Origin of the sequence: Oceanisphaera sediminis (assembly GCF_039539745.1) — a bacterium.
Taxonomy (GTDB): domain Bacteria; phylum Pseudomonadota; class Gammaproteobacteria; order Enterobacterales; family Aeromonadaceae; genus Oceanimonas; species Oceanimonas sediminis.
In genome coordinates, this window is sequence record NZ_BAABDS010000028.1 from 1 (window position 1) to 42367 (window position 42367).

At 57.6% G+C, this 42367-nt stretch carries 33 protein-coding genes; 8 read left to right on the forward strand and 25 right to left on the reverse strand.

Features of this window, described 5'->3' with window-relative positions; genetic code table 11:
• Positions 1-30 precede the first annotated feature (30 nt).
• From repC to guaB, 7 genes are all read right to left on the reverse strand, one after another.
• Positions 31-366, reverse strand: coding sequence for a replication protein C, IncQ-type (gene repC, locus ABD827_RS09725; RefSeq protein ID WP_425567984.1), 336 nt, complete (start codon positions 364-366; stop codon positions 31-33).
• Positions 356-1210, reverse strand: a complete 855-nt coding sequence (locus ABD827_RS09730; RefSeq protein WP_344964513.1) for a helicase RepA family protein — start codon at positions 1208-1210, stop codon at positions 356-358. The genes repC and ABD827_RS09730 overlap by 11 nt, the downstream gene beginning before the upstream one ends.
• Entirely contained in the window at positions 1200-1445 is a 246-nt protein-coding gene (locus ABD827_RS09735; protein WP_344964514.1) for a helix-turn-helix transcriptional regulator, read from the reverse strand. Before ABD827_RS09735 ends, ABD827_RS09730 begins: the two co-directional genes overlap by 11 nt.
• Positions 1446-1917: 472 nt before the next feature.
• Complete coding sequence (locus tag ABD827_RS09740; RefSeq protein ID WP_344964515.1) at positions 1918-4107, reverse strand: KAP family P-loop NTPase fold protein; 2190 nt, start codon at positions 4105-4107, stop codon at positions 1918-1920.
• 98 nt (positions 4108-4205) lie between these two features.
• Positions 4206-5393: a tyrosine-type recombinase/integrase gene (locus ABD827_RS09745; RefSeq protein WP_344964518.1), complete on the reverse strand. Its 1188-nt coding sequence runs from the start codon at positions 5391-5393 to the stop codon at positions 4206-4208.
• Between the two features lie 307 nt (positions 5394-5700).
• Complete coding sequence (gene guaA / locus ABD827_RS09750) at positions 5701-7278, reverse strand: glutamine-hydrolyzing GMP synthase (RefSeq protein WP_344964520.1); 1578 nt, start codon at positions 7276-7278, stop codon at positions 5701-5703.
• A gap of 92 nt (positions 7279-7370) precedes the next feature.
• Entirely contained in the window at positions 7371-8834 is a 1464-nt protein-coding gene (gene guaB / locus ABD827_RS09755; RefSeq protein WP_344964522.1) for an IMP dehydrogenase, read from the reverse strand.
• A gap of 168 nt (positions 8835-9002) precedes the next feature.
• Here guaB and xseA point away from each other — a divergent pair, with 168 nt between their 5' ends.
• Positions 9003-10346, forward strand: coding sequence for an exodeoxyribonuclease VII large subunit (xseA, locus tag ABD827_RS09760; protein ID WP_344964524.1), 1344 nt, complete (start codon positions 9003-9005; stop codon positions 10344-10346).
• 62 nt (positions 10347-10408) lie between these two features.
• Here the strand turns inward: xseA and ABD827_RS09765 are convergent, their stop codons facing one another.
• The gene (locus ABD827_RS09765; RefSeq protein ID WP_344964526.1) at positions 10409-12073 is read right to left on the reverse strand and encodes a methyl-accepting chemotaxis protein; all 1665 of its coding nucleotides are present in this window, start codon (positions 12071-12073) and stop codon (positions 10409-10411) included.
• Between the two features lie 203 nt (positions 12074-12276).
• Between ABD827_RS09765 and ABD827_RS09770 the strand changes: the two genes are divergently transcribed.
• On the forward strand, positions 12277-12771 hold the full coding sequence (locus tag ABD827_RS09770; RefSeq protein ID WP_344964528.1) for an aminoacyl-tRNA deacylase: 495 nt from the start codon (positions 12277-12279) through the stop codon (positions 12769-12771).
• Between the two features lie 97 nt (positions 12772-12868).
• Here ABD827_RS09770 and sucD read toward each other — a convergent pair whose 3' ends face one another.
• From sucD to sdhC, 8 genes are all read right to left on the reverse strand, one after another.
• Positions 12869-13741 (reverse strand): succinate--CoA ligase subunit alpha, encoded by an 873-nt coding sequence (sucD, locus tag ABD827_RS09775; protein ID WP_298720527.1) that lies wholly within the window; start codon positions 13739-13741, stop codon positions 12869-12871.
• Between the two features lie 4 nt (positions 13742-13745).
• A complete protein-coding gene (gene sucC / locus ABD827_RS09780) occupies positions 13746-14912 on the reverse strand; it encodes an ADP-forming succinate--CoA ligase subunit beta (protein ID WP_298720525.1) in 1167 nt (388 codons plus the stop codon).
• Between the two features lie 111 nt (positions 14913-15023).
• Positions 15024-16253, reverse strand: coding sequence for a 2-oxoglutarate dehydrogenase complex dihydrolipoyllysine-residue succinyltransferase (odhB, locus tag ABD827_RS09785; RefSeq protein ID WP_298720522.1), 1230 nt, complete (start codon positions 16251-16253; stop codon positions 15024-15026).
• 18 nt (positions 16254-16271) lie between these two features.
• A complete protein-coding gene (gene sucA, locus ABD827_RS09790; protein WP_344964532.1) occupies positions 16272-19085 on the reverse strand; it encodes a 2-oxoglutarate dehydrogenase E1 component in 2814 nt (937 codons plus the stop codon).
• Between the two features lie 95 nt (positions 19086-19180).
• Positions 19181-19897 (reverse strand): succinate dehydrogenase iron-sulfur subunit, encoded by a 717-nt coding sequence (locus ABD827_RS09795; protein ID WP_344964534.1) that lies wholly within the window; start codon positions 19895-19897, stop codon positions 19181-19183.
• A 15-nt stretch (positions 19898-19912) separates the two neighbouring features.
• Positions 19913-21679: a succinate dehydrogenase flavoprotein subunit gene (gene sdhA / locus ABD827_RS09800; RefSeq protein ID WP_298720511.1), complete on the reverse strand. Its 1767-nt coding sequence runs from the start codon at positions 21677-21679 to the stop codon at positions 19913-19915.
• 1 nt (position 21680) lies between these two features.
• A complete protein-coding gene (sdhD, locus tag ABD827_RS09805; protein WP_298720508.1) occupies positions 21681-22025 on the reverse strand; it encodes a succinate dehydrogenase, hydrophobic membrane anchor protein in 345 nt (114 codons plus the stop codon).
• A complete protein-coding gene (sdhC, locus tag ABD827_RS09810; protein WP_344964536.1) occupies positions 22019-22408 on the reverse strand; it encodes a succinate dehydrogenase cytochrome b556 subunit in 390 nt (129 codons plus the stop codon). The genes sdhD and sdhC overlap by 7 nt, the downstream gene beginning before the upstream one ends.
• 406 nt (positions 22409-22814) lie before the next feature.
• Here sdhC and ABD827_RS09815 point away from each other — a divergent pair, with 406 nt between their 5' ends.
• Positions 22815-24101 carry a citrate synthase gene (locus ABD827_RS09815; protein ID WP_344964538.1) on the forward strand — a complete coding sequence of 429 codons (1287 nt, stop codon included), beginning with the start codon at positions 22815-22817 and terminating at the stop codon, positions 24099-24101.
• A gap of 213 nt (positions 24102-24314) precedes the next feature.
• Here ABD827_RS09815 and fbp read toward each other — a convergent pair whose 3' ends face one another.
• From fbp to ABD827_RS09845, 6 genes are all read right to left on the reverse strand, one after another.
• The gene (gene fbp / locus ABD827_RS09820; RefSeq protein ID WP_344964540.1) at positions 24315-25334 is read right to left on the reverse strand and encodes a class 1 fructose-bisphosphatase; all 1020 of its coding nucleotides are present in this window, start codon (positions 25332-25334) and stop codon (positions 24315-24317) included.
• A gap of 110 nt (positions 25335-25444) precedes the next feature.
• The gene (gene kdsB / locus ABD827_RS09825) at positions 25445-26194 is read right to left on the reverse strand and encodes a 3-deoxy-manno-octulosonate cytidylyltransferase (protein ID WP_344964542.1); all 750 of its coding nucleotides are present in this window, start codon (positions 26192-26194) and stop codon (positions 25445-25447) included.
• Entirely contained in the window at positions 26191-26379 is a 189-nt protein-coding gene (locus ABD827_RS09830; RefSeq protein WP_298720494.1) for a Trm112 family protein, read from the reverse strand. Before ABD827_RS09830 ends, kdsB begins: the two co-directional genes overlap by 4 nt.
• The gene (gene lpxK, locus ABD827_RS09835) at positions 26369-27334 is read right to left on the reverse strand and encodes a tetraacyldisaccharide 4'-kinase (protein WP_344964545.1); all 966 of its coding nucleotides are present in this window, start codon (positions 27332-27334) and stop codon (positions 26369-26371) included. Before lpxK ends, ABD827_RS09830 begins: the two co-directional genes overlap by 11 nt.
• Positions 27334-29085, reverse strand: a complete 1752-nt coding sequence (msbA, locus tag ABD827_RS09840) for a lipid A ABC transporter ATP-binding protein/permease MsbA (RefSeq protein WP_344964547.1) — start codon at positions 29083-29085, stop codon at positions 27334-27336. Before msbA ends, lpxK begins: the two co-directional genes overlap by 1 nt.
• Positions 29086-29112: 27 nt before the next feature.
• Entirely contained in the window at positions 29113-31332 is a 2220-nt protein-coding gene (locus tag ABD827_RS09845; protein ID WP_344964549.1) for a DNA internalization-related competence protein ComEC/Rec2, read from the reverse strand.
• Between the two features lie 27 nt (positions 31333-31359).
• Between ABD827_RS09845 and ABD827_RS09850 the strand changes: the two genes are divergently transcribed.
• Together ABD827_RS09850 and ABD827_RS09855 are read left to right on the forward strand one after the other, a co-directional pair.
• Positions 31360-31872, forward strand: a complete 513-nt coding sequence (locus ABD827_RS09850) for a DUF2062 domain-containing protein (RefSeq protein ID WP_298720483.1) — start codon at positions 31360-31362, stop codon at positions 31870-31872.
• The gene (locus ABD827_RS09855) at positions 31872-32393 is read left to right on the forward strand and encodes a DUF2062 domain-containing protein (RefSeq protein WP_344964552.1); all 522 of its coding nucleotides are present in this window, start codon (positions 31872-31874) and stop codon (positions 32391-32393) included. The genes ABD827_RS09850 and ABD827_RS09855 overlap by 1 nt, the downstream gene beginning before the upstream one ends.
• Positions 32394-32954: 561 nt before the next feature.
• Here the strand turns inward: ABD827_RS09855 and lolE are convergent.
• From lolE to ABD827_RS09870, 3 genes are read right to left on the reverse strand one after another with little or no spacing between them, the layout of a single operon-like run.
• Entirely contained in the window at positions 32955-34196 is a 1242-nt protein-coding gene (lolE, locus tag ABD827_RS09860; protein WP_344964554.1) for a lipoprotein-releasing ABC transporter permease subunit LolE, read from the reverse strand.
• Entirely contained in the window at positions 34196-34879 is a 684-nt protein-coding gene (gene lolD, locus ABD827_RS09865; RefSeq protein ID WP_298720474.1) for a lipoprotein-releasing ABC transporter ATP-binding protein LolD, read from the reverse strand. Before lolD ends, lolE begins: the two co-directional genes overlap by 1 nt.
• Positions 34872-36083, reverse strand: coding sequence for a lipoprotein-releasing ABC transporter permease subunit (locus ABD827_RS09870; protein ID WP_298720471.1), 1212 nt, complete (start codon positions 36081-36083; stop codon positions 34872-34874). Before ABD827_RS09870 ends, lolD begins: the two co-directional genes overlap by 8 nt.
• A gap of 68 nt (positions 36084-36151) precedes the next feature.
• Here ABD827_RS09870 and ABD827_RS09875 point away from each other — a divergent pair, with 68 nt between their 5' ends.
• The 3 genes from ABD827_RS09875 to ABD827_RS09885 all read left to right on the forward strand — a co-directional run bounded on the left by ABD827_RS09875 (position 36152) and on the right by ABD827_RS09885 (position 41758).
• Positions 36152-36742, forward strand: a complete 591-nt coding sequence (locus ABD827_RS09875) for a PilZ domain-containing protein (protein WP_344964557.1) — start codon at positions 36152-36154, stop codon at positions 36740-36742.
• Positions 36739-40206, forward strand: coding sequence for a transcription-repair coupling factor (mfd, locus tag ABD827_RS09880; protein ID WP_344964559.1), 3468 nt, complete (start codon positions 36739-36741; stop codon positions 40204-40206). The genes ABD827_RS09875 and mfd overlap by 4 nt, the downstream gene beginning before the upstream one ends.
• A 100-nt stretch (positions 40207-40306) precedes the next feature.
• Positions 40307-41758 (forward strand): FAD-dependent oxidoreductase, encoded by a 1452-nt coding sequence (locus tag ABD827_RS09885; RefSeq protein ID WP_344964561.1) that lies wholly within the window; start codon positions 40307-40309, stop codon positions 41756-41758.
• Positions 41759-42367: the final 609 nt, after the last annotated feature.

Here is a 42367-nt window from a genome sequence, read left to right on the forward strand (position 1 = left end):
GTCACCTGTATATCTGATGAGGTGATGATATCACCTCTGAACAGGTGGCCACTTTAAGTGTGCCACTACATTCAGGTCTAGCAAGAGGCGCAATTGCTGCCCAATTTCTGACTCGGTTTCGTTTCCCAGCACAATTCCACGTCCTCCATCACCAGAAATTGCGGCCATAGCTACAAGACCCTGCAGAACCCGAAGATCGTCAACACCCAGAGGCTCCGGCCCCCAGAACCGAATTGAATCGAAACCATGGGTATAGGTAACATCAAGTTTGAGTCGTTTACGCTCCCCACGTTGTAGACTTCGGAACAACCCTGGTGCTAAGCAATGCGCAGGATCATGCCGAACATGAGTAAGTTCAAAGCTCATTGCGAATCTCGTTCTTCAACCTTTTAAGTCTGCTCTTACCACTAGTGGTACATCGCGACTTCAATTCGACATGTTTCAGCACACCACCCTCATGCCGTTGCAGCCAGCGGTCTGTTATAGGTGGACCATAATTCTCTTTACTCATGCCAAACCGTACAAAATAAGAACCTTGGTTTTTATCTATGCCGCATCCCTTTATCTCATCCTGTGTCATACAAGATAGAAATGATTGCCAACGAATATTGTCAACAAGGACTGAAGAGCCGCGGCTCGCGTACTGTAGATCGACATCGCCATTCGTCAGAGCATTTTTATTGGTATGGTGCAAGAACAAAATGGAGCAGCCAGTTTCGACCGCAATGGCCTCCATACGACCAATTACTTGCGTCATAGGTCCACTGGCATTTTCATCTTCAACATGAAATCGGCGTAACGTGTCCAGAATCATCAGGCGACGTCCTTCTGCCGCTTTTTTCAGCCCGTCAAACCAATCATTTTCCATAATGTTAGGATAGCGACCGATTAGAGGTTCAATTAACAAGTTTGCTGAAATAACTTGCATCTGCCTTAGAGATAAACTTTTACCGAGCGCATGTAGCCGATGAGTGAGTATAATTTTTGGATCTTCTGCAGGAAGGTAGATAACTGGCCCAGTAGTAAATCCTCCTAACCCCAGTAAATCAGGGCCTCCCGCAATCTGTGTTGCAAGCTGTAGAGCCAGTATCGACTTTCCTGCTCCGCCTGGTGCAATCAGAGCACCCACAGTACCGGCAATCATGTTAGGCAAGACATAATCAATAGGCGGCGGAGTTTCAGTAAAGGCGGACATGAGATCAATAGCCATAGCGTCGGCCTCCCATAAAATAACCGGGCCGCATAGCCTGAATGCCAGATGACTTCCGTTCTTCAATCCACTTCTCAACCTCTTCCAGGTCCCAGGCAACATTCCTGCTGGTTAGCGCAATACGGCGTGGAAATTCACCGCGCTGCTCCATGTTGTAAATTGTCCGAGCTGAAAGCGGAATCATTTCCAGGAGTACTTTCCTGTTTATAAGTGTTTTATGTGCCATTGTTTGCATGTAATTGCCTCCCAAGACCAGAAGAGACTTTAATACTAACAACAAAAATAATTTTTTAAATAAAAAACTAAATTAATTTTTCACCTTTAAAATTAATTTCGATATATCGAAAACAAAAAAGAAAAAGGCATGAAAAGTTAAGCTAAACATTCCCAACAAAAAAACAAAACCGAGCATTTAAAAATAAAACACTACATTATTTTTAGCCGCTAAAATTTCTCAAAAAAAATAAAAATTAACATAGTAAAAATAAGCAGAAATCTTACTACCTGGCACAACAAAGCAAGGTTCGGCACGCCAAGCTACATGCTTTACCGGCAGTAGCTTACTCAAAAAATGCTGACATAATTTTAGCGGCTAAAATGAAGCCGCTCTTCTATACTACGCGGACACCGTAGTGTTCGATATAATAGCCACATATTCTAAGTCTGCTGCCAATCCCTGTAATAGGCGTATCAGCTTGCCACTCTTCCTAGTGTCGTGATTGCTCAATTGCCAATTGAAGCTCCGCTACTTGATTAGAGAACTCGCCATTTTGCATGCTTACCAAGCGTGCAGTTACTTTGTCCCAATCAAGAAATTTAGAAACAACATCTTTAGAAAGAGGGTAATATACCTTGTCACTCACCAACCATCCTCTGAGATGATTCAGGATGTTAAGGAATCCTTCATCGGATTTGCAGTATTCTCGAACCCAAACTATAGCTTGTTCGTCTTCCGTTATGTTTAACCAACCATACAGGTAGGCTGAAATTTCGGGCAAAGATGGTATCAAATCTTTTGTATATTGCTGCCCGATGCGCTCTTTAAGAATATCAATAGCAGCATCCAGAACTTCATCAGAAATTTCCCACTGCTCTGGCTTATCGGCTTTATCTCCAACTCTTCCATGGCGAAAAAGTTGACTTCTGAAGAACTTTCCAACCAACCAATTGATGGCCTTTCCCTCGCTTGCCATGCGTCTGACAGTTATCGCTTGACACTCGGGATTCAATTCGCGCAGTCGCTTAAGACAGCTTTTCGCAACGGCGTTAGCAGTTCTGTCAATCGGGAAAGAGAATGCGCGGCACTCACCATCTTCTTTCATTGCAACATCCATCATATCCGATAGCGATTTGAGTATGCCAGTAAGCTGATTTTCATCCAGACTTGATATGCACTCATCATCTAACCTGTCTAACACATGCTCAAAAAATGTTCTACCGGAATGACGGCGCTGTACAACCTTTTCAGAAAGAAGAGACGTTAACTTATCGATATTACAGCGAGCCAACTCCAATAAATTATAAAAATCTTCGTCAGGTATAACTGTCTTCGGACCTGTCAACGCAAAGTAATATCGATAGTGCAATGGACTTCCAAGCCGTTTCAGGCTAACTTCCTCCGATACCTTCCTGGAATTAACCTCATTAAAAACACGCTCATTTGCTTTTTCATTATCAAGCAAACCAGGAATAAAACGACTCAAACTCCAAATTGATCGGACAGAACCTGAATCTTCAGAAGGTAAAAGGCTTTTTAGTTCCTTACCCATTTCAGTCATTTCATCTATTGAAACAGTAGCATCTCCTGTCACTAACACAGAGCGAACGGAAAGATAAACCTCAAGCCACTTATATAATTTATAATTTGTAGTCTTAATAAGATGCAAGCGACAAAGGTCTGGGAAGTACACATCATTTTTAACCTGTGGAAACACAAAACGAATACTATTAAGAGCCAGTTTAACTTCACGGGGTGTAGATAAATCTACTCCTTCCCGATCGACAGCTGATTTTAAATCTCCGAGTAGTGTGCTATCTGGCTCCTTACCTATCACATCTGTATAGAGAGATTTAGCTTCTTCTAAGAAGTGAGCGCGAAGATCAAATGGCTCTGGAAGAGGAATATTAAAAGTGAGCTGCACAATTTTCTGAAGAAACAAGTCACCATCTTTGACTTTAAGACCTGCCTGTAGTGCCTGAGCCAAAACGTCACGATCATAGCACATAAGGTAAACCACTCTTGGAAAATCGGCGACTGAGCGAACCAGACGAATAACCTCTACGGCTTGCTCTGGCTCAAGGCGATCAAGATCATCAAGAATGACAACAAATCCAACATCCAACTCTTGGAGCTTGCTCACTAATTTTTGTTTTATCTCAGATGGGGTTCGACCGCAAGCCAACACTCCATCAGTTGCCTCTGCACTTGCTTTCAGCACATCACTGGCAAGCTGAGCTCCTGGAATAAAGTACCCAGCAATATTTGCAACGGAAGCAATGCTACGTGCTGTCTTTGGTCCATAATCACGAAACAGTTTGCCGACTTCTACTATCTTATCTCTCATTGCAGTTTCTTGTACGCTACCTGTTACTGCTTTCAATATTTCTGTCATAGGTTCAAACAAGGAGGAGACTAATGGTGAAGCGTCCCCATTGAGCCATGGTGCAATTGTAATTGTATGTATTCCTTGTTTCTCTGCGAATTTAAGCTCTGCACGGAGAAAATTTAAGAGTGAAGTTTTACCTGAGCCCCAGCGTCCCTCGAGCCCAATCACCATGCCATCGCCCTTCGATGCATCAACGATTGATGGTGCAAGACGTTTGGCCATACCAACAAAGCCGAATTGATCTTTTCCTATATCTTCAAGTGCGCGGTCTGAATCCAGTGTTGTAGTCATTAAACTTCCCCATCCAAAATTTGTTCAACTCAGAAAAATTGTTGATAACACTTAGCGATAGTGTGTCATGATGTGCTGCCCATCAAAGTTTTCTATTCTTATTTAGTCCACTCATCAATCATATCCGCCCAGTCCTGCAGCATGGCCGTCCGCTGCTCGCGGTACTCAGCTTTGTTATACACGGCTCTCACCCCCTTCTGCTCGTGGGCCAGGCATTTCTCGATCCAATCGGTGTTGTAGCCGGCTTCGTGCAGCAGGGTGCTGGCAGTGCGGCGTAGATCATGGGGGCCGAATTTGGCCAGGGGCTGTCCTTCTTTTTGGGCCAGCTTATAGGTCAGGTCCATCACCCGGTTCAGGGTGGCGCTGCTCATGGGCAAGTCGGAGTCGTAGCGGGATGGCAATATGTAGTCTGAGCCACCGGAGAAGGTCTTTAAGGCAATAAATATGTCCAGGGCCTGGCGAGATAAAAACACCAAATGAGGGTTCCGCCGTTTCATCCGCTCTTTGGGTATGGTCCACAGCGCTTCACTGAAGTTAATTTCACTCCAGGTGGCGTTGGTCAGCTCGCTTTTACGAACCATGGTCAGCAGCAGCAGTTTTACCGCCGCTCGAATGGATGGCGATGTGCCAATACGGCCCATGTATTGATACATGAGTTTGATTTCTTCCGGTGACAGGGTGCGATCTCTAGGTTCAAACCTGGCGATGCTTGATGGCCTTACTGAATCAGCCGGATTCTCGACCTTCTGCCCTCTCTCAATGGCCCAGCGGTATACCTGGAGCACAATGTCACGGGTATGAACGGCGGTGGCAGGAGCACCCCGCTCTACTATGACGTCGGTCAGCGCTCGCAGATCTTCGTGGGTGATTTCGGTAAGCTTCTGATTGCCGAATTTCTTTTCCAGCTCCCGGGCATAGACCGAACGGCGCATGTCCCGAGTAGAGTCCGCCATCTGGTAGCCTCGTAGCCATTTATCCGCCCAGGCACCGAAGGTTTCAGCGTCTTTCACCCGAGCCTTGTTCCGCGCTTTCTCTTTGGCCGGTGATTTACCATCGGCCACCATTTTCTTGGCTTCGTGTAATTGTTCACGAGCTTCCGCCAGGGTGATACCACCGATACCATAACGGCCAAAGGTGATGGTCTCCTGGCGGCCATGAATGGAGTAGTTATAGCGAAACGAGACGGTGCCAGCCGCAGTAACAGCCACATAAAGCCCATCCCGGTCATTCACCTTGTAAAGCTTCTCTCTGGGCTTGAGATTGCGCAGCTTGGTATCGGTCAGCATGAGTCTGGTCCTTAGTCGATTTTGATACCATGCTGAAAAAGCCTTATAAATTGGCTTTTTATTTCTTTAAAAACAGTGCTTTATGAAAAAATGATACCATGTAGTCATAAGGTAAGGCAGCATGGTATTGGCTCTCACTTATGGCATCACCTGCCGATAATACCAAGTTAAATACCACACTCAAGCCGTGCTTCCCGCTGCCAAATGTTGCCAGACAGTGCAGGGACCAAAAACAAAAAAGCCCATGTAAACATGGGCTTAAGTGTCATTTCATGCCGGTTAGTGCCAGCTGTTACCTAACGAGTGATTATTCCCACTCGATGGTCGCCGGCGGCTTGCCGGAGATATCGTAAACCACGCGGGAAATGCCGTCGATTTCGTTGATGATACGGTTGGACACATGACCCAGGAAGTCATAAGGCAGGTGTGCCCAATGAGCGGTCATGAAGTCGATGGTTTCTACCGCACGCAGCGAGACAACCCAGTCGTACTTGCGGGCATCGCCCATGACACCGACCGAACGTACCGGCAGGAACACGGTAAATGCCTGGCTGACCTTGTTGTACAGGTCGTGATTGTGCAGTTCTTCGATGAAGATGGCATCGGCCCGGCGCAGCAGGTCGCAATATTCCTTCTTCACTTCGCCCAGCACCCGTACGCCCAGGCCCGGCCCCGGGAACGGATGACGATAAAGCATGTCGTAAGGCAGACCCAGTTCCAGGCCAACCCGACGCACTTCATCCTTGAACAGCTCTTTCAGCGGTTCAACCAGCTTCATTTCCATGTCGTCCGGCAGGCCGCCCACGTTGTGGTGCGACTTGATCACATGGGCCTTGCCGGTAGCGGAGCCGGCAGACTCAATCACGTCCGGATAGATGGTGCCCTGAGCCAGCCATTTCACGTCCTTGATCTTGCTCGCTTCTTCATCGAACACTTCGATGAACACGCGACCGATGATCTTGCGCTTGGCTTCCGGATCGTTTTCGCCGGCCATCGCTTCCAGGAAGCGGTGCTCGGCATTCACATGAACAATGTTCAGCCCGAAGTGATCGCCAAACATCTCCATGACCTGCTCGGCTTCGTTCAAACGCAGCAGGCCGTTATCCACAAATACGCAGGTCAGTTGTGAACCAATGGCCTGGTGCAGCAGCATGGCGGTCACGGAAGAATCAACACCGCCAGACAGGCCCAGCAGTACCTTGTCGGTGCCTACCTGCTCGCGGATACGGGCAACCGCATCGTCGATGATGGTCGCCGGGGTCCACAGTGCATCACAGCCGCAGATGGTGCGTATGAAGTGCTCCAGCATGCGCGCGCCCTGACGGGTATGGGTTACTTCCGGGTGGAACTGCACGCCGTAGAAATGACGGGTTTCGTCGGCCATGGCGGCAAAGGGGCAACTGCCGGTCTGGGCCACCTTGTGGAAGCCTTCGGGCAATGCCACGACCTTGTCGCCGTGACTCATCCACACGTCCAGCAAGGAGTGGCCATCGGTGTCGATAGCGTCTTCGATGTTGGCGAACAGGGCACAGTCGGCAACCCGCTGAACCTGAGCGTAACCGAATTCGCGCTCGGTAGAGCCAGCAACGGAGCCACCCAGCTGCTGAGCCATGGTCTGCATGCCGTAGCAAATGCCGAACACCGGTACGCCGGCGTTAAACACGTATTCCGGTGCCCGTGGGCTACCGGCTTCGGTGACCGACTCGGGTCCCCCAGACAAGATAATGCCATTCGGATTGAACTCGCGGATCTGGGCTTCGGTCACATCCCAGGCCCACAGCTCGCAATATACGCCCAGCTCCCGAACCCGGCGGGCAATCAGCTGAGTGTACTGAGAGCCGAAATCCAGGATCAGGATCCGGTTATCATGAATATTTTTGGTCATCGTCTTCCTACTCGTTACAAAGACCGCCTGTGGGGGGCCAGACGGCAATAGAAAAACGGGGGAACCAGCCCCCCGTTTACTGCGTGTCGGGATCAACCCAACCGGTAGTTGGGCGCTTCCTTGGTAATGGTCACATCGTGTACGTGTGATTCCTGGATGCCCGCGCCGGATATCTTAACAAATTCTGCCTTGGTGCGCAGGTCATCAATGGTAGCACTGCCGGTCAGACCCATGGCACTGCGCAGGCCGCCCATCTGCTGATGGATAATCGCCTTGAGCATGCCCTTGTAGGGCACCCGACCTTCGATGCCTTCCGGCACCATCTTGTCGGCGGCGTTGTCACTCTGGAAGTAACGGTCGCTTGAGCCCTTGCTCATGGCGCCCAGGGAACCCATGCCGCGATAAGACTTGAACGAGCGGCCCTGGAACAGTTCGATTTCGCCTGGCGACTCTTCGGTACCGGCAAACATGGAGCCCATCATCACGCAGTTGGCACCGGCGGCCAGTGCCTTGGCGATGTCGCCCGAGAAACGAATGCCCCCATCGGCAATAACCGGAATATCCAACGCCTTCAATGCTTCAACCGCATTGGCCACGGCGCTGATTTGCGGTACACCGCAACCGGTCACGATGCGAGTAGTACAGATGGAGCCGGGACCGATGCCCACCTTGACCGCGCTCACGCCGGCTTCGGCCAGAGCCAGGGCGCCGGCGGCAGTAGCCACGTTGCCGCCGATGATCGGCAGTTCCGGGAAAGCAGCACGGGTTTCGCGAATACGCTGTAGTACGCCTTCGGAATGACCGTGAGATGAGTCAATCAGCAGTACGTCGAGACCCGCATCAACCAGCGCCTGAATACGCTCTTCGTTGCCCGGAGCGGCTCCTACGGCGGCACCCACGCGCAGGCGGCCACGTTCGTCTTTACAGGCGTTGGGCTTGCTTTCGGCTTTCTGGAAGTCTTTGGCGCTGATCATGCCGGTCAGCTGGCCTTTGGCACCGACCACCAGCACTTTTTCGATGCGGTGCTGCTGCATCAGGGCTTCAACCTGGTCGCGGGACGCGCCGGCATTGACGGTCACCAGGCGCGACTTATCGGTCATCACCTCGTTAACCAGCTTGCTCATGTCCTGCACAAAGCGCACATCGCGGCCGGTGATAATGCCGACCAGCTCACCTTCGGCAGTCACTACCGGGTAACCGGCAAACCCATTCAGCAGGGTCTGTTCACGTACCTCGGCAATGGTCATGTCGGGACGAACGGTGACCGGGTCGGACACCACGCCGCTTTCGAATTTCTTGACCTTGCGTACCTGAGCAGCCTGGGCTTCAATCGACATGTTTTTGTGAATAAAGCCAATTCCCCCTTCCTGAGCGAGCGCAATAGCGAGGTCGGCTTCGGTCACGGTATCCATGGCGGCAGAAACAATGGGAATGTTGAGGTGAATGTCTTTTGTCAGGCGGGTACGAAGATCCGCGGTGTTGGGCAATACGGTGGAGTGAGCTGGGACCAGCAGTACATCATCAAAGGTCAGGGCGTCTTGGGCAATCCTAAGCATCGCAATATTCACCATCAGTTGGGGGGTTAAATCGGTAAAAATATTGCCGATGAATTTTAGGCATGTGTCTCCCTTGGGTAAAGCGATTTTTGTGATTTTGGCAAATTAAGCGCAAAATAGCCGTTAAAGCCGCTTACTTTAATATAAAGACACTTATCAGGGGCCATTTTGCATCAGGATAAATCATCAGAAATTTACACAGTCACCCGCCTGAATCGCCATGCACGCCTGCTGCTGGAAGGCGAAATGGGCGCGGTGGCCCTGAGCGGCGAAATATCCAACCTCGCCACTCCGGGTTCGGGTCACTGGTATTTTTCGCTAAAAGACAATCAGTCCCAGCTGCGCTGCGCCATGTTTCGCGGCAACAATCGCAGCGTCGGATTCAAGCCCAAAAACGGCGATCAGGTACTTATCTTCGGCAAAGTCACGCTTTATGAGCCGCGAGGCGATTACCAGCTGGTGGCGCAAACCATGGCCCCCGCCGGTGAAGGTTTGCTCAAACAGCAATTCGAGGCACTCAAACGCAGCCTGGGCGATGAAGGGCTGTTCGACAGTGCACGCAAGCGCCCGCTGCCCGAGCATCCGACCCGCATCGGTATTATCAGTTCGCCTACCGGGGCGGCATTACACGATATTCTGACCGTACTGGCCCGCCGGGCCCCCCATTTGCAGGTGGTTCTTTACCCCAGTCAGGTACAGGGCGAGCCCGCCGCCATGCAACTGGTCTCGGCTTTGGCCACCGCCAACCGCCGTGCCGAAACCGAGCTGTTGATTCTGGCCCGGGGGGGCGGCTCGCTGGAAGACTTGTGGTGTTTTAACGACGAGCGGCTGATTCGCGCCATCGCCGCATCTGCCTTGCCGGTGGTCAGCGCCGTGGGTCACGAGGTGGATATCACCCTGAGCGATCTGGTGGCCGATCTGCGTGCCCCTACCCCGTCCGCTGCCGCCGAGCTGATCAGCCGGGACGCCGGCGCCCAGCTGCAACAGTACCAGCAGTGGCAGCAACAGCTGCAGCAGGCCCAACAGCGCTACCTGCTGCAGGGCAAGCGCCAGCTGGAACGACTGGAGGCACGCCTGGGTCGCCAGCATCCTCATCAACGGCTGCAACAACAGGCTCAGCGGCTGGATCAGTTGCAACTGCGCCTGCAACGGGCCATGAGCCGGCGGCTGGAACAAACACAACAGCGCCTGAGCAATGTACTGCTGCGTTGGCAACACCAGCATCCGGCCCAACGGCTACAGAGCCGTCAGGCACTGCTCAGCGGCCTGCAGCTGCGCCTGCACAGCCTGATGAAAACCCGCCTCGAGCATAGCAGCCACCGGCTGGCTCTGGCAGGCTCACGACTCAACGCCATCAGCCCGCTGGCCACGCTCGCTCGCGGTTACAGCATCACCCAGCAAGACGCGCGGGTGATCACCGATGCCGGCCAACTTCAGCCAGGAGACACCATTCGCACTCGACTGGCCAACGGTGAGGTAGTGAGTCAGGTGGTGGAAAGCCGCGAAGCTTGAAGCAAAGTAACGCCTACGATACGTACTCCACGAAAAAGGGCGCCTGAGCGCCCTTTTTTTGTTTATTTGCTCGGTAGCAGCGCCCCGTCCGGCAGTGCCTCATCCGCTATCGCCTCCTCCTGCAAGCGATAGTGGGCAATCATCTGCTCCAGTACCTTGCACTCGGCCACCAGCTGCAAACTGGCGGTGGCGGCGAAATGAGACTGCTGCAGTGTCTCGCCCGACGAGTCCCTTACCCGGGTAATGTTATAACTCACCTCGGCACAGACCGCACTCTGCTCGTCGGCCGAGGTCGAGACCAGTGAATTCAGCTCGTTGATACGGGCGACCTGCTCGATAATGGCCTGCAACGAGTCCATGGCCGCCTGGGTGCTGGCGACACTGCTCACCGCTTGCCCTTCGGCCTTTTCGATGGCCTGCACCGCGTCTTTCGCCTCACTTTGCAGCAACCGAATCATGCCGGTGATTTCTTCTGCCGAATGTTGCGTACGCAACGACAGGGTCCGTACCTCGTCCGCTACCACCGCAAAGCCGCGCCCGGCCTCACCGGCCCGTGCCGCCTCAATGGCCGCATTCAATGCCAGCAAGTTGGTCTGCTCGGCAATGCCCTTGATCATGTCCAGCACCTTGCCAACCTGATCACAACGGCCGTCCAGGGTACGAATGACCTGATCGATGCGTTCAATCTCGCCGCTCAAGTCCTGAATACCGGCCACCGCCACCTGGGCCTGATCGCTGGCACTCAGTGCAAAGACATGACTCTGCTCCGAGGTTTCGGCGGTAAGACGGGCATTTTCCCGCACTTCCCGGGCCGAGGCCTCCATTTCATTCACGGCGGTGGCAATCAGCGCGGTTTCACCATCCTGCGCCTTCACCGAGGCATCGGTCTGCTGCGCCCCCAGCTGGATCTGATCCGCCTCCCGGTAAATCCGCCCGGTGACCTGCTGCACTTCCTTCAGGCTGCCCTGAAAGCTGGCCAGCAGCCCGTTGATGGCACCGACCAGCCCACCCAGTTCGTCTTTGCCCAGCGGCACCAGGCGCGTGGTCAAATCGCGATCTTTCGCCAGCTGTTGCAGGCGGCTGCTGATATTGAGGATGGGACGCTTCAGATAATGATTCTGGATCAGCCACAACAACAGGCAGGCCAGCGCGAATACCAGCAGCAAGGCGCCGCCCAGCCGCAGGTTGTTGTCGTGGATTTGGGCGAAGGTATCGCTCAGATCGTAACTGATGCGCACCGCGCCCATCACGGTGCCTTCGTCTACCTGATGACACTGCAGACAGGAAGTGCCGCGATACTCCTGGTAGGCCTTGTAAGGCTTGACCAGCGTCAGGCTTGGAATTTCATCGTCCAGATGCAAATCGAGCACCGTCTCGCCCTGCTCGATGGCCCGACGATCCAGCTCGTCCTCGATGCCCTGATCCGGCGCGCCGGGGCCAAACAGCCTGGTCACCGCCGGCGCACGAATCACCCTGGCCTGCTCGATGCCCACCTCTTCCAGCACCTTGGTCTGTACCAGCTGGCGCTGATGAATCACGCCGTTCACCATCAACACATTAAGCTGATCCATATACAGGTTGGCGGTGGTTTCTATTTTTTCTTCAGCCAGATGCAGAGCCAGCGTTCGCTGCAGCTTGGTGGACACGGTAAAACACAAGGCAAATACCAGGGCGAATATCACCAGCAGCGGCAGAAATATCTTCCAGTTTAAAGAAAGGTTACGCATTCCGTTAGCATCTCATTTGACTCTATAGAAAATCATTCTACGAGAATTGGATGCTTAAAAAATATCTATCATCGCGATACTTGATCTGAATCAAGGCTTCATATGAGGTATTTCAGAATCAGGTTTTAACGGGCGAACTATACTGAAGAGGCAGCTAGAGAAGGCGGCCGACATGGCCTTGCCTTCGGGAGGTAGCTATGGGTATGTCAACAAGACTGAAACAGTATCTGGATCAACACCATATTCCCTATGAAAAGGTGCGCCACGTCTATGCCGAAGGTGCGACTCAAAGCGCCATCGCCAGCCATGTTCCGCTGGCCCAGATGGCCAAGGCGGTGATTCTGGAGCAGGATGACGGTAAGTCGATCATGGCGGTACTGCCTGCCGCCGACAAGGTCGACCTGCAGCGCCTGAATTACCTGATTCACCATGAAGTACAGCTGACACCGGAGCACACCCTCGGGAAGTGGTTCGATGACTGCGATCCGGGCGCCATTCCTGCGCTGGGTGAAGCCTATTCGCTGGACACGCTGGTGGATGATGAAGTGCTCCATATGGCCGATGTCTATATGGAAAGCGGCGATCACCGGGATCTGATCCACATGAAAGGCGACGACTTCCGCCGCCTGGCCAGCCATTGGCAACACGGCCAGTTCAGCATCAAACCCGATCCCTGGAGCCGGGTTGAACGGATGTGACTCGAAACGTGAGGGCTGAGGGGTAACAAAAAATAAAAAAAGGAGCCTTTCGGCTCCTTTTCTCTTTCTTCCAGCTTAAAGCTTATCGCTTACGGCTTTACCAGCCGGTCACTTCACGCAGTGCCTTGCCGATGTCGGCCAGTGAACGCACGGTTTTGACACCGGCGTCCTGCAGGGCGGCAAACTTCTCGTCTGCGGTGCCCTTGCCACCGGAGATGATGGCGCCCGCATGGCCCATGCGCTTGCCCGGAGGGGCGGTCACGCCGGCGATGTAAGAGACCACCGGCTTGGTGACGTGCTCCTTGATATAGGCAGCCGCTTCTTCTTCGGCGGTGCCGCCGATTTCACCGATCATCACGATGGCCTCGGTTTCCGGATCCTTCTCGAACAACGCCAGAATATCGATGAAGTTGGAGCCCGGGATCGGGTCGCCACCAATACCGATACAGCTGGACTGGCCAAAGCCTTCGTCGGTGGTTTGCTTGACCGCTTCGTAGGTCAGGGTACCGGAGCGGGACACGATGCCCACCTTGCCTTTCTTGTGGATATGGCCGGGCATGATGCCGATTTTGCACTCGTCCGGGGTGATCACGCCGGGGCAGTTGGGGCCTATCATGCGCACGCCGGTTTGTTCCAGCTTCACTTTCACGTCCAGCATGTCCAGGGTCGGAATGCCTTCGGTGATGGTCACGATAAGCTCGATGCCCGCGTCAATCGCTTCCAGAATCGCGTCTTTACAGAACGCGGCCGGCACATAAATCACGGTGGCGGTGGCACCGGTCACTTCAACCGCTTCACGCACCGTATTGAACACCGGCAGGCCCAGATGGGTAGTGCCCCCCTTGCCGGGAGATACGCCACCCACCATTTGAGTGCCGTATTCGATGGCCTGTTCGGAATGAAAGGTACCCTGGCCACCGGTGAAACCCTGACAAATGACCTTGGTGTCTTTGTTGATCAGAATGCTCATGCTGTTATTTCCCCTGTGCGGCGTTAACGACCTGAACGGCTGCGTCGGTCAGGCTGGTGGCGGCGATGATGTTGAGACCGGACTCGGCCAGTTTCGCGGTACCGGCTTCGGCATTGTTGCCTTCCAGACGCACCACCACCGGGACTTTAACGCCCACTTCCTTCACCGCACCGATAATGCCTTCGGCAATCATGTCACAACGAACGATGCCACCGAAGATATTGACCAGCACCGCTTTCACATTGCTGTCGGAGAGAATAATCTTGAATGCTTCGGTTACCCGCTCCTTGGTGGCGCCACCGCCTACGTCCAGGAAGTTGGCGGGTGAACCGCCGTGCAGGTTAACGATGTCCATGGTACCCATGGCCAGACCGGCACCATTGACCATGCAGCCGATGTTACCGTCGAGTGCCACGTAGTTCAGCTCCCACTTGGCCGCATAGGCTTCGCGGGCATCGTCCTGTGAGGGATCGTGCATATCGCGCAGCTTGGGCTGACGGTACATGGCGTTGGAGTCGATGTTGATCTTGCCGTCCAGGCAATGCAGGTTACCCTCGGTGGTGATCACCAGCGGGTTGATTTCCAGCAGGGCAAAATCGTAGTCCAGGAACATTTGTCCCAGACCAAGGAAAATTTTGGTGAACTGTTTGATCTGGTCGCCTTTCAGCCCCAGTTTGAATGCCAGTTCACGGCCTTGATAAGCCTGCGGGCCCACCAGGGGATCGATGGCGGCTTTGTGGATCAGTTCGGGGGTCTCTTCGGCCACCTTCTCGATTTCCACACCACCTTCGGTAGATGCCATAAAGACAACACGGCGGGTACCCCGGTCGACAACCGCACCCAGATACAACTCTTTGTCGATGTCGGTGCAGGACTCAACCAGAATCTTGGCAACCGGCTGACCATTGGCATCGGTCTGATAGGTTACCAGGTTCTTGCCCAGCCAGTGTTCGGCGAATTCTCTTATCTCGTCTTTGGTTTTAGCCAGCTTGACGCCACCGGCCTTACCGCGGCCTCCGGCGTGAACCTGACATTTAACCACCCACATACTACCGCCGATCTTGCTGGCAGCTTCCACTGCTTCCTGTGGATTGTCACATGCATAGCCTTCCGACACGGGCAAACCGTATTCAGCAAACAATTTTTTTGCCTGATATTCATGCAAATTCATGTTGTGTTTCCGTTGTTGTGTAGGGATTCAGAGTATTTTTTAATTTCCGTTTTTATGTTGTCGCAGGGTATAAAAAAAGGCCGGGCCGCAGCCCAACCTCTTGTTATTGGTTTATACGTCCAGCAGCAGGCGGGTCGGATCTTCCAGCAGTTCCTTGATGGAAACCAGGAAGCTGACCGACTCGCGACCGTCGATGAGACGGTGATCGTAAGACAGCGCCAGGTACATCATCGGCTGTATTTCTACCTTGCCGTTCACGGCCATGGGGCGATCCTGGATTTTGTGCATACCCAGAATGGCGCTCTGCGGCGGGTTGATGATCGGCGTAGACATCAAGGATCCGAACACACCACCGTTGGTAATGGTGAAGTTACCGCCGGTCATGTCGTCCACGGTCAGCTTGCCGTCACGACCCTTGATGGCCAGTTCCTTGATGCTCTTTTCGATATCGGCCAGGCTCAGACGATCACAGTCGCGCAGTACCGGCGTGACCAGGCCACGCGGGGTAGAAACGGCGATGCTGACGTCGAAGTAGTTGTGATAGACGATATCATCACCGTCGATGGAGGCGTTCACTTCCGGGAAGCGCTTGAGCGACTCGACCACGGCTTTCACATAGAAGGACATGAAGCCCAGACGAATGCCATGACGTTTCTCGAACACTTCCTGATACTGCTTGCGCAGGCTCATGATCGGACCCATGTTGACTTCGTTGAAGGTGGTCAGCATGGCGGTGGTGTTCTTGGCTTCGAGCAGACGCTCGGCAACGCGCTTGCGCAGACGGGTCATCGGCACCCGCTTTTCGGTACGCTCGCCCAGCGGCACGACCGGGGTCTCTGCCTTGGCTGCAGCAGGTGCGGCCGCCGGCTTGTTGCCGCCCTTGATGAAGGCTTCCACATCTTCCTTGGTGATGCGACCACCCTTGCCGGAGCCGGACAGCTTGGCCACGTCGATGCCGTGTTCGGCCACCAGGCGGCGAACCGCCGGGCTCAGGCTGTCATCGTCGGACTTGGCGTCGGCTTTGCTGTCGGTCTTGGCGTCTTCTTTGGCTTCACCATTGGCAGAAGAAGCGGCCTTTTCCTTGGTCGCTTCGCCGGCCACGGCGCCCTGCTTGAGCTGGCCAATCAACTGCTGGCCCAGCACGGTGGCACCGGCGTCTTCGATAATGGCTTCCAGAATACCGGCTTCGGGCGCCGGTACTTCCAGTACCACCTTGTCGGTTTCGATGTCGACGATTACTTCGTCGCGTTCAACCCGGTCACCCGGCTGTTTGTGCCAGGTGGCGATAGTGGCATCGGCGACGGACTCGGGTAAGTCGGGAACCTTGATTTCGATGGTCATCAATATGTCCTTTGTGCGTTATGCTTCGGTCTGCGTCAGTGCGTCTTCGACCAGCGCTTTTTGTTGTTGTAAGTGAACAGAGGTGTAGCCCACTGCCGGCGATGCCGAGGCTTCGCGACCTGCATATCGCAGATTCGCGCCCGCCGGAATCGCGGCCCGGAAGTGATGCTGGCTGCAATACCAGGCGCCCTGGTTTTGCGGCTCTTCCTGACACCAGACGAAATCGGTTACGTGCTGGTAGTCGGCAAAAATCGCGGCAACCTCTTCCTGAGGGAACGGATACAATTGCTCGATCCGAATAATGGCCACATCCGTTTGTTCATGCTTGCGCCGTGTTTCAAGCAAATCGTAATACACCTTGCCCGAACAAAGAACAACACGCTTGACGCCTTTGGGATCCAGATCATCAATTTCGCCGATAGCGTTCTGGAAAGAGCCGGTGGCGAGGGTTTCCAGCTCGGAAACCGCCAGCGGATGACGCAACAACGACTTGGGTGTCATCACCACCAGCGGACGACGCATGGGGCGCAATACCTGACGACGCAGCATGTGGAACACCTGCGCCGGCGTGGTCGGTACACAGACCTGCATGTTGTGCTCGGCGCACAGTTGCAGATAACGCTCCAAACGCGCACTGGAGTGCTCCGGACCCTGCCCTTCGTAGCCATGGGGCAACAACAGGGTAAGACCGCACATCCGGCCCCACTTCTGCTCACCGGAACTCAGGAACTGATCGATCACCACCTGGGCGCCGTTGGCGAAGTCACCAAACTGGGCTTCCCATACGTTCAGCCCCTCGGGCTCGGCGGTGGCATAACCGTATTCAAACGCCATCACCGCTTCTTCACTCAGCACCGAATCGTACACCTGAAACTGGCCCTGACTGTCGGACAGATGGCACAGCGGGGTATAGGTGCTGGCATCGTTCTGGTTGTGCAACACGGCATGACGGTGAAAGAAGGTACCGCGGCCGGAATCCTGACCGGTCAGACGCACTTCATAACCGTTGTCACACAGGGTGGCGTAGGCCAGTACTTCGGCAAAGCCCCAATCGGCCAGCTTTTCGCCCTTGGCCATCAACTTGCGATCGGCATAGATTTTGCCAACCTGACGCTGCAGCGTATGGCTCTCGGGGTAGTCGGTAACCCGATCGGCCAGCTCTTTCAGCGCATCGAGCGGGTAATTGGAGTCGTACTCCATATCCCACTCGTGACCCAGGTAGGGAGACCAGTCGACGGAGTGTTTTTCCATCGGTCGCCATTCCTTGACCACACACTCGCCGCTGTCCAATGCATCACGATATTCGTTGATCATCACGGTGGTGTCTTCCGCCGAGATGGTGCCCTTGGCAATCAATTGATCGGCATAAATCTTGCGCGGCGTCGGGTGTTTCTTGATCTTCTGGTACATCAGCGGCTGGGTCGCACTCGGCTCGTCGGCCTCGTTGTGACCGTGACGGCGGTAGCACACCAGATCGATCACCACATCGCGACCAAACTCGTTACGATAATCCAATGCCAGCTGAGTCACCTGCACCACGGCTTCCGGATCATCCGCATTGACGTGGAAAATCGGCGCCTGCACCATCTTGGCGATGTCGGTACAGTATTCGGTAGAGCGGGTATCGCGCGGGTTGGAGGTGGTAAAACCAACCTGGTTGTTGATGACGATACGCACGGTGCCGCCCACGCCGTAGCCCCGGGTCAGCGACATGTTGAAGGTTTCCGCTACCACACCCTGACCGGCAAAGGCCGAATCGCCGTGAATGGTAATCGGCAGTACCTTGCGGCCATCCGGGTTGGACAGGCGGTCCATGCGCGCGCGCACCGAACCGATAACCACCGGGTTGACGATTTCCAGATGCGAGGGGTTGAACGCCAGCGCCAGGTGTACGTTACCGCCCGGGGTCTCGAAGTCGGAGCTGAAGCCCATGTGGTACTTCACGTCACCCGAGCTTTGTACTTCGTACTTGCCGGCAAAGGCATCAAACAGGTCTTGTGGGCGCTTGCCCAGCACGTTGACCAGCATGTTCAGACGGCCACGGTGGGCCATGCCGATCACCACTTCCCGACCACCTTTCTCACCGAAGCGACGGATCAGCTCCTTGGTCATCGGAACCATGGCATCACCCCCTTCGAGGGAGAAACGCTTGGCGCCGGGGAACTTGGCACCCAGATATTTTTCCAGGCCTTCGGCGGCGTTCAGGCTGTCCAGAAAGCGCAGCTTGTCGTCCTGACTGAATCCGGGATCACCTACCATCGGTTCTAAACGGCTCTGGATCCAGCGCTTCTCTCTGGTACTGGTGATGTGCATATACTCGGCACCGACCGGGCCGCAGTAGGTTTTTTTCAATGCGGAAACCAGATCCTTCAGCTTCATGGTTTCCTGGCCGATGGCGTAGGAACCCACGTTGAAGGTGGCGTCCAGATCGGCGCCGGTCAGGTTGTGAAAGGCCGGGTCCAGCTCGGCCACCACCTTGCGATCCCAAAGCCCGAGCGGATCCAGGTTGGCATTCTGATGGCCACGAAAACGATAGGCGTTAATCAGCTGCAGCACCTTGACCTGCTTGGCGTCAGTGTGGGGATCACTGACCGGTGTGGCATAGCGGGAGGTGTCTTTGGCAAGGCGGCGGAAGTAATCTCTTACTTGAGAATGAGGTTGATCCTGTACGTTTTCTTCAGGCACCGGCAGGCCGTTGAATACGGTCTGCCACTGCTCGGGAACGGACTCAGGATCGGCAAGATAAGCCTCATAAAGGTCTTCTACATAGGTCGCATTGGCACCGGCCAGGTAAGAAGAATCCAGCCAGGCTTGCATTACGCCATTGTGCATCTTTATCCCTTTGTAATGTCTCGACAGGGCTACTGTCGTTCTGATCGTCGAGTCAAAGCCGCCCTTGCGGGCGGCGGATTATCTAGCGGGGACGATTAAACTGCCCGATTCAACAGCATGGATTTGATGTGACCAATGGCCTTGGTGGGGTTCAGGCCCTTGGGACATACATTCACGCAGTTCATGATGCCATGACAGCGGAATACGCTGAAGGCGTCTTCCATGCTGGCCAGGCGTTCGTCGGCGGCGGTATCGCGGCTGTCCGACAACCAGCGGTAGGCGGCCAGCAAACCGGCCGGACCGATAAACTTGTCCGGGTTCCACCAGAAGGACGGACAGGCGGTAGAACAACAGGCGCACAGAATGCACTCGTACAGTCCGTCCAGCTTGGCCCGCTCTTCCGGTGATTGCATGTGCTCACGCGCCGGTGGCAGTTTTTCATCGGCAATCAGGAACGGTTTGACCTTTTCCCACTGGGTGTAGAACTGGCTCATGTCGATCACCAGGTCACGCACCACCGGCAAGCCGGGCAGAGGTCGGATCACCACCTTGTTGTCCTTGCCCAGCAAGTCGGACAGCGGCGTAATACAGGCCAGGCCGTTCTTGCCGTTCATGTTCATGCCATCGGAGCCACAGACCCCTTCACGGCAGGAGCGACGGAAGGATAAACTCGGATCCTGCTCTTTCAGTGCCAGCAGCGCATCCAGCACCATCATGTCGGAGCCTTCGGCCACGTCCAGCCGATAGTCTTTCATGAACGGCTTGGCATCGGTTTCCGGGTTATAACGATAAACTGAAATAGTAACTTGCATCTTTATCCCCTCCCCTTAGTAGGTCCGCGCTTTCGGCGGGAATGCATCACGATGATTCGGTGACATATTCACGGACCGTCTGCTCATGGACTCGGTTTCAGGGCTGTACAGGGAATGGCACAACCAGTTTTCGTCATCACGCTCCGGATAATCGAAACGAGAGTGAGCACCACGGCTTTCGGTGCGGAAGTTCGCGGCCACCGCGGTGGCATAAGCGGTTTCCATCAGGTTGTCCAGCTCCAGACATTCGATACGCTGGGTATTGAAGTCGCTGCTGGTGTCATCCAGACGGGCGTTCTTCAGTCGCTCACGAATCTTTTTCAGCTCGGCCAGGCCGGACGCCATGGCGTCACCTTCGCGGAATACCGAGAAGTTGTGCTGCATGCACTGTTGCAGATCTTTCTTGATCTGTACCGGGTCTTCACCGTCGCGATTGTTTTCCCAACGGTTGTAACGGGCCATTGCCGCGTCGATGTCGGCCTCGGTCGCGTCTTTGATGTCGGTCAGCTCGTTCAGGGCTTCGGTCAGGTGACGTCCCACGGCACGACCGAATACCACCAGATCCAGCAACGAGTTGCCGCCCAGACGATTGGCGCCGTGTACCGATACGCAGGCAATTTCGCCGACCGCAAACAGGCCTTTCACCGGCACGTCCTTGCCATCGGCATCGAGGGTCATCGCCTGGCCATTCACATTGGTCGGAACACCACCCATCATGTAGTGACAGGTCGGAATAACCGGAATCGGCTCTTTGACCGGATCCACGTGGGCGAAGGTACGAGACAGCTCGCAGATGCCGGGCAGACGGGATTCGAGTACGTCCTTGCCCAGGTGATCCAGCTTCAGCTTCAGGTGCGGACCCCAGGGACCATCGCAACCGCGGCCTTCACGGATCTCGATCATCATGGAGCGGGCAACCACGTCACGACCGGCCAGATCCTTGGCGTTGGGCGCATAACGCTCCATGAAACGTTCGCCGTCCTTGTTCAGCAGGTAACCGCCTTCACCACGGCAACCTTCGGTCACCAGGGTGCCCGCGCCGGCGATGCCGGTGGGGTGGAACTGCCACATTTCCATGTCCTGCACCGGCACACCGGCACGCAGGGCCATGCCCACGCCGTCACCGGTGTTGATATGGGCATTGGTGGTGGACTGGAAGATACGACCGGCGCCGCCGGTGGCCAGAATGGTGGCCTTGGCCTTGAAGTACACCAGCTCACCGCTTTCGATATCGATAGCGGTACAGCCGACCACGTCGCCGTCCTGGTTTTTCACCAGATCCAGCGCATACCATTCGGAAAAGACGGTCGTCTTGTGCTTGACGTTTTGCTGATAGAGGGTATGCAGCAGGGCATGACCGGTACGGTCGGACGCCGCGGCGGTACGCGCCGCCTGCTCGCCACCGAAGGCCTTGGACTGGCCACCGAAGGGGCGCTGATACACCTTGCCGTTGTCGAAACGAGAAAAGGGCAGACCCATTTTTTCCAGTTCGAGGATGGCCTCGGGACCGGTCTGACACATAAACTCGATCGCATCCTGGTCACCGATATAATCGGAGCCCTTGACGGTATCGTACATGTGCCATTCCCAGTTGTCGTCGTGGGCATTGCCCAGCGCTACCGTGATGCCACCCTGAGCGGATACGGTATGAGAACGGGTCGGAAATACCTTGGACAACAGCGCACAGCTCTTGCCGGATTCGGCTATTTGTAGTGCGGCACGCATGCCTGCACCGCCGGCGCCGATTACCACGGCGTCGAATTCGCGAATTGTAATAGTCACCTTATACACCCCACAGTACGACGATACCGGTCAATACATAAACCAGCAGTAACACCACTACTCCAAACTGGGCCACACCGCGCCACAAGGCCGGTTTGACATAGTCGGACAGCACCTGCCAGGCACCGATCCAGCCATGTATCAACATGCTGAACAGCGCCAGTAGCGTAAACACCTTGGTAAAGGTCTTGTCGAAGAAGCCCGCCCAGACATCAAAGCTGATGTCGTTGAAGGCGATAAAACCCACCAGGTAAAGGGTGTATAAGGTCAGAACAACGGCCGAGGCGCGCATCAACATGAAATCATGTACGCCGCTGCGACCAAAGGTTGCAGAATTGGTTACCATACCATTACCCCCGCCAGCAATGACAACACGATAGTCACACCGAACGCCACCTTGGCACTCAGCGCACCCGACTCCAGCTCTTCACAGTAGCCCAGGTCCATAATGAGGTGGCGAATGCCGCCCACTATGTGGTAGGCCAGCGCAGTCAGAACACCCCAGAGGATAAAGCCGACGAAGAAACCGTCGAGAATATCCACAACTGCCTGGAACCCGGCTTCGGAAGAAAGCGAGTAACTCAGCAGCCACAGCAGGATGGCGAGTGCGAACAGCGTGATGACACCGGAAACCCGGTGCAGGATTGATGCGATTGCAGCGACAGGTTGGCGAATAGTCCGTAGGTCGAGGTTTACAGGTCTCTGTTTTTTAGTCACGGTCTTGCCCACTAGCTCCATTGAGCACGTTAGTTATTGTTTTAACAGATAAAGCCCGGATATATGAAATGGAAACTTGAGAGAAAGTGCATACTGAAATCCGGATGCCCGAAGGCGTTCAGAACACCAGCGATTGCACTTGCAAAATATCCAAAACTGCACCATATACCCTCGCAATCCAGTATATGGAGGAGAAAAATAATTACAACGAAGGGTCTGAGCCAATGATCAAATATGTAAAGTTGATCCCACAACGACGTCAACCCGTGGTCAGCCACACGAGTAAAATTGACATTGCCCCCCGGTTCTGTTTTCAATATGCCCGCACCATGGAAGGCAATAGTAGTTAGATATTTTTTTGATCTATGTAAAAATGCCTATCCGTGGACCTATTATAAGAACGCGAAGGAGACGTGCTATGGCTGACCAAAAGGCCACTCTACACTTGCCAGGCAAGGAACCCATTGAGCTTCCAATCGCCTCGGGCACAGCCGGTTACGATGTGATCGATATCAGCTCGCTGGGCTCACATGGATACTTTACCTACGATCCCGGTTTTATGGCGACGGCATCCTGCCAGTCCGAAATCACCTATATCGACGGTGACAAGGGCATACTGCTGCACCGCGGTTACCCCATCGATCAGTTGGCACAAAACGCCAGCTACCTCGAAGTCTGCTACCTGCTGCTGTACGGGGAAGCCCCGACCGCCAAGCAGTTTGACCAGTTTCAGCACCTGATCATGCGTCACACCATGGTACACGAGCAGTTGTCGTCCTTCTTCAAGGGCTACCGCCGCGATGCGCACCCCATGGCCATTGTCTGTGGTGTTATCGCCGGTCTGTCGGCGTTCTACCACGACCCGATGGACATCAACAACCAGGAACACCGGGAAATTGCCGCCCACCGCCTGATTGCCAAGATGCCGACCATCTCTGCCATGGCGTACAAGTACTCCATCGGTCAGCCGTTTGTGTATCCGCGCAACAACCTGAGTTATTCGGCCAACTTCCTGCAGATGATGTTTGCGGTGCCCTGTGAAGATTACAAGGTCAACCCCATCGTCGAGCGCGCCATGGACCGTATCTTTACCCTGCATGCGGATCACGAGCAGAATGCCTCTACCTCGACCGTGCGTCTGTCCGGCTCCAGTGGTGCCAACCCCTTCGCCTGTATTGCGGCCGGCATTGCCTCGCTGTGGGGACCGGCTCACGGCGGTGCCAACGAAGCCTGTCTGATGATGCTGGAAGAAATCGGCTCCGTGGATCGCATTCCCGAGTTTATCGAACGCGCCAAAGACAAGGATGACCCCTTCCGTCTGATGGGCTTCGGCCACCGGGTGTACAAGAACTTCGATCCGCGCGCCAAGGTCATGCGCGAAACCTGCCACGAAGTACTGGACGATCTCAAAATCGAAGATCCGCTGCTGGACGTGGCCATGGAGCTGGAACGTATCGCGCTGTCCGACCCCTACTTCGTCGAACGCAAGCTGTACCCGAACGTCGATTTCTACTCCGGTATCATTCTGAAGGCCATCGGTATTCCGACCTCCATGTTCACCGTGATCTTCGCCCTGGCACGTACCGTGGGCTGGATGTCGCACTGGAACGAGATGATGTCTGACAGCAAGCAGAAAATCGGCCGTCCGCGTCAGCTGTACACCGGCGCAGCCGAGCGTGAGTTCAAGACTCAGGTCGAGAAATAACCGTCGTTAAGCGTTACCGCTAATCGAGCAAAAGGCCGGCATCACATGCCGGCCTTTTTTGTTTATGTGAAGAATCGTGAGGAGTGAAGCGTGAAGAGAAAATACAGCGCCTGCGCTGTATACCGCACAAAAAAAACACCGAGCCTATTTAAAGCTCGGTGTTTGCTATTTTACTGACAGCTTATCGCTGACGGCCTGGTGCTTTGTGTTCGCTTATTCCGCTTCGGGGCTGGAATATTGCGCCATCAGTTCACCGGCCTTGTCGACCATCTTGCTCGAGCCCACAAAATAGGGGGTACGCTGATGCAGCTCGGTCGGCTTGATTTCCATGATGCGACGGAAACCATCGGTGGCCTTGCCACCGGCCTGCTCGGCCATGAATGCCAGCGGGTTACACTCATACAGCAACCGCAGCTTGCCGTTGGGGTTGCTGGTGCCGGACGGATAGATATAGATGCCGCCCTTGAGCATATTCCGATGGAAATCCGATACCAGGGAGCCGATATAGCGCGAGCTATAGGGGCGTTTGGTGTCTGCGTCCTTTTCCTGACAGAACTTCAGGTACTTCTTCACCCCTTCCGGAAACTTGATGTAGTTGCCTTCGTTGATGGAATAGATGGTGCCCTGCTCGGGAATGCGAATATTTTCGTGCGACAGGCAGAAGGAGCCCAGGGTCGGGTCGTAGGTAAAGCCGTGCACGCCATTACCGGTGGTGTAGACCAGCATGGTGGAAGAGCCGTACACCACGTAGCCGGCGGCGACCTGATTCACGCCCGGCTGCAGAAAGTCTTCCATGTTTACCGGCTCACCGGATGCGCTGACGCGACGGTAAATGGAGAAAATGGTGCCGATGGACACATTGACATCGATGTTGGAAGAGCCGTCCAGCGGATCCATCAACACCACGTATTTGGCATTGCTCTGGCGCTTGTCATCGAAGGCCACATAATGGTCTTCTTCTTCGGACGCGATGCCGCACACTTCGCCACGCGCCTCTAATGCCGCTTTAAATATATCATTGGCGAACACATCCAGTTTCTGCTGTGTTTCACCCTGCACGTTTTCACTGCCGTTGCTGCCACCGATGATGTCGGTGACCAGGCCGGCCCGGTTGATCTCCCGGTTCACCACCTTGGCGGCGCGACGGATAGACGACAACAGCGACGACAGCTCGCCGCTGGCGCTGGGGTATTCAGCTTGATTCTTAATGATGTATTCACCCAGGGTAATCATATAGTTCCTCGAACGTTTTCTTGAGACGCTTAGCCGCCATAACTGCGGGGCAATGTACCCCGTTAACGCTTTTATTGCATAATTTTTTGCTGATCTAACCGAATCCGGCGTCAGCGAACCGCCAGTTGCCGACGTACTTCCTCCAGATCCTCCGGGGTATCCACCCCCGAGGGCGGTATTTCACAGGCGTCACTCAACGCTATCGACTCGCCGTGCCAGAGCACCCGCAACTGCTCCAGCTTTTCCAGCTGCTCCAGCGGGCTGACCGGCAAGGCCAGATAACGGCGAATAAAACCGGCTCTGTAGGCATAAATACCGATATGCCGGCGGCAGTGGCCCACATCCGGCGTGCCGTCGGCCATGCCGTCCCGGTCGAAGGGAATGGCAGAACGGCTGAAATACAGCGCCCGTCCGGCTTCACTCTGTACCACCTTGACCACATTGGGATCGGTGAGCTGAGCCGCATGCTCAAGCGGAGTGGCCAGGGTCGCCATGGGTGCATCGCTGCCGGCCAGCAGGCCGGCGACCTGATCCACCAGCGCCGGCGGCAGCAACGGCTCGTCGCCCTGCACATTCACCACGATATCATCCGCTGCCAGCCCCAGCAGCTCAACCACCTCGGCCAGGCGCTCGGTGCCGGACTCGTGATGGGCGCCGGTCATGCAGACCTCGACGCCGCTGGCTGCCAGCGCGTCGCGAATGCGAACATCGTCGGTGGCCACCACCACCCGGTCGGCGCCACTGCGTTGTGCCTGCTCGGCTACCCGTAAAATCATCGGCTTGCCGTGAATATCGGCCAGCGGCTTGCCCGGCAGACGGGTCGAACTGAAACGGGCGGGGATCACCACGACGAAGCTCATGCGGGCAACTCGTCCAGGCTCAGTTTACGGGCGCGGCTTTCCAGCAGTACCGGAATGTTCTCGGTAATGGGATAAGCCAGCCGGTCGAAACGGCACACCAGTTCGTTATGCTGACGATCCAGCTGTAACTTGCCCTTGCATACCGGGCAGGCAATGATTTCCACCAGTTTGGCATCAATCGCCATGAGCTAGCTCCTTGAGTCGAATTAAAAGCAATTGTTCGAAATCGGCGGGTAATCGGGCATCCACCGGTACAAACCAGGTATTATCATGCCCCCCCGGCCATTTGACCGCATCTTTTTCGGTGATCAGCAAGGGTGCCGACTGCAGGCCGACAAGTTGCTCGGGGGCCACCGCCTGGTGATCGGCCAGTGCCAACCGCCGCTCCAGTATAAAGCCCAACTGCTCCAGGGTCGCAAAAAAACGTGGCGGATGACCGATGCCCGCCAGGGCATGCACATTCGATCCCGGCTCGGGGGCGGCCGCTGTGCCGCTAACCGGTTGCAGGGCGCCGGGTTCGAGCGTCATCAGATACTCTCCGGCACCGACCGGGCCACCATTATTGATAATCGCATCTACCCGGTCCAGCCGCCATACCCTCTCACGCAGCGGGCCCATCGGCAACAGATGGCCGTTACCGAAGCGCCGCTTGCCGTCCACCACCACCAGTTCGATATCCCGGGCCAGAGCGTAATGCTGCAGGCCGTCATCGCTGATGATGATATTCACTCCTTGTGCGGCCAGCAGCGCCGCAGCCTGTCCCCGCTTGGGACCAACCACCACCGGGCAACCGGTGCGCCGATGAATCAATACCGGCTCGTCGCCGGCCTGCTCGGGCCGGGTGTTTTCGTCCAGCAACAAGGGATAGTGCTCGGCTTTGCCGCCGTAGCCGCGGCTAATCACCCCGGGGGTATAGCCCTGCCGGCGCAGCCATTCCACCAGCCACACCACCAAGGGGGTCTTGCCGTTGCCGCCCACGGTCAGGTTGCCGACCACGATTACCGGTACCGGTGCCCGATACGCCGCCTTGAGCCCGCGCCGAAACAACCCGCGGCGCAGGCCGCTTATCAGCGCAAACAGGACGCTCAGGGGGGCAAGCAGCCACAGCCAGCCGGTGCGGGGCCGGTACCAGGCCTGCATCAACCCTCGCCGTACTGAATGCTTCTGAGCTGGGCATACACGCCCTGACGCTCGAGCAGCTCCAGGTGAGAGCCCCGCTCCACCACCCGGCCTTCGTCAATCACCAGGATCTCGTCGGCGTTTTCGATGGTGGACAGACGGTGGGCAATCACCAGCGCGGTTCTGTCTTTGCGCAGCGCATCCAGCGCCGCCTGAATATGGCGTTCCGACTCGGTATCCAGCGCCGAGGTCGCCTCGTCCAGGATCAACAGCGGCGCATTGCGCAGCAGAGCCCGGGCGATGGCGATACGCTGGCGCTGACCACCGGACAGGCTGGCACCGTTTTCACCGATGATGGTGTCATAACCCTGATCCAGCTTGTCGATGAATTCATCCGCATAGGCCACCTTCGCCGCCGCGATAATCTGTTCCCGGCTGTATTCGCCCTTGGCCGCATAGGCGATGTTGTTGGCGATGGTGTCGTTGAACAGATGCACCTGCTGGGACACCAGTGCAAACTGGCGACGCAGGTCGCTCAAGCGGTATTCGCGCAGATCCACGCCGTCGAGGCGGATTTCACCGGCATCGATATCGTAAAAGCGGGTCAACAGGCCGGCGATGGTGCTCTTGCCGGAGCCGGAACGCCCCACCAGGGCGATGGTCTTGCCCGGTTCAAGCGTGAAGCTCACGTCCTTCAGCGCCGGGTTTTCCTTGGTCGGATAGGTAAAGCCGACCCGATCGAATTCGATAAGACCCTTGGCCCGTTTCAGTGACCGGGTACCGGTATCATTCTCACCGTCGCTGTCGATCAGGCCGAACAGGCTCTGACAGGCGGCGATGCCGCGCTGATACGCGGCGTTGACCTGGGTCAGGCTCTTGAGCGGGCGCATCAGCATCATCATGGAGGTGACGATGACGGTAAAGGTACCCGGCGTCAGTTGATCCTGAATGTTATCGAAGGTGGACACATACAAAAGAATGGCCAGGGCGCTGGAGGCAATCACCTGTACCAGCGGCGTGCCGATGGAATCTGCCGCCACCATCTTCATGTTCTGCTGGCGTACCGCATTGCTGACCCGCTGAAAACGACCCGACTCCACCTGCTGACCGTTGAACATCAGCACTTCTTTATGGCCTTTCAGCATCTGCTCGGTGCTGCTGGTAATGTTGCCCATGGCATCCTGCATGCCGCGACTGAGGCGACGGAAGCGACGACTGATCACCGCTATCATGACCCCGACCACGGGGCCGACCACGAAGAAGATCAGCGACAATTGCCAGGAGTGATAGAACATCAGCCCCAGCAGGCCGATGACGGTGGCACCTTCACGCACTAGGGTTACCAGGGTCGAGCTGGCCGCCGACGACACCTGAGAGGCATCGTAGGTCACCTTGGACAGCAGGTTGCCGCTGTTATTACGATCGAAAAAGGCCACCGGCATCGTCATCAGCTTGCTGAATACCTGCTGCTGCAGCGACATCACCACATGGTTGCCGACCCAGGCCATGCAATAGCCGGACAAAAAGGTACAGACGCCGCGCAGAAACACGATGCCGATAACAAACAACGGCATCCATTTCAGTACGTCGGGATCCTGACCGGTGAGTCCCTCATCGATCAGCGGTTTGATGGAATAGACAAAGGTGGTATCAACGGCCGCATAGCCCGCCATGCCGATAATGGCGGCCACCAGACCGAGCTTGCGCTCCTTCACATAGCCCAGCAACCGTTTGAGCACGGGCCAGGAAGAGGAGTGGTCATCTTGGGACATAAAGTCTCTGCCTTGAAAAACGAGGCGCTATTCTAACGACTTAGCGGAGCTCCCGCCAGTCGTCAACCAGCCATTGAGCCGTTGATACCAGGGGCCGGGGCGACGGGACAGGGTCAGGCGCCAATGTTGGCCGTCCGCCACCAGGTGCACCATGCCATGCTCGCCGGTAATCAACTGAGGCACGCCTTGCTGTTCGAAGCGGGCCACCACCTCGGCAGACGGAAAGCCCCAACGGTTGGCAAAACCGGCCGTATGCACCACCCAATCCGGTGCCACCGCCCGATTGAATGCCGCGGATGACGAGCTGCGACTGCCGTGATGGGGGCTCAGCAGCAGCTGCGCCGCCACCGACTGCCCCGTCGCCAGCAAGCCCCGCTCCGCCTGGGCCTCTATGTCTCCGGTCAGCAGCAACGACAGGGTGCCATCCCCGATATGCAACACGCAGGAGTCGTTGTTGAGATGGCCGCTCGGAGTAAGCGGCCACTGCATTCGCAGTGTCAATACTCCCCACGGCTCCACCTGCCCGGCGCGACAATGCTGCCCGTCCGGCCAGGCTCCCCGCCGATGTTTTACCGGCAGACTGGCGGCCAGATAGTCACGGTTGCCGCTGTGATCCCGGTCGTCGTGGCTGATCACCAGATAATCGAGCTCGTCGATGCCCAGTCGGGTCAGCAGTGGCAGTATCACCCCATCGGCCATGTTGAAACCCGAGTCAAAACGGTTGCCGGTGTCATACAGCAGCGCCCGCTCCCCCTGGGTCACCAGTACCGAGAGTCCCTGGCCCACATCCAGTATCCGCACCTCCCAGCGAGGCTGCTTTTTTTGTTCAATGACGTCGGGTTGCAGCAAGATGAGATAAATGGCCAACGCCGGCAGCCAGCGCGCCCTGGGCAGCAACAGGCCGAACGACAACAACAACAGCAACAGCCAGCCCCCCTGGGCACGGGCCGACAGGGTCTGCCAGGGCGACAGGCTGTCATTCAGCCAGTGCAGTCCGCTCATCAGCGGCTCGAACAGGCCGTTCAGCAACATCAGCACCACCATGGCCAATGTCGGCACCGGCAACACCAGCACACAGGCCAGCAACAACAAGGGGATCAGCAGCAGCGAAAACAGCGGGATCAACAGCATATTGATCGGTAACGACAGCCAGCTGATGCCGCCGAAAAACAGCATAATCAACGGCAGCAACAGCAGACTCAACCCCAGTTGCAAGCGCCACAGGCTCTGCCCTCCCAGCCAGCCGGCACTCACCATCAGGGCGGCCACCGCCAGCACCGACAGCCAAAAGCCCATATCCAGCGCCAGCCAGGGCATGACCGCCAGCAGCAACGTCATGGTCAGCAACAACAGGCGACGGCCGCTCCAGAAACGCCCCCAGCAAAACAGGCCCAGCCACAACAGCAACATCAGCAAGGCCCGCTGGGTGGGCACCGAAAACCCCGCCAGCCAGGCATAGCCCAGCGCCAGCGCTCCCGCCACTGTCGCCGCCGGCAGCCGATGGCCACTCAGGCGGCCGACCAGCAGCCCCAGCCCGGCCACCAGGCCGATATGCAGGCCGGAGATGGCAAACAGATGACTTACCCCCAGACCACGCAGCATATCCCAGTCTGCATCGGTCAGCCCGCTGCGATCCCCTACACTCAGGGCCAGCAGCCAGCGTCGGGCGGGCAAGTCGGTGGTCATGGCCGCGATATGCTGCACCAGCCGGGCACGACTTGAGGCGTCGGCGGCCTGATGCGCCAGGGTACCGGTCAGGTAACCACGCGCCGTTATCCCCTGCCCCAGCAGCCAGCGCGCACTGTTGAAGCTACCCGGATTAAGCAGACCATGAGGAGGTTGTAACCGACTGACAGACTGTATTTTATCGCCGACGGCCGGAGGTCCGCTCTGTCCATACCAGGACAGCAACACCCTTGGCCGGGGGGAAAGTACTTGACCATTCAGGCTTTTCAGACTGACAATCAGCCTGCTTGCACCAGACTCCCGGTGCTGAACACGCTCTACCGTGCCGGCGATCAACTGGCTACGCTGAAACAAGTCCGGTGAGTGCAGCCAGGTCAATTGCCAATGGCTGTAACACAACGCCCAGACCAAACCGAACAACAGACAGGCCACGGCCGGCCTTGGCCGCCAACACAGGCAGCCCAGACAAGCCAGTGGCAACCACCAGTCCCAGGCGGGGAGCCAGGGCCAGACCATGATGGTTGAGATGCCGAAGCAGAAAAAGAACAGCCGCTTATCCATCCGATAAGTATTGCGGACTTGGAACAGATGCCAAAAAAGACGTTAAAACGCCTGATGCCCGACCCGGGCACCATTAAAAATAACAAGTACCTGAGTCTGCTGGGCAGCAGGCTGCACGACAACAACCTGTGGCATCTCAACCGGCATTCGGCCGCGGGCGCCTTTGCCGTTGGTCTGTGCTGTGCCTGGCTGCCCATCCCCTTTCAGATGATGCTGGCCGCCGTGCTGGCCATGACCTTTCGCGTCAACCTGCCCTTATCCGCGGTGCTGGTCTGGATAACCAATCCGCTGACCATGCCACCGATGTTCTATTTTGCCTACCGACTGGGCTCTTTTCTGCTCGACACGCCGCCCCATTACCAGCATTTCGAGCTGAGCCTGAGCTGGCTCGGCAACGCCATGACCACCGCCGGCCCCCCCTTTCTGGTGGGCTGTGGCGTCATGGCCCTGGTCAGTGCGGCCACCGGTTTCATGGTGATTCACGGCCTCTGGCGCTGGACGGTATCGCGCCGCTGGAAACTGCGCAGACGAGACCGCTGATGCTGCGCCAATGGTTGCGTCACCGGATGCCCAGCCAGGAAACCCTGCGCCAGCATCGTATATTGGCGCTGTTCGGCGAACGCCTGCTCGACCCCGACTACTGGTGCTGCAACCGTCATTCTGCCGCCGTGGCGGTGGCCGCCGGCCTGTTTGCCGCCTGGATGCCGCTGCCCATGCATACCCTGGTGGCCATCGGTCTAGCGGTCATGTTCCGCGGTTATCTGCCGCTGGCCATCGCCATGGTGTGGGTCAACAACCCGCTGACCCTGGCGCCGATGTTTTACTTCGCCTACCGACTCGGCGCCCGGCTGCTGGATACCCCCGAACTGGCATTTAACGGCTCGCTAAGTTCGCTGGAACACGAAGCCCTGGCCATGGCGGTGCCCCTGCTGACCGGCGCCCTGCTGATGGGGCTGAGTTGCGCCCTGCTGGGCTGGATAGTGACCCGCCTGGGCTGGCGCTGGAAAGTACAACTGGCCTGGAAGCTGCGGCGGGAAAAACGGCGGGAAAACAAGCTGTAAGCCATCAGCCAGGTGTGTCGTAGGGTCCAATTTATTGGACCGACTCAGCCTGAGTACTACACCTGTGGTCGATTAATACCAATTTGAATAAAGATCTGATCATTTTTAAACCCGGGCTCAGAGGCAACACAGCCGCCTCCCTCGACACGCCATAAACCCATCCATGGGGGCTCGGAAATGCCATCCCTGGCATTTCACGGTCGTGGGAGGCGATCTCTGCTGCCTCTTCTCGAGCATCGAGTTGCCTGTAGACGGCGCTAACAGGCAACGCCGGTGCATCAAGGAGGACAAAGGGATCTGTTCAGCCGACCATCCGCGCCACGGATGGCGCGGCTGAGCCTCCAGGGAGGGATTCACTGCGAGTCGGAGGAACGAGCCCTTTGTTCGACTTTTATACAAAAAATGAAATAGATCATTTGTTTAGTGGGATTGGTATAAGAGCGATTGAAATCGACCCTACGAAAAACACCTGTCCAGATGCCAATGAAGATAAAAAACGGCGCCGTACCAAACAGCGCCGTGTTTTTCTTACCGCTTACCGCTTAACGCTTGAAGCTGTTTTCAAGCTTCCCCCAGCAACTGCCTGGGCAACAACTTGCCCGCACGCCAGGCCGGGTAAAGGGTGGCGATGAAGATAAGCAACAGTGCCGAGCCGGTCACCAGCCACAAATCGGCCCAGTGAAACTCGGTGGGGATAAAGTCGATGAAATACACCTCCGGGTTCAAAAACTGATGCCCGGTCAAGCGTTCCAGTCCCGCCACCAGTTCAGACAGCCGGGTCGCCAGCAACAACCCCAGGGCACCGCCAATCAGCACGCCGGTCACGCCGTTGAGCAGGCCCTGCACCATGAAGGCGCCGCGGATCTGCCAGGGCCCCGCCCCCATGGTCTTGAGGATGGCGATGTCGCCTTTTTTCTCGTTCACCGCCATCACCAGCGTCGAGACGATGTTGAAGCTGGCCACCGCCATCACCAGCAGCAGCACCACTATCATCAGGGTGCGCACCAGCTGAATGTCCCGGTAGACATTGCCCTGGCTTTCCATCCAGCTGCTGACGTAAAACGGCGCCGGAAGCCCCATGCCGGCATTCATGGTCAGCCGATCGGCCGCCAGCACCTCATTCACCCGCAGATGAAATCCGGCAATGGCATCCCCCAGCGCTTTCAGCTCCTGAGCATCCTGCAGGTGGGTATAACCGAGCACGGTGTCGAGCTGACCGCCGATGCTTACTATTCCCTGCAAAGTAAAGCTGTGGCGTCGGGGCGAGCCAAAGCCCTGGCTGCCCGGTGCCGGCAGCAGCAAGGACACCCGGTCGCCGACCTCAAGCTCCAGCTGGTCGGCAATGGCCTTGCCGAGGATCAACCCCCGCTCGCCGGGCACCAGCACCGTCAGGCTGGCACCGCCGAGGTAGGGGGTCAGCTCGGACACCCGGCTTTCAAGCTCCGGCACCACGCCCTGCAGTTGCACCGCCTTCAGCTTGGCGCCCTTGCTGAGCAGCCCTTCCAACGGCACATAGGGCGACACCGCCAGTATGCCGGGCGCCGCCTCCATCTCACTGGCCATGTCGCGCCAGCCTGTAACCGGCCCGTCGGCGGTATGCAGCTGGCCGTGGGGCAAGACCGACAGGATGCGGTTTTCCAGCTCGCGCTCGAAGCCGTTCATCGCCGACAACCCCAGGATCAGCGCACCGACCCCGATGGCGATGCCCAGAATAGAGGCCACCGAGATAAAGGAAATAAAACGGTTGCGCCGCCGGGCCCGGCTGAAGCGCCAGCCCAGAAAGACACTTAACGGACGAAACATCAGCCTTGCTCCTGCAGACGACCGTCTACCAGCCGACACTGCCGATCCAGCCGGGCGGCCAGCGCCAGATCGTGGGTCACCACCACCAGGCCGGTGCCCAGCTCGCTCTGCAACTCGGCCAGCAGCGCAAACACCTCGGCGGCGCTGTGGGCGTCCAGGTTGCCGGTGGGCTCGTCGGCCAGCACCAGCCGGGGCTTGTTGACCAGCGCCCGGGCGATCGCCACCCGCTGGCGCTCACCGCCAGACAGCGCCGAAGGCCGGTGATCCAGCCGGTGCCCCAGCCCCACCCGGGTGAGCAGGGCCTCGGCCTGCTCCTGGGCTTCTTTCACCGGACGGCCGGCAATCAACAGCGGCATGGCGGCGTTTTCCAGGGCGCTGAATTCGCCCAGCAGGTGATGAAACTGATACACGAAGCCCAGCTTCTGATTACGAAAGCGGGCCTGGCTGCGGGCCGACATATGATGCAGATCTTCCCCTTCTACCAGCACCCGCCCCTCGCTGGGGGCATCCAGGCTGCCAAGCAGATGCAGCAGGGTACTCTTGCCCGAGCCGGAGCTGCCCACCACCGCCAGGCTTTCACCGGCGGCCAACGTCAGGCTGACGCCGTCCAGTATGGTGACCGGCTGCGCTCCGTCCTGATGGGTTTTACCCAGATTCTCGACCACTAACAGGGGGTTATTCATAACGCAAAGCCTCGGCTGGATGAACTCGTGACGCCCGCCAGGCCGGATAAAGGCTGGCCAGCACGCACAGTAATAAAGTGGAAAACAACACGGTGATCAGCTGCCCGGGCAACAGCAATACCGGCAGCTGACTGCCCCCGGCGGCGGAATAGAAATTGATGCCCAGCAGGTTCAGCACTCCGTCCAGGTTCAGGCTCAGCAGCAGGCCGAGCGCAAAGCCCAGCAGACTGCCCAGCACGCCGCTGAAACCGCCCTGAATCATGAACACCGCCATCACCCGATTGCGGCTCAGGCCCAGGGTTTGCAGCATGGCAATTTCGGCTTCCTTGTCGGTAACCACCATCACCATGGCCGACAGAATATTGAACGCCGCCACCAGCACAATCAGCGCCAGCATCAGGCTCATCAGCCGCTTTTCCATCGCCACCGCCTGAAACAACTCGCCCCGGCTCTGCTGCCAGGTCTCGTATTTCAGCCCGGCGGGCAGGGCCGGCAATTGCGACAGTTCGAAAGGGTCGGTCAGCCACAGACGCAGGCCGGAAGCCTGGCCCGGCGCATAGCGCAGTAGGCGGGCGGCATCATCGAGCCGGGCCAGCACCAGCTGCCGGTCTACGTCGTTGCCGGTACTGAAGGTGCCCACCAGGGTAAAGAGTCGCTGGCTCGGCACCCGGCCCAGCGGGGTGAAGCGGCTGCCCTCGGTGACCGTTACCCGCACCTGATCGCCGGGCACCACGCCCAGGCTGCGGGCCACGCCTGCCCCCATGACCAGGCCATAGGGCAAATATTCGAAATATTCCCGGGTGCGCGGATCCAGCCCCTGCAGCAGTTTGTCCTGATTGTTGGCCGGATCCAGGCCATAGAGCTCCACACCGGTCAGATGACCCGGGCCCTGCACCATGGCTTCGGCACTGATGAAGGGCGTGGCGGCGGTGACCACCGAGTCGGGCGCAAACAGCTCGCGGTACTGCTCCGGCTCGGCCAGACGCCGTTGGTCGTTGGTGACCAGCGCATGAGGGATCACCCCGAGCATGCGGTCTTTCAGCTGCTGTTCGAAGCCGTTCATCACCGCCGATACCAGGATCAGGGCGGCAACGCCCAGCAGAATACCGATGGTCGAAAAGCCGGAAACGAAGGAGGCGAAGCTGCGTCGGCCCCGGGCCCCGGCATAGCGTAAACCCAACATCAGCGTCAGGGGTTGAAACATGGTGTAATCATCCGTTTTTTAAAGGGTTTTACGTCACCCGCAAGTTGCGGAATAATAAAGGCTTGTGAATGGCGCAACAAGAGCAGCGAATGATGGCAGACCCTTATTTCAGCATCGACTACCAGGCGCAGGTTAACCTGATCCCCCTGACTGATGGCGAAACAGTGCCCGACGCGGACTCGCTGGAGGCCGAAATACCCGCGCCGTTCAAGCTTATCAGTGAAGTGACCCGCATCGATACCAATAATGCCCGGCTGCTGCGCAACCTGGACGAGCACGCCAACGAGCTGGTGGAGATCATCAACCAGCAGTCGCGCAAAATCGATCTGGTGCTCAGTTATGTGCTGGCGGGACAGGACGATCCCGATCAGCGCCACCAGACCCTGAGCCTGGGCGGCGGCGGTTTTACCTTCGCTTCATCACAGCCGCTGGCCGAGGGCGACCGGGTTCGCTTCAAGCTCTTTCTGCCGGAACTGTCGGTCGCCGTATACGGTTACGGTGAGGTTCACGGCGAGACGGAGCACTACCGCTGCGACTTTATCGCCCTGCGCGAACAAGACAGAGACGCCCTGATCCGCGCCAGCCTGCAACTGCAGGCCAAACAACTCAAGGCCCGAGCCGAACGCCGCGCCCAACAGGACGACGCATCACGCCCATGATACAGATATCCAGCCCCACTCCCCGCCCCAGAGCCAGCCTGGGCCAGCTGATTGGCAGCAGCCTGGCGCTGGCCATCGCCGAACAGGTCAAACAACAGCAACAGCTGGTGCTGCTGGTAGTGCCCGACACCCCCACCGCCCTGCGCCTGGAGCAGGAGGTGCGCCACCTGCTGGCTAATGGCACCGATGCCGACGGTACTCATGCCGACAATAAGCTGCCGGTGGCGCTGTTTCCCGACTGGGAAACCCTGCCCTACGACCAGTTTTCGCCGCATCAGGACATCATCTCCCAGCGGCTCGAAACCCTGTACGGGCTGCCGGCGCTCAAACGCGGCCTGCTGATTGCGCCCATCACCACCCTGATGCTGCGCACTCCGCCACGCAACTGGCTGGAGCAGAACAGCCTGCTGCTGAACACCGGCGACAAGCTGGATTTGCATGCCCTGCGCGGCCGGCTGGAACGCGCCGGCTACCGGCCGGTGGAGCAGGTGCTGGAACACGGCGAATTTGCCGCCCGCGGCGCCCTGCTGGACTTGTACCCCATGGGCGCGAGTGAGCCGGTGCGTATCGACTTCTTCGATGACGAAATAGACACCCTGCGCCCCTTCGATCCCGACACCCAGCGCTCGCGTGACAAGGTAAAGCAGGTGCGATTGCTGCCGGCACGGGAATTCCCTACCGACACCGCCGCCATCGAGCGTTTTCGCGGCCAGTACCGGGAGCAATTTACCCTGCGCAACGAGCCGGAGTCGCTTTATCATCGGGTCAGCCAGAGCCAGTTTCCTCCCGGCATAGAGCACTATTTTCCGCTGTTTTTCGAGCAGACCCAGACCCTGTTCGACTCATTGCCCGAGCACTTGCTGGTACTGGGTGTCGGCGAGCTGAACGACGCCGCCGACGGCTTCTGGCAGGATGTACAAAGCCGCTATGAAGACCGCCGCCACGACCAGTTGCGCCCGCTGCTGGCGCCGGACGAGCTTTACCTCAAGCCCGACGCCCTGCTGCAACAGCTGAACCAGTGGCCCCGGCTGCAACTGAGCAGCACCCCGGTGCTGGAAAAAGGCGATCGGCAGAATGCCCCCATTCAGCCCCTGCCCACACTGGAAGTAGAGCACCAGAAAACCGAGCCCCTGGCCCGGCTGCTCGACTTCTGCGAAAACTTCAAAGGTCGCATCCTGTTCTCGGTGGAAAGTGCCGGCCGACGCGAGGCGCTGGTGGAGCTGCTGGCGGGCAGCGCCATCAAGCCCTGGCCCTGTGATGGTTTTTCGCATTTTGTGGCCGGCAAGGATCCGATCGGCCTGCTGGTCGGGCCGCTGGCGCAGGGCTTTATTCTCGACGACACGCTGGCGCTGATTTGTGAAGGCGACCTGCTCGGCGGCCGGGTCATACAACGCCGCCGCCGGGAAAAGTCCACCGGCCTGAGTCCGGACACCCTGATTCGCAACCTGGCGGAGCTGTCCATCGGCCAGCCGGTGGTGCATCTGGATCACGGCGTGGGCCGCTACACCGGGCTGCAAACCCTGGATGCGGGCGGACTCAAGTCCGAATATCTGACCCTGGAATACGCCGGCGGCGACAAGCTTTATGTGCCGGTGACCGCCCTGCACCTGGTGGGCCGCTACAGCGGTGCCGACGACCCCCACCTCAACAAACTCGGCAACGACACCTGGGCCAGGGCCAAGCGCAAGGCGGCGGAAAAGGTGCGCGACGTGGCCGCCGAGCTGCTGGACGTATATGCCCGCCGGGCCGCCAAACCGGGCCAGGCCATCAGCCACGACAAGGCGGCCTATCGCCAGTTTGCCGATGCCTTTCCGTTTGAAGAAACCGACGATCAGCTTACCTCCATCAACGCCGTGCTCACCGACATGACCCAGCCCAAGGCGATGGACCGGCTGGTGTGCGGCGACGTGGGTTTCGGCAAAACCGAAGTGGCCATGCGCGCCGCCTTTGTGGCGGTGCACGGCGGCAAGCAGGTGGCGGTGCTGGTGCCCACCACCCTGCTGGCCCAGCAGCATTACGACAACTTTCGCGACCGCTTCGCCAACTGGCCGGTACGGGTGGAAATCATCAGCCGCTTCAAGACCGGCAAAGAGCAGGACAAGGTGCTGGCCGGCCTGACCGACGGCGGCATCGATATTGTGATCGGGACTCATAAACTGCTGAGCCAGGATGTGCGCTTCAAGGATCTGGGCCTGCTGATCGTGGACGAAGAGCACCGCTTCGGCGTGCGCCAGAAAGATCAGATCAAGGCGCTGCGCGCCGACGTGGACATTCTGACCCTGACCGCGACGCCCATTCCGCGTACCCTGAACATGGCCATGGGCGGCATGCGCGACCTGTCGATCATCGCCACCCCGCCGGCCAAGCGACTGGCGGTAAAGACCTTTGTACGCGAGTCGGATCCGGCCACCATTCGCGAGGCGATACTGCGCGAGCTCAAGCGCGGCGGCCAGGTCTATTACCTGCACAACGAGGTGCAGACCATAGAGAACAGCGCCGACGCCCTGCGCACCCTGGTGCCCGAGGCCCGCATCGGCATCGCCCACGGCCAGATGCGCGAGCGGGAGCTGGAACAGGTGATGAGTGATTTCTACCATCAGCGCTTCAACGTGCTGTTGTGCTCGACCATCATCGAAACCGGCATCGACGTACCCAGCGCCAACACCATTATCATGGACAGGGCCGACAAGCTGGGTCTGGCCCAGCTGCACCAGCTGCGCGGCCGGGTGGGCCGTTCCCACCATCAGGCCTATGCCTATTTGCTGACCCCGCACCCCAAGCGCATGACCACCGACGCCAGAAAACGGCTGGAGGCCATTGCCGCACTGGAAGATCTGGGCGCCGGCTTTGCCCTCGCCACCCACGATCTGGAAATTCGCGGCGCCGGCGAGCTGCTGGGCGACGAGCAGAGCGGCCAGATCACCGCCATCGGTTTCAGCCTGTACATGGAGATGCTGGAGCAGGCGGTGAAGGCGCTGCAATCGGGCAAGGAGCCGACGCTGGATCAACTGCTGCGCGCCCAGACCGAGATTGAATTGCGCCTGCCTGCCCTGCTGCCGGACGACTATATTCCGGATGTGAACATGCGCTTGTCCATGTATAAACGCATCGCCACCGCCGAAGACGAGGCCGCCCTGCGCGAGCTGCAGGTAGAACTGATTGACCGCTTCGGTCTGCTGCCGGAGCCGAGCAAGAACCTGGTGGCACTGGCCGGGCTCAAACTCAAGGCCAGCGCCCTTGGCATCGACAAGATTGACGCCGGCCCCAATGGCGGCAGCATCACCTTTGCCCAGGATGCCAGGGTCGATCCCATGTATCTGGTGAGCCTGTTGCAAAGCCAGCCGCGCATCTACAAAATGGAGGGGCCCACCAAATTGCGCTTCGCCATTCCCAGTGAGGATGCCAAGGCAAGACTGGCGCTGATGGGCGACATGCTCAACGAGCTGCTCGCCCATCAGGCATGATGAACACCCACGGAAGGGATACGAGAGTGGCGGAGGCGGCCCCCGGGCCGCGTTGCTCCGCCGTATGAGCTGTTAAAAAAAACATCCTGACCGAGACCTAATGAACGCGAATCTTTGCCATGCTCCCGCCCAGCGCCCGCTCAAGGTCGGTATTCTGGGCGGCGGCATCGCCGGTGCAACAGTGGCGTTGCGACTGGCGGACATGGGCATTCACACCCTGCTTATCGAAGCCAGCAGCGGTCTGGTGAACGGACCGCCTATCTGTCATTTGCACGCGGGCGGCAACCTGTACCGGGACATCAGCGACCAGCAATGCCTGACCCTGCTGCGCCAGTCCATTGCCTCGGTGCGCGCCTACCCGCACAGCATCAATCGCCGACCGACCGTCATCGCCACCCCGGTGTCGGATCCGGGCGATGCCGAGGCCCTGCTGCCCCGGCTGAAACAGGTGGCACAGGAATATCGGCGCCTGGTAGAGGAAGATCCGGCCAACAAGGTGCTGGGCGAGCCGGAGGAATATTATCGCTGCTACAGCCGCGAGCAGTTCGAGGCCCTGGCCCGCCAGCCCATTCCGCTCAAGGCCGACAGCCAGGACGACTGGCTGATCCCGCTGGCGCACCACCTGGATCCGGACAAGCTGAAGTTTCCGCTGATCCTGGTGCAGGAATACGGCTGGAGCCTGTTTCGCATGGCGGCCACCGCCACCCTGGCGCTGAACGGCGTGCCGCACTGCGCGCTGCACTTTCATACCCGCGCCACCAGACTGGAGCAAGGACCCGACGGCTGGACCATTCACGGCACTAACCAGGACGGGCAGGAACAGCCGTTCAAGGTGGACTTTCTGGTCAATGCCTGTGGTTTTCGCACCGGTCTGGTGGACGACATGGCCGGCTTCCGCCGCCAACGGCTGGTGGAATACAAGGCTGCCTACGTGGCCCACTGGCAGACCGAAGGCGAATGGCCGGAGGTGATTTTTCACGGCCAGCGCGGCACGCCCAACGGCATGGCCCAGCTGACGCCCTACCCGAACGGCATCTTTCAGCTGCACGGCATGACCGACGGCATCACTTTGTTCAAGGGCGGCCTGGCCGCCAGTTGCGAGCACAGCGCCCAGCCCCGGCTGCCGCAGCCCTATGTGGCCCAGCTGGACAACGGCTGGCAAACGCCGGACATAGCAGCCCGCACTCAAGATGCCATCGCTCATCTGGCCCGGCTGCTGCCCGCCTTTGGCGAGGCCGAAGTCGGCGGCAAGCCGCTGTATGGTGCCCAGCAAATACCGGGCAGCGACCCCTCGCTGCGGGCGGCGGACGTGTCGTTTGAAGGCAATCATTATGCGCGGGTAGAGATCGTCAAGGCCAGCTCGGCGCTGACCGCCGCCGACCGCATCGTCGGCAGGCTGGCCGAACTGGGCTGGCTGGAGATGGACGGGCAACCGCTGTCACCGAGTCTCGCCCTCACCAAAGACCAGAACGCCGGCGAGGTAGAGCAGGAAGCCATCCGCCTGGCCCGCGAACGCGGCTACCCGGACGAACTGGCACTGAACATGGGGTGAAGGGGAAACATGAGGATAAAGGGCCCGCTCTGCCGACTCGCCGTAAACCCCTCCCTGGGGGCTCTCTGTTTCATCCCTGAAACAGAAGGTCGGCCGAGCAGATCCCTTTATCCTCCTGTCGGTTCCAGCGTGGCCTGCAAGACAAACCGCAACACCCGAGCCTAATCCGTAGGGTCGATATTTGATGCCAAGAGTAATCGACCAAGAACGTTGCACGATACCGGCAGCAACATCGGGCAAAGGACCCGCTCCGCCGACTCGCCGTAAACCCATCCGTAGGGGCTCAGCCGCGCCATCCGTGGCGCGGATGGTCGGCTGAGCGAATCCCTTTGTCCTCCCGTCAATTGCGGCGTGACTCGCGGAAAAACACAACATCCGAGCCAACTCCGTAGCCGCCACTTCAGTTGGCGGATCAGACCATTCCACATTAGTGGTATCACCGGCAACACAGAGCATATCGGCTAACCGTTGGCCTACGTCACATGTTATTCAAATGGAGCTATCGAAATCGAAGGCAAGGTGAAATACTCTTTATCACTAGGGGGCGTTCTCAATCATTGTAAAATCCTGCCGATAGTAAGTGCATCATGGATCTGAAGAGAGTGAAAC

Coding starts and splice junctions, on each gene's coding strand:
- fbp (WP_344964540.1), bottom strand. CDS start 25,334: ATGATTACCCTGGGTGAATACATCATTAAGAATCAAGCTGAATACCCC.
- guaA (WP_344964520.1), bottom strand. CDS start 7,278: ATGACCAAAAATATTCATGATAACCGGATCCTGATCCTGGATTTCGGC.
- repC (WP_425567984.1), bottom strand. CDS start 366: ATGAGCTTTGAACTTACTCATGTTCGGCATGATCCTGCGCATTGCTTA.
- sucD (WP_298720527.1), bottom strand. CDS start 13,741: ATGAGCATTCTGATCAACAAAGACACCAAGGTCATTTGTCAGGGTTTC.
- ABD827_RS09845 (WP_344964549.1), bottom strand. CDS start 31,332: ATGGATAAGCGGCTGTTCTTTTTCTGCTTCGGCATCTCAACCATCATG.
- mfd (WP_344964559.1), top strand. CDS start 36,739: ATGATACAGATATCCAGCCCCACTCCCCGCCCCAGAGCCAGCCTGGGC.
- msbA (WP_344964547.1), bottom strand. CDS start 29,085: ATGTCCCAAGATGACCACTCCTCTTCCTGGCCCGTGCTCAAACGGTTG.
- ABD827_RS09770 (WP_344964528.1), top strand. CDS start 12,277: ATGTCAACAAGACTGAAACAGTATCTGGATCAACACCATATTCCCTAT.
- lpxK (WP_344964545.1), bottom strand. CDS start 27,334: ATGCAGGCCTGGTACCGGCCCCGCACCGGCTGGCTGTGGCTGCTTGCC.
- ABD827_RS09885 (WP_344964561.1), top strand. CDS start 40,307: ATGAACGCGAATCTTTGCCATGCTCCCGCCCAGCGCCCGCTCAAGGTC.
- ABD827_RS09815 (WP_344964538.1), top strand. CDS start 22,815: ATGGCTGACCAAAAGGCCACTCTACACTTGCCAGGCAAGGAACCCATT.
- ABD827_RS09855 (WP_344964552.1), top strand. CDS start 31,872: ATGCTGCGCCAATGGTTGCGTCACCGGATGCCCAGCCAGGAAACCCTG.
- ABD827_RS09875 (WP_344964557.1), top strand. CDS start 36,152: ATGGCGCAACAAGAGCAGCGAATGATGGCAGACCCTTATTTCAGCATC.
- sucA (WP_344964532.1), bottom strand. CDS start 19,085: ATGCACAATGGCGTAATGCAAGCCTGGCTGGATTCTTCTTACCTGGCC.
- ABD827_RS09850 (WP_298720483.1), top strand. CDS start 31,360: ATGCCAAAAAAGACGTTAAAACGCCTGATGCCCGACCCGGGCACCATT.
- ABD827_RS09870 (WP_298720471.1), bottom strand. CDS start 36,083: ATGTTTCAACCCCTGACGCTGATGTTGGGTTTACGCTATGCCGGGGCC.
- ABD827_RS09830 (WP_298720494.1), bottom strand. CDS start 26,379: ATGGCGATTGATGCCAAACTGGTGGAAATCATTGCCTGCCCGGTATGC.
- ABD827_RS09795 (WP_344964534.1), bottom strand. CDS start 19,897: ATGCAAGTTACTATTTCAGTTTATCGTTATAACCCGGAAACCGATGCC.
- guaB (WP_344964522.1), bottom strand. CDS start 8,834: ATGCTTAGGATTGCCCAAGACGCCCTGACCTTTGATGATGTACTGCTG.
- sucC (WP_298720525.1), bottom strand. CDS start 14,912: ATGAATTTGCATGAATATCAGGCAAAAAAATTGTTTGCTGAATACGGT.
- ABD827_RS09745 (WP_344964518.1), bottom strand. CDS start 5,393: ATGCTGACCGATACCAAGCTGCGCAATCTCAAGCCCAGAGAGAAGCTT.
- ABD827_RS09735 (WP_344964514.1), bottom strand. CDS start 1,445: ATGCAAACAATGGCACATAAAACACTTATAAACAGGAAAGTACTCCTG.
- kdsB (WP_344964542.1), bottom strand. CDS start 26,194: ATGAGCTTCGTCGTGGTGATCCCCGCCCGTTTCAGTTCGACCCGTCTG.
- lolD (WP_298720474.1), bottom strand. CDS start 34,879: ATGAATAACCCCCTGTTAGTGGTCGAGAATCTGGGTAAAACCCATCAG.
- sdhD (WP_298720508.1), bottom strand. CDS start 22,025: ATGGTAACCAATTCTGCAACCTTTGGTCGCAGCGGCGTACATGATTTC.
- lolE (WP_344964554.1), bottom strand. CDS start 34,196: ATGTTTCGTCCGTTAAGTGTCTTTCTGGGCTGGCGCTTCAGCCGGGCC.
- ABD827_RS09740 (WP_344964515.1), bottom strand. CDS start 4,107: ATGACTACAACACTGGATTCAGACCGCGCACTTGAAGATATAGGAAAA.
- ABD827_RS09765 (WP_344964526.1), bottom strand. CDS start 12,073: ATGCGTAACCTTTCTTTAAACTGGAAGATATTTCTGCCGCTGCTGGTG.
- odhB (WP_298720522.1), bottom strand. CDS start 16,253: ATGACCATCGAAATCAAGGTTCCCGACTTACCCGAGTCCGTCGCCGAT.
- ABD827_RS09730 (WP_344964513.1), bottom strand. CDS start 1,210: ATGGCTATTGATCTCATGTCCGCCTTTACTGAAACTCCGCCGCCTATT.